The sequence below is a fragment of the Dokdonella sp. genome, assembly GCF_035511235.1.
Classification (GTDB): Bacteria; Pseudomonadota; Gammaproteobacteria; order Xanthomonadales; family Rhodanobacteraceae; genus Dokdonella.
This window is the reverse complement of record NZ_DATKFQ010000014.1, coordinates 1-57,671: the sequence shown is the minus strand read 5'-3', so window position 1 is coordinate 57,671 and position 57,671 is coordinate 1. Positions and strand designations below refer to the sequence as shown.

The window sequence follows — 57,671 nt, the reverse complement described above, 5'->3', positions numbered from 1 at the left end:
GGCAGGCCGCGAGCCGGCGCATCGGCGCGCTGCGCACGGCCGCCGCGGCGCTGGCGATCACCGGCACGCTGGTCGCTTACGCGTATCTGGCGCTGGCCGCGCATCCGGCCGGCGCCGGGCTGCTGCGCGGCTACAAGGCGTTCCCGGAGCATCTGGTCGGCTGGGACGAGGCCGGCGCGACGCTGCGCGGCCTCATCGCCGATCCGGCCCTGGCCGACCGCGCGCTGGTCGCCGACAACTTCATGCTCGCCGCGGAGCTGGATTTCCAGCTGGACGGCGCGCGCACGGTCTACGTGCTCGACCATCCGCTCAACGCCAAGCACGGCCGCGCCGCGCAGCTGGCGATCTGGCGGCGCGACGAGGCCGCGCTGCAGGCCTTGGGTGATCGCTGGATCGTGCTGGCCGTCGAGGAGACGGCCGGGCGCGAACGCGAGCAGGTGCACTGGCTGGCCGGTCTGTGCCGGCGCGTGACGTTCGAGCGCACGCTGGCGCGCGTGGACCTGCACGAGGGCCGCAAGCGCATCGCGTTCCACGCGGCGCGCGTCGGCGGCGCAGCGACGCCCGGGTGCGCCTATCGGCCGCACGGATGAGCGGCTCGTCGCATCGGCGGCGATCGGGTAGGCTTGCCGGCCGAACCATCAGGGGATGCCGGCACGGATGCAAGATCCACCGATCGTGAGCGCCGGCGCCTGGCCGGAACCGCCGGCGCTGCCCGAACCGATCGCCGCCGTGCCGGTCGCGGTGCCACCGCCGGTGCCGCACCGTTTCGCGTTCGACGGCAGCGCCGGCGAGTACTTCCGCATCTGGATCGTCAATCTCGCGCTGAGCCTGGTGACGCTCGGCGTCTATTCGGCCTGGGCCAAGGTGCGCACGCAGCGCTACTTCTACGGCAATACGCGCCTGGACGGCGTGCCGTTCGAGTATCTGGCGCGGCCGCTGCCGATCCTGGCCGGCCGCATCGTTGCGGTCGCACTGTTCGTCGGCTACGTCCTGGCCGGCCAGCTCAGCCTGTGGCTGCAGATCGGCCTGGCGCTGCTGATCACGCTGCTGACGCCGTGGCTGCTGGTGCGCGGCGCCGCGTTCCGCGCGCGCTATTCGTCCTGGCGCGGCCTGCGCTTCCGCTTCGTGCCGGACTACGGCCAGGCCTACGTGCGCTATCTGTGGCTGGGCATTCCGCTGGTGCTGACGCTCGGCCTGCTCTATCCGTACGTCAAGGCCCGGCAGAAGGCGTTCCTGGTCGAGCATCACCGCTACGGCGGCCAGGCGTTCGGCTTCGAGGCGACGGCCGGGCACTTCTATCCGCCGTATCTGATCGCGTGGGCCGTCATGACGGTCTGGGTCTTCGTCGGCACCGCGCTGCTGACCGCCGCCGCGGTCGCGCTGCACCGGCCCGGCGCCGAGCCGCCGACCGCCCTGGTGTTCGGCTGGATGGCGGCGTTCTACGGCGGCTACTTCGCGATCTGGGCATTCCTCGCCGCCGCGATCGGCAACCTGGTCTACAACCACACGACGATCGGCCCGCACCGCTTCGAGTCGCGCCTGCAGGGCAGCCGCCTGCTCTGGATCTACGCCGGCAATACGGTGGCCGTGCTGGCCAGCGCGGGGCTGCTGATCCCCTGGGCCAGGATCCGGCTCGCGCGCTATCGCGCCGAGCGGCTGGCCGTGCTGGCCGCCGGCAGCCTCGCCGCGTTCGGCGCCGAGCACGGCGAGGACGTCGACGCGACCGCGGCCGAGATCGACAGCCTGTTCGACATCGACGTGGGCCTATGACGACGCATCCGACGCCGCTGCAGGGCAGCTATTTCGACGGCCGCGACGGGCAGCGTCACGCAGTCGACGTCGACCTCGCGCATGGCCGCCTGCGTGTGCGCGGCGATCGCATCGAGCGCGACGAGCCGCTCGACGCGCTAACGATCACGCCGCGCCTGGCGCGCACGCTGCGCACGATCGCGTTTCCGGACGGCGCGCGGCTGCAACTGCCGGACGCCGCCTGTCTGGCGATCTGGTTTCCGCACCGCAACCGGCTCGAGGCGCTGGTCGACCGGCTCGAGCGCTACTACCAGGCCGTCGCGCTCGCGATCGTGGTCTGCCTCGGCGCGCTGGTCGCCGGCTACCTCTGGGGCATCCCGTGGCTGGCCGACCGCATCGCGACGCATCTGCCGGCAGGCGTGGAAGTCGCGCTCGGCGACCAGGTGCTGGCCCTGCTCGACCGCACCGATCTGGACGACACCGCGCTGGAACCGGAGCGGCAGGCCGAACTCGGCGAGCGCTTCGCGGCGCTCGCGGCAGGACTGCCGGACGGCGCGGATTACCGCGTCGTGTTCCGCGGCGCGCCGTCGATCGGGCCGAACGCGTTCGCGCTGCCCGGCGGCAGCATCGTCGTGACCGACGAGCTGGTCGAGCTGTTCGCCGACGATCGTCAGCTCGACGCGGTCCTCGCGCACGAACTCGGACATCAGGTCGGCCGTCACGCCTTGCGCCAGGCGCTGCGCGGCTCGTTCATCGCGATCGCCGCGGCGTTCTTCGCCGGCGACGTGTCGAGCGCGAGCGCGGTCGTCGTCGCGGTACCGACCGTGCTGCTGCAGAACCGCTACTCGCGCCAGTTCGAGGACGAAGCCGATCGCTTCGCCTACGCGCATCTGGCCGGACACGCACTGTCGCCGAGCTGGCTCGGCGCGGCCTTGCGTCAGCTCGACGCCGACCTGCCCGACGACGCCTCGCTGGCCTGGATGTCGAGCCATCCGGCGACCGCGGCGCGCATCGCCGCCGCGAAGGCGGCCGGTGCCGATTTCGTCGCGCAGCACCCTCAATATGCCGGCGACGAGCCCGATCTCGTGCTGGCCGAGGAGGAGACCGGAGGCGGTCCCTGCTGCGCCTGCTGCGACGACGCCGGCTGCGAGGCCGACCGCGAAAACGGCGATGCCGACAGCGGCGCCTGCACCGGGTGCAGCGGCGACGCGGCCGCCGGGGACGACGGCGACGATGCGTGCGAACGCGGCGCTGCCGCCGATGCGGTCGACGCCGGGGCCGACTGCGAAGCCGATCCCGATGCCTGCGCCGAGCCCACCGACGCGGAGGCCGGCGCCGACGGCACGCCGCGCTGAGCGACCGGACGCGGGCCGCGCGGACGAGCCACCCGCGGCGCCGCGCTCGCGGCACCGCACGGCATGCAGGGCGCCGCCGCGCGGCGGCGGTCGGGAACCGCCCGCGATCGATGCGGACGGCCCGGAGCGCGAAGACTCAGCCCAGCGCCTGTTCGAGCTCGGGGATCAGCTTGAACAGATCGCCGACCAGGCCGTAGTCGGCGATCTCGAAGATCGGCGCATCGGCGTCCTTGTTGATCGCGACGATCGTGCCGGCGTCCTTGATGCCGGTCAGGTGCTGGATCGCACCGGAGATGCCGATCGCTACGTAGAGCTCCGGCGCGATGATCTTGCCGGTCTGGCCGACCTGCAGATCGTTCGGCGCGTAGCCGGCGTCGACCGCGGCACGCGAGGCGCCGACCGCCGCGCCGAGCTTGTCGGCCAGCCGGTAGATCAGCTGGAACTGCTCGGCCGAGCCGAGCGCGCGGCCGCCCGAGACGACCTTGGCGGCGCCCTGCAGGTCCGGGCGGTCGGTCTTGCCCTGGGCCAGGCCGACGAAGCGCGTATGCGTCGGCAGCGCGACGTCCGCCGGCAGCGCCTCGACCGCGGCCGATCCGCCGCCGCCGGCCGCCGGATACGAGGCGGTGCGCACGGTGCCGACGATCAGCGCACCGGCCGGCGCCTCGACCGTGACGATCGCGTTGCCGGCGTAGATCGGCCGCTTGAAGGTCTGCGCGTTCTCGACCGACATGATGTCCGAGACCTGCGCCACGCCGAGCAGGGCGGCCGCGCGCGGCGCGACGTCCTTGCCGAAGGTCGTCGACGGCAGCAGCAGATGCGTATAGCCCGAACCGGCGACCGCGGCGATCTGCGGCGCCAGCACCGCGGCCAATGCATGCGCGTTCTCGGGCCGCGCCACCGTCAGCACCTTGGCGACGCCGTCGATCGCGGCGGCCTCGGCCGCGACCGCGGCGACGCTCGCCTCGGCCGCCAGCACCAGCACGTGGATCTCGCCGCCGATGGCCTTGGCGCAGGACACGCTGCGCGCGGTGGCGGTATTGAGTGCGCCGTCCAGATGCTCGGCGACGATCAGGATGCGGCTCATCGGATCAACCCCTTGCTTTTCAGTGCGGCAACCAGCTCGGCGACGTCCTTGACCATGACGCCCTTGCTGCGCTTGGCCGGCGCGGCGTAATGCGTGGTCTTGAGATGATCGCCCGGCTCGACGCCGAGGCTCGCCAGCTCGATCGTCTCGATCGGCTTGGCCTTGGCCTTCATGATGTCCGGCAGCTTGATGAAGCGCGGTTCGTTGAGGCGCAGATCCGAGGTGATCACGGCCGGCAGATCGACCTCGATCGTCTCCAGGCCCGCGTCGACTTCGCGCGTGACGCGCGCGACGCCGCCGTCGACCTCGATCTTCGACGCGAACGTCGCCTGCGGCCGGTCCCACAGCGCGGCCAGCATCTGGCCGGTCTGGTTGGCGTCGTCGTCGATCGCCTGCTTGCCGAGCAGCACGATCTGCGGCTGCTCCTTCTCGACCAGCTTGAGCAGCGCGCGCGCCGCGGTCAGCGGCTGGATCGCCTCGGCGGTGACGACGTGGATCGCGCGGTTCGCGCCCATCGCCAGGCCGTTGCGGATGTGCGCCTGCGCATCGGCCGGGCCGATCGTGGCGACGATGACCTCGCTGGCGATGCCCTTCTCGCGCAGACGCAGCGCTTCTTCCAGGGCGATGTCGTCGAACGGGTTGGCGGACAGCTTGACGCCGTCGGTGACGACGCCGCTGCCGTCCGGCTTGACTTGGATGCGCACGTTGTAATCGACGACGCGCTTGTAGCCGACCAGGATCTTCATCGTGGGGGAATTCCTTCGGACAACTCGGGTAGACGCCGGCAGGCGGCTGACGAGCCGCAGGACCCGCGCCCGCCGCCGCGGGCCGTCATTGTAACGTGAGGCGGGAAGCGCCGCGATTCCGGACAGCGCGGCGCGCCGGGAAACAATCGCGCGGCCGCGGCCGATGCGCAGCGCGTGCGTGCGGCAGATCCGGCGCCGGCGATCGCAGCAGCGCCGGGCCCGGCGCGCTTTCGCCCGCCGCGCCGGCCACGCGCAGCGGCGCGCGCGGCGGAGTTTTCCACAGCGGCCGTGGACAGGCCTGTGGATAGTCCGGGGATGATGCCCTGCAGGCCGCGCCGTTGCGCGCTGTCAACCCAGGTCGATCACTTCTTGATCAGCGCCGTGCACGCCGCGCATCGCACCGCGCCGCCTACGGCATGCGCCGCGATCGCGCAAGTCCCCGGCGACGATCGGCAGGCCCGTGGTCGAAGCGCAGGGGCCCGCGCCGCCGCGGCGCGTCAGCGCGGCACGCGGCACAGGATCGCCGCGGCCAGCCGCGCCGCGGAGCCGGGCGCGTGATCGAAGAACAATGAAGGCTCGACCAGTTCGAGCTCGAGCAGGCACGGCGTGCTGTCGCCGGCGCGGACCAGATCGACGCGCGCATAGGCCAGCGGACCGTCGAACGGCACCGCGGCGAGCACGCGTTCGGCAAGTGCGCGCTCGTCGGCGCCGGGCTCGCGGGCGCTGATCCGCTCGGCCGCGAACAGCGCGTCCGTCGCCGGCGCCGCGCGCCGCAGCAGCGGTCCCTTACGGATCGCATGGCTGTAGCGCCCGTCGATATGCACCAGCGCGGTCTCGCCGTCGACGTCGACGCGGTCCAGATACGGCTGCACGAGCGCGCTGCGCCCGGCTGCTAGCAGACGTGCGATATGCGCCACCGCTGCCGCACGCGCGCTGCGCGGGTGCCGCTCGGCATCGCGCGAACCGGCGCCGACGGCCGGCTTGACGACCAGATCTGCGTCGCCCGGATGTGCATCCACGAACGCGTCCCAGACCGCATCGGCGGCATCGCCCGGCTCGGCAAACGACGACGGGATGATCGCGATGCCGGCCTCGGCGAGCGCCCGCAGATAGTGCTTGTCGGTGTTCCAGGCGATCACGTCGGCCGGATTCAGCAGCTGCGTCGCCGCGGCGACGCGGTGCGTCCAGTCGAGGAACGCCGGCAGCCGCTCGCAGTAGTCCCAGGTCGAGCGCGGCAGCACCGCGTCGAAGCCGCCCCAGTCGACCGAACCGTCGTCCCAGTCGACGGCCAGCGCCTGCGCGCCGGCCGCGTGCAGCGCCGCGAGCAGCGGGGCCATGTCCTCGTCGAGATCGCGCGCGGGCGGCGTCGTCGCGAGCGCGATGCGCGCGCTCATGCCGCGCCGCCGCGCCCGGCGGATGCCGGCGTGCCGTGCCCGCTGGCGGCGCGCTTGGCCGCATACATCGCCGTATCGGCCGCGCGGATCAGGCCGTCGCAGTCGCTGCCGTGCAGCGGGCAGAGCGCGACGCCGATACTGATCCGCACCGCCAGCTGCAGCGGCTCGTGACCGCCGCCCGAGGTCAGCGCCAAGGGCTGGGCCAGGCACATCGCGACGCGCTCGGCATAGGCCGACGCGGCGTCGACATCGGCGACCTCCTCGACGACGATCGCGAACTCGTCGCCGCCGAGCCGGGCGACCGTGGAGCCGCCGCCGCAGTATGCGCGCAGGCGCTCGCCGATCCGCAGCAGCACCTCGTCGCCGACCAGGTGGCCGTGCAGGTCGTTGATCGGCTTGAAACCGTCGACGTCGAAGTACAGCAGCGCGCACGGCGCGCCGCCGGACGCGCTGCGCGCGATCGCACGCTCGAGCACGTCGATGAAGTGGCGCCGGTTCGGCAGGCCGGTCAGGTGGTCGTGGCTGGCCAGGTGGCGGACCTCGGCCTCGGACTGGCGGCGCTCGGCGATCTCGCGCTCGAGCTGCGCATTGCGCTCGGCGAGCTGGCTCAATGCGCGCTTGAGCATCGTGCCGCGCTTGTACAGGTCCAGGAACACCTGCACCTTCGAGCGCAGCACGCGCTCGTCGAGCGGCTTGGTGATGTAGTCGACCGCGCCGGAGTGGTAGCCCTGCAGGCGGTGCACCTCGTCGGCGTAGGTGGCCGACACGAAGATGATCGGCGTCTCGCGCGTGCTCGGCTCCTGCGCGAGCAGGTTGGCGACCTCGAAGCCGCTCATGTCCGGCATGCTGACGTCGAGCAGGATCAGTGCGAACTCGTGGTCCAGCGTTGCCGCCAGCGCCTCGTTGCCGCTGCGCGCCTCGATCACCTCGACGTCGAACCGCGCCAGCAGCGTGCGCACCGCCATCAGATTGGCCGGGGTGTCGTCGACCGAGAGAATCTTGGGTTTGCCGTTCATGCGTGGCACATCCTGTTGAGCAGCGGCGCGATGGCCTCCAGCGGCAGGCAGTGGTCCGCACCGGCCAGCGCGAGCGCGCCCTCCGGCATCGCCGCGGCCTCGGCGGTCGCCGGGTCCTGCACGATCGCGACGCCGCCGCACGCCCGCACGCGGCACAGCCCGGCCGCGCCGTCGTGGTTGGCACCGGTCAGTATCACGGCTACCAGGCCGCTGCCCCAGGTCTCGGCCGCCGATTCGAACAATACGTCGATCGACGGCCGCGAAAACCCCACCTTGGCGTCGATCGACAGCGCGAACCGCCCGCTGCGCTCGACCAGCAGATGATAGCCCGAAGGCGCCACGTAGACGACGCCCGGCCGCGGCCGCACGCGCTCGCGCGCCTCCTCGACCGGCAGGCGGCTGTAGTGGGCGAGCAGTTCGCAGAAGATGCCCATGTCGCTCGATCCGGTATGGCTGACGATCACCGTCGGCACCGGCAGCGCGCGGTCGAGGCCGCGCAGCAGCACGTGCAGCGCGCGCAGGCCGCCGGCCGAGGTGCCGACCACGATCGCCTGGACCGGCCGCGCGCTCATAGGTCGCGCACCGCCCGCCGATAGATCCGCGCGCGGCGGTTGACCGGGACGTAGTCGCGCGCGCTGGCGGCCATTTCCAGATTCTCGCGGCTGCCCAGGCACAGGAAGCCGCCGCGCACGAGGCTGTCGCGGAACAGACGCAGCACGCGATCCTGCAGCGCGTCGTTGAAATAGATCAGCACGTTCCGGCACAGGATCAGGTGGGCTTCGCAGAAGACCCCGTCGCAGACCAGGTTGTGGTTGGCGAAGGTCATGCGCGCCTTCAGGCGCTCGTCGAACTTCATGAAGTCGTAGCGCGCGTGGTAGTAGTCGGCCAGCGAACGGCGGCCGCCGGCGGCGAGGTAGTTCTCCGAATAGGTGCGTGCGTCGCGTGCCGGGAAGATGCCCTCCTGCGCGCGCGCCAGCGCGGCGTCGCTGAAGTCGGTCGCGTAGATCTGCGCGCGCTCGTAGAGACCGGCCTCCTCGAGCAGGATCGCCAGCGAGTAGACCTCCTGGCCGTAGGCGCAGCCGGCCTGCCAGATGTTGATGACCGGATAGGACGCCAGCATCGGCAGGACTTCGTCGCGCAGCGCGCGGAACACCGATGGATCGCGAAACATCTCCGAGACCGGAACCGACAGCCCGGCCACCACGTCGGGAACCAGGCGATCGTCGCGCAGCACGCGCGCGGTCAGGTCGCCGATGTGCGCGCTGCCGGTGCTGTGGACGAGGCCGAGTACGCGCCGCTTCAGCGACGCCGGCGCGTAGTCGCCGAAGTCGTAGCCGTGGCGCAGCTGCATCGCCCGCACGAACAATTCGACCTCGATGTCCTCGATGTCCGCCCTTCCGCGCATCGTGCCTACGCCTGCAGCCAGACCCGCATCATCGACAGCAGCTTGTCGATGTCCACCGGCTTGGCGAGATAGTCGCTGGCGCCGGCCTCCAGGCACTTGTCGCGATCGCCCTGCATCGCCTTGGCGGTGACCGCGATGATCGGCAGCTGCGCGTGACGCGGCAGCGCTCGGATGCGCCGCATCGTCTCGTAGCCGTCCATGCCGGGCATCATGATGTCCATCAGCACGATGTCGATCGCGGGATTCTCCTCGATCTGGCGCAGCGCCTTCAGGCCGTCCTGCGCCATCACCACGTTGAGTCCGCGCGCACGCAGCGTCTTGGACAAGGCGAAAATGTTGCGCATGTCGTCGTCGACGATCAAGACGGTGCGGCCGCTGAGGCCGGCATCGATGTCGCGGACCACGCCGGCGCCGGTCGGCCGGATGCTGTGCATGAACAGGCTGACCTCGTCGAGCAGGCGCTCGTTCGAGCGCGCGCCCTTGATCACGATGCTGTCGGTATGCTGGCGCAGGCGCACGCTCTCCTCGCCCGACAGCTCGCGCGCCGAGTAGATCACCACCGGCGGCAGCCCGCCCCGCGCGGCGGCGATGTCGAGGAAGTCGAAGCCGGAGATGCCGGGCAGGCCGAGGTCGAGCACGACGCAGTCGAACCCGCCGGCGCCGAGCATGTCCAGCCCCTCCTCGCCGCTGACCGCCTCGACGATCTCGACCCCGTCGCTCGCGATCAGGCGGATGATCGCCAGGCGCGAGTCCTCGTCGTCGTCGATCAGCAGCACGCGCCGCGTGCGGTGTTCGGCGTGCTGCAGCAACCGGTCGAACGCCGACAGGACCGCGTTGCGGTCGGCCGGCTTGGTCAGGAAGCCGACCGCGCCGACCGCCTCGCCGCGCGCCGATTCGTCGACGGCCGAGATGAAATGCACCGGGATCGCGCGCAGCTCCGGATCGGACTTCATCTGCTCGATCACGCTCCAGCCGTCGATGCCGGGCAGCATGACGTCGAGCAGGACGCCGGTCGGCCGATAGCGGCGTGCCAGATCGAGGCCGCTCTCGCCGTCGCCGGCGGCCAGCGCGCGATGGCCCTTGCGGCGGATCAGATCGACCAGGATCCGCGCGAATGCCGGATCGTCCTCGATCGCCAGGATCGCCGTGTCGCCGGGCTGGATCCTGTTGCGGTCGTCCGGGATCCAGTCGGCCGCGTTCGCCTGGACCGGCGGCGGCGCGGTGCGCCGGGTCCTGGTCGAGGACGGCACGGCCAGGATCGGCGAGGCGCCGGCCGGGCGCGGCGGCGGAGGCGCGGCCTCGCCGGCGGCCCTGTGCGGTATCACCACGACGAAGGTGCTGCCCTGATCGGGCTCGCTGTCGACGACGATCGCGCCGCCGAGCAGATCGGTCAGCCGGCGCGTGATCGCCAAACCCAGGCCGCTGCCGCCGTAATGGCGGCTGGTGCTGGCATCGGCCTGCTCGAACACCTGGAACATCCGCTCGAGCTGATCGGCCGCGATGCCGATGCCGGTATCCTCGACCGCCAGCGCCACGGCCGGGCCGGCCAGGCCGCAGCGCCCGAGCAGCGCCTCGTCGGCGCGCGCCAGGCGCACCCGCACGTGGCCGCTGCGCGTGAACTTGAACGCGTTGCCGAGCAGGTTGTTCGCGATCTGCTCGAGCTTGGGCGCATCGGTGTGGACGGTCTCGGGCAGGTCCTCGTCGAGGGCGATCTCGAACGCCAGCGCCTTCTCGAGCGCGACCGGGCGGAACTGGCGCTGCAGGCTCTGCGCGAATCCGGCCAGGCTCACGTCCTCGCGCGTCACCTCCATCTTGCCGGCCTCGATCTTGGACAGGTCCAGGATGTCGTTGATCAGGCGCAGCAGGTTGGAGCCCGACTCGTGGATGACCCGAGCCGACTCGACCTCGTCCGTGTTGAGATTGCCCAGATCGTTGTCGGCCAGCGTCCGCGACAGGATCAGCAGGCTGTTCAGCGGCGTGCGCAGCTCGTGCGACATGTTGGCCAGGAAGTCGGACTTGTACTGGCTGGCCCGGGCGAGCTCCTCGGCCTTGAGCTGCGTGTCCTGCTGCAGCTGCTCGAGCACCTTCTTCTGCTCGTTGAGCGTGTCGGTCTTCTGGCGCAGCTCCTCGTTGGAGGCCTGCAGCTCCTCGGCCTGCACGCGCAGCTCCTCCTCCGAAGCGCGCAGGCGCTGGCTGTGCTCCTCGAGTTCGACCGTCTTGCCCTGCAGCTCCTCGTTGGTCGCCGCCAGCTCTTCCTGCTGCATGCGCAGCTCCTCTTCCGAGGCCTGCAGTTCGCGCGCCTGCATCTGGGTGCGCGCGAGCAGATCCTGGGTGCGCAGCGCGCGGCGCAGGTTGTCCAGCGACAGCGCGACCACCGGCAGCAGATCCTCCAGCAGCGCTTCGTGCGTCGCCGTGAAGCGCTGGAAGCTGCCGAACTCGAGCACGCCGAGCAGTTCGCCGCGCAGCAGCAGCGGCAGCACGATGAGGCTGCGCGGCGCCGCCTCGCCGATGCCCGAGTGGATGCGGACGTAGTCCTCCGGCACCGGTTCGAGCACGATCGTCTTGCGCTCGCGCGCGCACTGACCGACCAGGCCCTCGCCGATCGCGCAGCGCGTGTCCAGATGCCGGCGCTGGCGGAATCCGTAGCTGCCGGCCAGTTCGAGCACCGGCCCCTGCTCGCCGCGCTCGGCCGCCGGCTCGGTCAGCCGGTAGAACACGCCGACGCCGGCGCCGACGCGGGTGCTCAGCTGCGACATCAGCGTGTCGGCGAAGGCCTGCTCGGTCTCGGCCTGCGGCAGCGCGCCGGTGATCTCGGCGACGCTGGCCTTGATCCAGCCCTGGTCGCGGGTGGCGATCGCCGCACGCTTGAACACCTCCAGCGCGCGCGCGATCGCGCCGACCTCGTCCTGCCGGGTCTGGTTCGGCACCTCGACCGACAGATCGCCCGAGGCCAGGCTCGACATCCGTTCGGTCAGGTCGCGCACCGGCCGCGACAGCAGGCGGCCGGCCAGGCGCACCGCGGCGAAGCCGACCAGAAGCCCGAGCGCCAGCATGCCGAGCACGACGCCATAGGTCAGCCGCTCGAGACGATCGTGCGCGGCGCGGCGCTGTTCGAGCTCGGCGTGCTCGACGGCCAGCACCTCGTCGAGCGTGTCCATGATCTCATCGACCTTCGTCGACAGCGTGGCCATCGGGCCGGCACCCAGGCCCTGCACGAAGGCCAGGCGTTCGGACGCCGATGCCGGCATGGCCGCGACGATGCCGTCGGCCATCGTCGTCCACTCGCGCTCGAGCTGGGCGACGCGCTGCGCGTCCTGCTGCTGGGCATGATGATCGGACGCGGTCAGCGTCAATGCACGGATATGCTCCTTGAAGCGCCGGTCCGCCTCGCGATACGCCGCCTCGCGTGCCGCACCGCCGAACAGGACCAGATTCTTGAGCGCGACCTCTTCCTCACGCATCAGCCGTGTGGCGACCAGCACCTGTTCGATCGTCGTCACGCTCTGCTGGCGCAGCTGGCGCGCATGCTGGGCGCGCGACAGCGTGAACATCACGACCAGACAGGTGATCACGAACATCGCCAGGACCAGCCCGAACCCCAGAAAGGTCTTGGCCCCGATCGACAGGTTCGCCAGCCATGTTCCGACACCACGCCTCATCGCCCTACTCCCTCGCGCCTCCGGGCGGCAAGTAGAGCATGGACGGCCTCGCGTACGTGATTGATCACACGGAAAAAAGTATCACTGTGACACTTGTTCAACATTATGCGCGTCCGGGCTTCCGCCGGTCCGCGCCGGCCCCTCCGCCGCCGTGCCGCGAACCGCCGCGCCGCCGGCAGACCACACGCCCACCACTGCACCGAGCACCATCGCCGGAAGCGCCACGAACACGCAGGCCGCGACGAAGGCGATGCCCCATCCGATCAGCAGCCACGCGCCGGCCGACGGGCGCAGCACCCCGAGCAGCGCCGCATAGACGGCCACGCCGACCAGGACCGCATACAGCCCGACGCAGGCGCCTTTCCAGCCTGGCGACACCGCCGCCCTCGCCGCCCGTCCGAACAACAGCGCGGCGATCGGCCCGGCCGACAGGGCTGCGGCCAGCAGCGGAATCCACAGCAGAGCCGGTGCGTCGATCCCGACCAGGTCCAGACCGCGACTCGCGAAGCGCGTCAGCGCGATACCGGCGGCCGTGAAGAAGACCATACCGAACAGCGTGAACGACACCACCGGTGCCCGGCACATGGCATGGATTCCTTGCATGAAAGCACCCGGCGCGGAAGCATACCGCCGGACAGCGCTGCCTTGGCAACGGGTGCTGCGCGGCGCCGGGCGCCCCGGCGGCCGATGCGCATCGGCCATCGCGCCGCGACCAAGGCCATCGCCGGTCGAGCGGCTCCGACGGCCGCCGCGCCCGCCTCGACCGTCGAACGGTTACAGCATTTGAATGGCTGCCACGAGGCGCCGAACGGACCTGGCATGTGAACGGCGTGCGGCGTGCGGCGTGCGGCGTCCCACGCCGCATCCGAGCGTCCGGCACAGGGACGCGAAGACCCGCGCCCCTCGATCGCGGCAGCGCACGCCCGCCGATGCGCATGCTCACATCGGTCAGCGGCTCGCCGAGACGATCGGCAGCCGCTGCGGCGCGGCCGGCCTCAGCGGCGTCCGAACATCGAACGCCCCTTCACGCTCGGCGTCGGCGCCGGCTGCGGATCGAGATTGTCCAGCAGCAGGCGCAGGTCCACCGGCAGCAAGGTACCGTCGCCGGTGAGATCGAGCTTGCCGGGCGCGGCCCGGGTCAAGGTCGCGCGGTCCAGATAGACTTCGCTGCCGACCTCCGGCTTGCGCCGCGGGCTGCACAGCGCGCGATTGAGCGTGAGTGTGCTGGTACCGGACTTGCGCCACGGCGAGCCGGGCACCAGGCGCTTGACCATCACGCTGTCGAGCTTGACGAGGACAGCTTCGCCGTTGATGGCGATGCAGCTGCCGATGCCGATGTCATAGGTCATGTCGGCCTCTTTTCGCCGGAAGGAAAGGAAAGAGCCGGGAGCCGTCCGCGCAGGCGTTCAGGACAGACGTACCGACGAGAACGTGGCCGCCAGGCCGGACGTGGTCAGCAGATCGCGCAACCGCTCCTCGAGCGCATCGGCCTGAGCCAGTTGCGGCGGACCGCACAGCAGGTAGACCGGCACGCTCTTGCCGAAGCCGATCGTGCGCACTTCCCGCTTCACCGACACGTCGCGCGAGCCGCATGCACGCGACCACAGCCTGCGCAAAGCCACCGGCCCGATGCTCTGGCTGTCGCTCAGGCGAAACTGGAACAGGATGCTGTGCTGCACGTCGTCCTGCCGTCTGGCGGCTGCCGAGTATGCGCCTTTTGCCGGCAAGGCGCCGGGGCGCCGCGCCGCGAGGGCCCTCCTCAAGTTCCGGACTGGACGCGTTTCCAATGAGAATCAATGATCTACGCATCCGTCATCGCCCAGAAGGGCCCGATGTCCAGGCCCCGTCCGCCACCGCTGCTCAGCAGCCATCGCACCGGAACCCGTTCCAGTGACAGGCACTCGTCACGGAACTTGCCGGTGAAACTTCATTGGCGCCGCTCTGCCAGGGGCTTGCCCGGATCATTCAGCACCATGGCAATACCGGCCTGGTGGATTCAGGCCAGGATGGCTTGGCTGACAAACTCCGGCCTGTTATAGGCACCTCGCTGATTGCGGGGCCATCTTCCAGGAATGATTGGGCCGAAGAAGCTGGGCAGGGCACACTGATACCAGCCGCACATTTGGATAGCCAAACAAAGAAGCAGCAGCACACTCAACCAATAATATGAATGATAGCCACAGAGATAAAACACAAACCAAGAATTATATTAAATATTCGCATGCCAGTTACCGGCAAGAACAGCCTCAAGAATGAATGAGTGTAGAAAAATGCCATTGCCTTGGGAGGATCATTAATAAATGTAAAATTAAATATCCCGCCCAGCATAAAAAAGAGACCAGCAGCAAAGGCAACAAAAATCCCTATCTCCATAATCAATTTCCATAGTTAAACGGAAGGCCAAACCCGAAGCCCAGGTTTGCGCAAATCTCCTCATCATTCCCAAAGCTCATGCCCAAACGACGGCCCAGACCCACAGCAGCGGAGCTGTACTTCTTCCCGAAGATAGTCACTACGGGCTCATCATTATCAGAGCATCTTTCTGGCTTGCAGTAGCGAACCAAAGTGAAGCCCACCTCAGGAAGGAAATTGTCATCGGCAGTTATTCTCCAGCCGGGAAGATTTACGCCGATGAGCGTCACGCTGCAACTGATCAGCACCACGACGAGCTGCGCCGCGAGCCGGCGCCGCCGTCTACCTCTGGCAGCGTGATGCCGGTGGCCGCTACTCGATGTATTCATCGGGCGCGCAGACCCAGAACTACCTGCGGCGTGCAGGTCGGCGATGCCAACGGCGAGGTGACCTTCACGACGATCCTCCCGGGCTGCTACCCCAGCCGCTGGCCGCTCATCCACTTCGAGATTTACGACTCGCTGGACCAGGCCACGTCCGGCCACAACGCCGCCCGCATCTCGCAGCTGGCCCTGCCCGAGGACCTGTGCCGCCAGGTCTATGCGCAGACCTCGCTGTTTCCGGGCAGCGCACAGAACCTCAACGGCGTGTCGCTGGCCACCGACAACGTGTTCCGCGACGACGGCGCCGCGCACCAGATGGCGACGGTCTCGGGCAGCAATGCCGACGGCTATGTCGGATTTCTCGAGGTCGGCGCGGGGTTGTTGGCAGAGGCGATTTCTATGGACGGCTTCGAAGCCGCCTGATCACTCGCCACGGGCGGGCCCCTCGGGGGCCCGCCTAGGTATGTAAAGCCACCCCGTTGTTCATCATGAGGAGGGACTCTGGAGATGAGTGTCGGTACCCGATGCCGGCGTGAGGGCGATGCCAGTTGTAGTGGTAGAGCCAGGCTCTGAGGAACTCTGCCGTTGGCAGGAGCTGTCACGCCCGGCGCGGGGCCGGGCGTTGCGAGTCTTCACTCCTGGTTTGCAGCAGGTAGCTCGATTCTATTTTCGGCATTGCGCAAATGGAATTTCTCGCAACTCGGAAGTCCTGGAGAATGCTTCGCGCCGCCTATAGATTCAATATTTCTTCGCATTAGTAATTTAAGCGCGTTACTAGTCGCCAAATATCCGGAAATATCATAGTTCATTGCTGCCGCACCAAAATCTCCATAGCAGTAATAAACATCACCGGCCATTCGGGCAAAAGACGATGCTATATCATCATCGTTGAACGCTTGATATGCATAACGCATTACTCCTTCACCATTTCCTTTCGCATACTCCATCTTTGCACTAGCAAGTAGGAGAATGGGATTAACACTTTCCTGCCATCTTTTGTACAAAAGAAATAAATTAGCCGCCAAACTAGAAAACAATATTAGCGCAAGCACGGGGATAACGAATTTCCTATACGCACTCATCTACTCCTCCACTGAACCTCATGAGTTGTACACGAAGTCATCCATTTCGCACAAAATTTCTTATCTCCGCCTCCCGCTTTCGCGCACACGCAACCCAAGGGCACAAATTCCTGGTACTTCTCATCAAAGGCAATAAAGTCCTCTAGGGTTATACACATATCTTGCTCTGTCTTACACTCCTTGCGAGCGTCAAGAATTTTCCTGGACATCCAGTAACAATTCAGCACACTCCATATGCCAAGCCCTTCGTTGTCCGCCATAAAGAGAGGGGAGTTATTCACATAGTTGTAACCGCTTCGATCAAATCCGCGAATACTTGCGAGCGGAACAACCTTGTATAAAGGCTCCGACCTGATATCCATCGGCCGCAAGATCGGATCGCTCTCAATATACCGCCCGGTTGCCGGCTCATAGTCTCTGAAGTAGTTGTAGTGCAGCCCCGTCTCCGCATCGTAGGCCTGACCCGGATAGCGCAGATCGAGCGCGATTCCGCCGCTCGCGGGAAACGTCGGCGCATGCTCGCCGAAGGTCGTGCCGAAGAAGTTCCAGCGCCAGCGCCAGGCATTGGTCGCCGGGTCGGCCGCGACACGCGGTGTGCCGAGATGATCGGTTTCCAAGTACGCGATGCCGGCTGCGTCGACGGTCGCCACCGGCACGTCGTCCAGATACACGTACTCACGGAATGCATTGGTGCCGAACCCGCTCGTGCTTTGGACGAAGCTATGCAACCGCTTGCCGCTCTCATCGTGCAGCACTTCTTCGCGCGTGAGGTCGCGCAACTTGTGCACCCGCTCGCCGCGTCCGTTGTAGTGATAACTGATCTTCTCGGTCCCGACGGTGAGTCGGGCCAAACGGTTGCGGTCGTCATAGCCCATCGGCGAGGCGAACGGTGCCGAGGTCAGATTGCCGTTGGCATCATGGCTGCGACCGACGCCGCCAACGCTGGCCAGACGGTGGCTGCCCGATGCGTAGGTGTAGGCCTGCGGCGTGCCTGCGCCGACGGTCTTGCTGAGGCGATCGCCGGTCGGCCCGTACGTGAAGGTCTCGATCGGCGTGGCGCCGGCCGTCGAACCGGTGAGCCGATACAGGCGATCGTAGCTGTAGGTGACCTGCGGCGACCCGCCGATCACATCTGTGCCGTTGACGATGTTGCCCATCACATCGACCGTCAAGTCCATCTTCAGACCATCGACGTGACTGCTCTGGATCGCATCGATCGCATAGTCCTGATCGTAGGCCCTGGTCAGCGTGCGCCCGTTGCCGTAGGTCAGCACGTTGAGCGGGCCGAACGGGTAGTACGTCGCGCCGCTGACGAGAGTCTGCGGTGTGGCCGAAGCATTGGCTTTCCAGGTGATACCGCTGATCTGACCGATCGCATTGCGCGTATAGGTCGCGATGCCGCCACTCGGATACGTCAGCGTGGCCAGGCGATCGGCCTTGGTCCAAGCGTAGTCGACCGTGTACAGACTCAGCGTCGCCGACATGAGCTGCCTCTTGCGGGTGACGTTGCCACGCCGGTCGTAGCAGTACGTGGTCGTGCCGGTCTCTTCGGTGATCCGCGTCAGCCGACCGGCCGGATACGAGCCACTGCAGCCGGTCGTGCCGTCCGGCTGGTCGTAGGCATAGCTCGTATTGAGCGTGCTGGTCGGGTAGCTGATAGCGGTCAGGCGATTGAGCGAATCGTAGGTATAGGTGGTCACGATGCCGCGCGCGTCGGTCTGGGTGCGACGGTTGCCGCCTGCATCGTAGGTGTAGGTGGTGTTGCCGGTATCCGGGCTCGAGAGACCGGTCAGATCGTTCAGGCCGTCGTAGGTGTAGGTGGTGGCCAGACCGTCCGGATCGGTCACGCTGACCAGGTTGTCGCGGGCGTCGTAGCCGTAACCGGTCGTCGTATCGCGCGTGGCGAGGTCCGGCCCCAGATAGTCCTGGATCGTCTGCGTCAGCCGGTTCAGCGGATCGTAGCTCTGCCGCGTTTCGACGCCGAGCCCATCGACGACCTGGGTCGGATTGCCGTTGCCGTCGTAGCCACCCAGCGTCGGCCAGGTCTGCGTGGCCTGATTCTGGGCATTGATCTGCGAGGTCAGCTGGCCGAGCTGGTCGTAGGTCCGCCGCAGCGTCCGCTTGACTACGCTCGCCCCGTTGCGGGTCTCCTCGACGACGCGATTGCCGGCGCCATCCAGGCAGTTGGCCGTACCGACACCACCAGGGCAGTAGTCGAGCGTGTTGCCGAGGTTGTCGGTGACCGTCAGCAGCCGATGCGCCGCGTCATAGCCGTAATCCAGATAGCTGCCGTCGGGCTGAGTCACGCGCGTGACGTTGCCGACCGCATCGTAGGCCAGCGTGGTCGTCGCATCGTCGGTCGACGGGAAGCCGCTGGCGTTGGCGCGTACGGTCCGCGTGGCCAGCCAGCCGCGCGGGTGGTAGGCGAAGTCGGTCAGCGTGCCGTTGGCGTCCTTGCTGCGCGTGATGCGGCCGTTCTTGTCGTAGCTGACCGTCTCGACGACCTGGCCGAGTGCATTGGTGACCTTCCACAGATCGCCCTTGCGATAGGTGCAGGCGCCTGCGCTGACACAGGTCGGATCGTCGGCCGCGCGATACGTATAGGTCGTCACGTCGTCCAGACCGCCCATCCCTGTGTCGGCACTCGCTCGCGGACCGTTGACCGACAACAGCAAGCCGACCAGCGGGCAGGTGCCGAGCGTCACGTCGGCCGATTCGCAGTAGGTCATCACGGTGCGCCGCACCTTGGCGCCGATCGGCGGCGCCGCGGTCGCGCTGCAGGTATAGGCCATCGCGGCGGTATCCGCAGGATCGATCTCGCAGGTCGCCGTCGTCTGGCCGCGAGCGTTGTAGGCCCATTGCGTGCGCGCCTGGAGGGCGCTGGTCGCGTTATAGATGCGCTTCTCGATCGGCACGTTCAGCGTGCTGTGCCAATCGGTTTGGATCGTGCGCTTGGCCGGGCCAGGCCCCGTCGCGGTGGCCGCCTCGATCCGCTGCGTCTCAAGGCCGCGCGTGTTGTAGCTGTAGTCGGTGACGGTACCGGCATAGTCGGTCGCCTGGTCGCGATTGCCGTTGGCGTCGTAGGTCACGCTGGTGCTGGCGATCACCGACGCACAGGTCGCGTTCGCGCAGCGGTCCTCGCCGGCATCGCGCAGGATGCCGTTCACAGCAGCGAACTTTTTGCGCCGCGTCTGGCCCAGGGCATCGGTCGTACGCGTCCACGACGTCGCCGTCATGTAGTTGCCCGAGAACACTAAGGTCAACTTGTTGGCTTCGGCATCGCCGTGCCATTCCTCATAGGCGCGGTCGGACGAGTCGTATCTGTAGTGGGAGAAGCGCGAGCCATTCTCGTCGGTAACGCCCGTCAGCAGCACCTGCTGCGTGCCGGCATCGGCGATATACCCGGCCTCGTTATAGTGATATTCCCGACTGACCGACGGTAGCCCCGGGCGATCGACGAATGTTAGTCGCTTCGAGGCATCATACCGGTAGCCGTGGACACTTCCTTCAGGGCTGATCATCTCCTTCACGAATGACTCGGCGTCATAACGCAAATCAATCGAACGCCCGCTCCAGTCTTGAATCCGAATCAGCAGACCAGCAACGGGGGCAATAGCGACTGGCGTCGTGCCATCGCTGTAGGACAAGCTCGTCACCAGCCCGTCCTTAGTCGTGATCGACTGCAATCGGCCGGCCTCGTCGTAAAGCTCTACCGTGTCACTGGCGTCGACATAGCGCCAACCGGTTGTGACGCCACCAGTGGTCAGTTCGATCAAAGACTCGGACTTATCATTGCGACCAGCCCAAACGCCGCCAACCGATTTGAAGTGGCGATAGTCGCCATCCGGCCGCACCACATAGGCCAAGGCCACGCCACCGCTCGGAGCCGGCTCGTACTTCACACTGCGCTGCCAATTGTGGCGCCAGTTGATGCCGATGCCTTGAGGATCAGGAGCTGAGCCTATGGAGCTGTAGAAGCCCGTGCTCGAATAGAACCGGGCGAACTCCAAGGGTGAGCCCCCTATACCAGCCAGATCGACTTCCTTCTGAGTCTTCTGACCGCCTGCACATTGGATAGGATTGCCCGCAGTACAGACCTCTGGTTTCAACCGCTTGCAATAGTAAGCATTCTGATCTGGAACCAGTTCGTAAGTAGGGGGACAACGCCATCCTCTAGTACAACCTGATATAGCTCCATTGTGGATTGCCGAAACCGCGCAAGCTCCGGTCTGTGGATTCGGAAACCCGATCGTCAGATCAAATACATGATCTTTCGCGTACAGATAAATTGTCGAGAAATAAAGACGTTCATCGTTCTGGGTTCGGCCTGGCCCATGGCAAATATCGGGATGCAATTCGATGGCTTTCGCATCAGCCGCTCCCCATGCCTCTCCTTCGGTCGTGCAGGGATTGGACGAAAGATAGCTCCCACATTGGTCATGACTATCCGCCCCCAGGGTTCCATAACTAGCCGAGCACCACCAGATACTGGGCTCCAGGGATCGGCACTCTGCCTGCCCGCCCTTGCCGATACAGGCGAGACTCTGCCCTACTGCAATCTGTGGTGCCGACACTTCCGCCATACCTACCACGGAAACTCCCACCAGCATAGGCACCCAGAATGCTTTGAAATACATGCATCATTCCCCTTTCCCGATCGCAATCAATGTAGAAAGCCATGTCGTACCGCCCACACGCTTTCGAATATACAACTTGCCAAGCATTCCTTATGGCCATAACGGATCGAGCCGGATCTGATCGAGCTCAGTCCGCTCGCTCAGATCGCCGGACGCTCAATTAGCGCAGGGCCTGACTAGCGATATGCTTCCATGCCCTGTCCCAAGAGCTGTCATTCCACCATGCTCCACTGGAAAGCCCGCCACCATCCACTGGTGCATCGGCTTGGCGACCGACCGCTTAGTCTCAACTTGAAGTGCAACCCCCTGGAATGGACCGACCAGATTGTCGCAGACACTCAGTTGCCGCTCTGCACGTAGCGTCTCTCAAACTCTACCGCTGACATGCCGCCAGCGGAACCATGGCGGCGGATGGGGTTGTAGAACATCTCGATGTAGTCGAACACGTCCGAGGCAGCCATGGCACGTGTCGGGTAGATTCGCCGCTTGGTCCGCTCCTTCTTCAGGACGCTGAAGCAGCTTTCGACCACGGTATTGGGCTCCGAAGGCAACTGTCCGCTCGTGGTTGTCCGCTCGTGGCAGTTCACACGGTGACTGAACCGCCCCGACTTTCTTGGAGGCCTTTTGGTTTGAGTCAGGCCGCCTTGGCCTGACCGGCTTGCTGCCGATGGTAAGCCGCTTCGGCTTCCGCTGGCGGGATGTGCCCGATCGGCCCCAGCAGTCGTTTGTGATTGAACCAGTGCACCCAGTCCAGGGTGGCCAGTTCCACCTGCTCGCGATTGCGCCACGATTTGCGATGGATGACCTCGGCCTTGTACAGCCCGTTGATCGTCTCGGCCAGCGCGTTGTCGTAGCTCTCGCCCACACTGCCCACCGACGGCTCGATCCCGGCCTCGGCCAGCCGCTCGCTGTAGCGGATGCTCACGTACTGCGATCCTCGGTCGGCGTGATGGATCAGTTCGCCTTCCCGCTGCCGGGCGTGCAGCGCCTGTTCCAGTGCGTCGAGCACGAAGTCCGTGGTCATCGAACTGGACGCCTTCCAGCCCACGATCCGACGCGCGTACACGTCGACCACGAACGCCACGTACACCATGCCCAGACGTAGGTGAAGTCGCTCACCCACAGCGCGTTCGGTCGATCGGCATGGAACTGCCGGTTCACCCGATCCAGCGGACACGGCTGCGCGGTGTCACTGACAGTGGTCTTCACCGGCTTGCCGCGGATCACGCCGTGCAGGCCCAGCCGGCGCATCAGTCGTTCCACCGTGCACCGGGCCACCCGCCAGCCTTCCCGCAGCAACTGCTCCCACACCTTGCGGGCACCGTAGACCTGCCTGTTCTCGTCCCAGACCCGCCGAACTTCACCTCCAGTGCCCGATCCCGCCACCAGCGGTCCGGACGCGCTTTCGGATCGGCCTCCCGGGCCGCGTGGCTGTAGTAGGTCGACAGAGCGATCTCCAGCACCCGGCAGATCGGCTCGACTCCGTGGGCGGGGCGCTGCTCGGCCACGAACCCCGTCATAGCTTGAAGCGGCGGTCGAGCTCCGCCTGGGCGAAATACGCACTGGCCTTGCGCAGGATTTCGTTGGCCTGCCGCAGCTCCCGCACCTCGCGTTCCAGCGTCTTCATCCGCGCCCGCTCGTCGGTCGTCAGGCCGGGCGCAGCCCCTGGTCACGCTCGGCACGTCGCACCCAGTTGCGCAGCGTCTCGGCTGTGCAACCGATCTTCCCGGCAATCGACTCGATCACCGCCCACTGCGAACTGGGCGTGTCCTGGTGCTCCAGCACCATCCGCACTGCCCGCTCCCGCACTTCCGGGGAATACTTCACTGGCTTGTTCATGACTCCATCCTCTCAAGAGTTGGAGCCTCCAGGAATCCCGGGGCGGTTCAGATCGAGCAGACCGGTTTGGCCTTCCTCACGGAACCGATGCAGCCACTTTTAGGCCGTGCGCGCGCTCACGCCAGCGGCTTTGCGCCGCTTCCCCGACGCGCAGACCGTGAATGAGGACGCGGTCCACCAATAGGGCTCGACCGCGAGGCGTCAAACGGGCATGGTGATGCAGGTTCATCTGGGGCTCCTGGGGCTGGTTTGGCTTCGTAACCCCCATCTTCCAGAGATGCCCCGGATGAACAACCTACTGGGAGATTACATCTAGCAACCGGCAAATCGTCTCCAGACGGAACTCCCGGACGTGCGCACGTATAGACTTCAAACCGTGGCGCCACTAAAAAGGGGACGTCGTACGTCGCGCTCTCCAGCCACCCGCCACGGCTCGGCGTTGAGCCGACAGACCTCGGTCGAGTCGCTCGGTGCCCCCCACACCTCCCAGTAAGAGGCTTGCCTGCGCACCCCAAGCGACTGACAGCAGTGTGCGCTCACAAGAATAGTGACGCCAGATGTCAGACTTTGACGCTTTGCGCACAGGATGTCATCGCGCCGCATGTCGCCTGATCAAGAATTCAGCAGCTTCGATGTCGCATATGCTCAACGGATCGCCTCGTCATCGAAGTGCCATACCAAGTGAGCTCAATTGCGATCGAGCTATCCCCACAACTATTTGATCCGTAAAAGAAAATTACAAATCAACACTTAGTAACGATTCCATCCCGCTTTTCTGAACACCCTTGGCATACATGCTGCACGACCCTCCGCACGCTTCCGACGCGGTCGAAGCGGGCGATAAGGACTCATCACGCGCCCGGCCGGCATCGGAAGAAATTCAGGGGAAATCCGGATCCATCTTTCGCCAAGAGGAAACATCCATGAACTTCAAGAAGACCCAGGGCTTCACGCTGATCGAACTGATGATCGTCGTCGCGATCATCGCCATTCTGGCGGCCATCGCCATCCCGCAATATCAGGTCTACATCGCCAAGTCGCAGTACTCGCGGGTCATGGGCGAGGCGGGCAACCTCAAGACCGCCGTCGAAGACTGCGTCAGCAATGGCCGTCTCACGATCGGCGTCGCCCCGGACTGCGATCCGGGTGCCACCGGCTCGAACCTGCAGGTCGATGGTGGCAACTCGGCTCCCAGTTCGGCACCGCCCGCCGGCACCGGCGTTCCGGAAATTGCGATTGCCGCCGATGGCTCCGCAACGATCATCGCAACCTTCGGCAACAACGCGTCCCCCGCTCTGACCACCGGCACGGGTACGGTCACCTGGACGCGTACCGTCGACGGCTCTTGGACCTGTGAAGGCGCCGGCATGGACGCGAAGTACGCTCCCGCCAGCTGTCCGGTGCCGTAACCAACTGCTTGCGCCATGTGATACATGCAGCAGAAAGAGGCTCCTTACGGAGCCTCTTTTTTTTGGCATGAATGCTGCTGAATCCCGATCAAGCTAGGGGAAATGGCGTCATGCGTGCCAGAGGTTTCACATTGATCGAGCTGATGATCGTGATCGCAATCATTGCGATCGTGGCCGCCGTCGCGCTACCGCTCTACCAGCGCTATATCGCGCGCTCGGTGGCGGTCTCCAGCCTGGCAGAGATCACTCCAGGTAAGGCCGGGTTCGAAACCCACATCAACGATGGAGTAACCACGTTTACTCTCGACGACATCGGATTGATGTCCTCGACGGATCGGTGTGACGTTTCGCTGGACGTCCCGGCAGGCACAATCACTTGCTTGATCAAGGGCAATGTCCTGCTGGGAGCGGGCAGCACGATCACCGTGACAAGAGCAAGTGAGGGTCAGTGGTCATGCAGTACGACCGTGCCTGATGCCTACAAGCCGCGCGGTTGTAGCTAGTGACGACGGGTACAGAGGTCCCAAAGCCGGGGCGTTTTCCTGCATCAGCCCTCGCGCGCAGGTCCGAGCGTGTTTTTGTGATCCGCATGGTTCTCCAAGCCTCGGGATTGCGGTAGATTCAGCCGATCCGACAGGGGCTTGCGCGACCTTCCTATGGCTGTATCGACGAACACGGCTGCGCTGACGGGACTGAGCGGTATCGCCCGGCGCCTGGTCGCCGACGGCGTCCTCGGCGAGAACGAAGCCCGCAAGGCCGCCGAAGAGGCCGCCCGGCAGCGCATTCCGATCGGGCCCTGGCTGATCGAGCACGGCTTGGTCGGCAGCGGCCTGGTCGCGCAGGCGACCTCCGCGGAGTTCGGCATCCCGCTGATCGACCTCGGCAGCATCGACGTCGCCCAGGTGCCGATCAAGCTGGTCAAGGAAGAGCTGGTCACCAAGCATCGCGCGCTGCCGCTGTTCAAGCGCGGCAACCGATTGTTCCTCGGCGTGTCCGACCCGACCAACCTGCGCGCGCTGGACGAGATCAAGTTCCAGTCCAACCACAGTGTGGAACCGATCCTGGTCGACGACGCCCTGCTCGATCGCGCGATCGACCAGGCGCTGACCGCGACCAACGCGACGCTGGAGTCCTTCGGCGACGACGAGGGCCTCGAGAACCTCGATCTCGGCGGCGTCGACGGCGACGAAAGCGAGACCGGCGTCGACGCCAACTCGGCCGAGGATGCGCCGGTCGTGCGCTTCATCAACAAGGTGCTGGTCGACGCGATCAAGCGCGGCGCATCGGACATCCACTTCGAGCCATACGAGACCGCCTACCGCGTACGCCTGCGCATGGACGGCATGCTGCGTGCCGTGGCCGCGCCGCCGACCAAGCTGAGCTCGCGGATCGCCTCGCGCCTGAAGGTCATGAGCGGCCTGGACATCGCCGAGAAGCGCGTGCCGCAGGACGGACGCATCAAGCTCAACCTGTCCAAGACCAAGTCGATCGACTTTCGCGTCAGCACCTGTCCGACCCTGTTCGGCGAAAAGATCGTGCTGCGTATCCTGGACGCCTCCGCCGCCAAGCTCGGCATCGACAAGCTCGGCTACGAGGAAGATCAGAAGAAGCTGTTCCTCGAAGCGATCGAGAAGCCCTACGGCATGGTGCTGGTCACCGGTCCGACCGGCTCGGGCAAGACCGTGTCGCTGTACACGGCGCTCAACATTCTGAACGTGGAAGGACGCAACATCTCCACGGTTGAGGATCCGGTCGAAATCCGCGTGCCCGGCATCAACCAGGTGCAGCAGAATGCCAAGCGCGGCATGACCTTCGCGGCGGCGCTGCGCAGCTTTCTGCGTCAGGATCCGGACGTCATCATGGTCGGCGAAATTCGCGACCTGGAAACCGCCGAGATCGCGATCAAGGCCGCGCAGACCGGCCACATGGTGCTGTCGACCCTGCACACCAACGACGGGCCGCAGACGATCTCGCGTCTGATGAACATGGGCATCGCACCGTACAACATCACCAGCTCGGTGACCCTGGTGATCGCCCAGCGCCTGGCGCGGCGCCTGCACGAGTGCAAGCGGCCGGCCAATATCCCGGCGCCGGCGCTGCTCGCCGAAGGCTTCACGCAGGCCGAGATCGACGCCGGCCTGGAGATCTACGAGGCGGTCGGCTGCCCGGGCTGCAACGAAGGCTACAAGGGACGCCTGGGCATCTACCAGGTCATGCCGATGAGCGAGGACATCCAGAAGATCGTCCTGGCCGGCGGCAATGCGCTGCAGATCGCCGCCGAGGCCAAGCGCATCGGCATCAACGACCTGCGTGCCTCCGCCCTGCTCAAGGTCAAGAACGGGCTGACCAGCCTCGCCGAAATCAATCGCGTGACCAAGGACTAAAGCCATGGCAACCGTGACCGCTCTCCGCGCCAAACAAGCCAAGACCGCCGCCGCCGAGCGCGCACAAGTAGCGAAAGCTCGAGCCAAGATCAGCGAGCTGCAGACCTTCGTCTGGGTGGGTCTCGACAAGCGCGGCGTCAAGATCAAGGGCGAGGCGAGCAGCAAGAATGCCAGTCTCGTCAAGGCCGACCTGCGCAAGCAGGGCATCAACCCGCAGACGGTCAAGCCCAAGCCGAAGCCACTGTTCGGCAAGAGTGGCAGCGCGATCAAGACCCGCGACATCGCGATCTTCGCACGACAGCTGGCGACGATGATGGCGGCCGGCGTACCGATGGTGCAGGGTTTCGAGATCGTCGCTGGCGGTCAGAAAAACCAGCGCATGAAGGACATGCTGACCACAATCAAGACGGACATCGAAGGCGGCTCATCTCTCAATGAAGCGCTAGCAAGGTTTCCTGTCCAGTTCGACGAGTTGTTCCGAAACCTAGTGCGCGCCGGCGAGGCATCGGGCGTCCTGGACACCATTCTGGACACGGTCGCCACGTACAAGGAGAACATCGAGAGCATCAAGGGCAAGATCAAGAAGGCGATGTTCTATCCGGCAGCCGTCATCGCGGTCGCCATCATCGTTTCTTGCATTCTCTTGATCTTCGTGATTCCACAGTTCGAATCCGTATTCAGAGGATTCGGCGCAGACCTGCCCGCTTTCACGTTGATGCTGGTGCATGCCTCGGACTTCATGGTGAAGTGGTGGTGGGCAGTCATCCTTGCGATCGTTGGCTCGGCCGTGGCTTTTACTTTCGCCTACAAGAGATCGACCAAATTCGAGCACTTGGTGGGACGCATGATGCTCAAGGTTCCTGTCGTAGGTGAGATTCTTCGTCAATCGGCGATCGCACGCTACGCCCGCACGCTCGGCGTCACGTTCAAGGCGGGTGTCCCACTCGTCGAGGCACTTGATTCCGTATCGGGCGCGACCGGCAGTCCCGTTTACAACGAGGCCGTGAAGCGAATTCGCGACGACGTGGCCGTAGGACATCAGCTGCAGCTGGCGATGAAACAGACCGACCTGTTCCCGAACATGGTCACGCAGATGGTCGCGATCGGCGAAGAAGCCGGCGCGCTCGATGCGATGCTGTTCAAGGTAGCGGAGTTCTTCGAGGAAGAAGTCAAGAATGCGGTCGACGCACTGTCCAGCCTGCTGGAGCCGTTCATCATGGTGATCATCGGCGTGGTCGTCGGCGGCATGGTCGTCGGCATGTACCTGCCCATCTTCAAACTCGCGTCGGTCGTCGGATGACGCCGTTTCATGGGTGACTATGCCTGGCTGGCGCAGCCCACGCCGCTGATCGCGCTGTGCGGCCTGCTCGGCCTGATCGTCGGCAGCTTTCTCAACGTCGTGATCCTGCGCCTGCCGGCGCGGCTCGAGCACGGCTGGCGCCTGCAGGCCCATGAATTCCTCGGCACGACGCCGGCGGACGCGGCCGCACCGCCCGATCTGGTCGTGGCCGCCTCGCACTGCCCGCACTGCAAGCACAAGCTGGCGCCGTGGGACAATATTCCGCTGCTCGGCTGGCTGCTGCTGCGCGGTCGCTGCCGGTACTGCAAAGCTGCCATTTCGATCCAGTATCCGCTGGTCGAGCTGCTGACCGGCGTCGCCTCGGCGGTGGTCGCCTGGCAGTTCGGATTCGGCTGGACCCTGCTGATGGCGCTGGTCTTCACCTGGGTGATGATCGCCGCCAGCGGTATCGATTTCCGCACCCAGCTGCTGCCCGATCAACTGACGCTGCCGCTGCTGTGGCTGGGTCTGCTGATCTCGCTCGTGCCGCTGTTCGTCGACGCGCCGACCGCGATCCTCGGCGCGGCGATCGGCTATCTCAGCCTCTGGTCGGTGTTCTGGCTGTTCAAGCTGCTGACCGGCAAGGAAGGCATGGGCTACGGCGACTTCAAGCTGCTCGGCGCGCTCGGCGCCTGGATGGGCGCCGCCAGCCTGCTGCCGATCATCCTGATGTCCTCGCTGATCGGTGCGGTCATCGGCGGCACGATCCTCGCCGTGCGCGGAAAGGATCGCTCGACGCCGATTCCGTTCGGCCCGTTCATCGCGGCGGCCGGCTGGACCTGGTTCGTTTTCGGCGACCGGCTCGCGGTGCACTACCGCGCCTTGTTCGGCTTCTGACGGCCGGTGCGGGTCACCGGCCGCTGACGAAGATCAGCGCCCGGTGCTGGTGCGTATCGATACTCGGTGCTTGCCGAACAGGCACTGCCGCCCCGGTCACCCGAATCGCCGAAGCTACCCGGCCGATCTGCGGCGACATGGTCGCCGCCCCGAGCGATCCGAGCGACCTGCATCCGGCGGTCGCGCTCGCATACTTGGCCGGTTGCCCACCGCCGATTGCCAGTGAAGCGCCGACACGGGATATGCCGACCGGCCCCGTTCCTGCCGGTCACCCTCCGTAGGCGACCGGTCAGGTCTTCCCGGCCGGTCGCGCGCGGACCGGCATGCCCGGCTGCAGCAGCGCATTGGGGTTGGCGATCACCGCATCGCCGGCCTTGAGACCGTCGAGGATCTCGACTTCCGGCCCGAGGTTGCGTCCGACGACGACCGCGCGATGCACCAGCAGCGAATCGGCGTCGACCGTCGCCACGCGCGCGCCTTTCGCATCCTGGATCAGCGCACTGATCGGAATCAGCGCGGCCTGGCCGCTGCGCGGCAGGCTCAGCCGTACCTGACCGACCATGCCGGCCGGCAGGCGATAGTCCGGATTGGGCAGGCGCAGCTCCACGCGCATGCCGCCGGCGTCCTCGGAGATGCTCTGCGCGCTGCGCGTGATCTCGGCCGGCAGGGCCTCGTCGCCGAGCTCGGGAAAACTGACCTGCGCCTGCTGGCCGGGCCGGATCTGCAGCACGGCGCTCTGCGGCACGTCGACGACGATGCGCAGCGGATCGAGCATGGCAAGCTCGAACAACGGCGAGGCGCCGGACTGGTCGCCGACGACGCGATCGCCGCGCTCGACGCTGCGCGCGACGATCACGCCGGCAAACGGCGCACGCACGGTCTGGAAGCCCTTGCGCTCGCGCGCGCTCGACAGACGGGCCTCGGCGGCGGCACGCGCCGCCTTCGCGACCTCGTACGCGGCGCGGCGTTCGCCGTGCTGCTCCTTCGGGATCGCCCCGCTGCCGATCAGCGCGTCGGCGCGCTCGAAATTGACGCGCGCCAGATCCTCGTCGGCCCTGGCCTCGCCGAGACCGGCCTCCGCCTCGCGCACGGCCTGGTCGATCTCGGGCGCGGTGATCAGCGCCAGCACCTGCCCGGCCTCGACGCGATCGCCGATGTCGGCGCGGCGTTCGGCCAGGAAGCCGGTCGCGCGTGCATAGAGGCGCGCCGATTCGCCGGGCAAGGCGCGCGCCGGCAGGCGCAGCTCGAAGCGCTCGCCGGCCGGCTTGGCGGCGACGGTCAGGACTTCGGGGACGGCAGCGGCATCGGCAGCCGCCGCAGCCGGTGCATTCTGCTCGGCCACGCTCGCGCTGCAGCCCTGCAGCAGCAGGCCGGCCATTGCGATCGCCAGCAGCACCGGCGAGGCGCTGCCGGCATCGCCTGGCGGCCGGGTCGCGGACGGTCCGGCGGCGGCCGGCCGGCGCGAACGGCGCGCGGCACCCGTGAACGCCACGGGCAGCACATTGGACTCGACGGGGATGGTCGGCTTCATGGGGTCACTCCAGCAGGGGCGATCGCGGTATCGGTGGAAGCGGCCACCCGCTCGGCGCGGCGGCGGCTGCGGCGGCCGAGCACGGCCAGCAGCGAGGGCACGAGGATCAGCGTCGCCGGCGTGCCGAACACCAGCCCGCCGATGACGGCGCGGCCGAGCGGCGCGTTCTGCTCGCCGCCCTCGCCGAGGCCGATCGCCATCGGCACGATGCCGAGCACCATCGCGCTGGCGGTCATCAGCACCGGCCGCAGACGCACCGCGGCCGCTTCGTAGGCCGCGACGACCGGATCGTGGCCGGCGGCGATCAGGTCGCGCACGAAGCTCGACACCAGCACGCTGTTGGCGGTCGACACGCCGATCACCATCATCACGCCCATCAGCGCCGGCACGCTGAGCGGCGTGCCGGTCGCCCACAGGCCGATCGCCGCGCCGCTGATCGCGATCGGCAGACCCGACATCGCGATCAGCGGCAGGATCCACGACTGGAAATTGACCACCAGGACCAGGAACACCAGGATCGCCGACATCACCAGACCGCCGGCGAGTTCGCTGTACGCGCTCTGCATCGCCTCGGCCTGGCCGGCGATCTCGATCCGGTTGCCGGGCTTGAGCTGCGGCCGGAGCTCGCCGACGATCGCTTCGAGCCGATCGTAGACCGCACCGAGATCGGTGCCCTGCACGTTCGCGAGCACGCTGACGGTCGGCGCCAGCATCGTGCGGCCGAGACTGGCCGGCACGCTGCGCGCGGTCACCGTGGCGATGTTGCGCAGCAGGACCGCCTCACCGCCGTTGCCGATCCGCAGCGGCGTGTTGAGCAGGGTCTCGATGCTGTCCATGCGCGCGGTCGGCGCCTGTACCTGGACCGTGTACGAGGTCGCGCTGGCGCTGTCGACCCAGTAGACCGGCGTGACGGTACCGGCCGACCCGAGCACCGCGAGCACGGCACGGTTGGCGTCCTGCGCGGTCAGGCCGAGCTGCGCCGCGCGGCTGCGATCGACCTGCACGCGGTACTCGGGCAGATCCAGCACCTGCCGCAGCGCGACGTCGACCGCGCCGGGCACCTCGCGCAGCCGCCGCTCGATCTCGCGCGCGATCGCCAGGTTGCCGGCGCCGTCGCGTCCGTTGACGCGCACCTCGAAAGCGGCCACCGCCGAGCCGGCCAACGTGCGGCTGGTCGCGTCTGGCGGCCGCTCGAACAGCTTGACGTCGGGAAACTTCTCGGCGACGCGCTCGCGGATCTGACGCAGGTACTGCGCGCTCGGCGCATGCGGCCGGCGCAGCTGCAGCATGACCTCGGCCTCGAACGAACCGACCACGGCGCTGTCGACCCAGGCCAGATTGACCGCGTCCGGAATGCCGATCTGCTCATAGACGGTCTGCAGCTCGGCCGGCGGAATGATCTGGCGGATCTCGCGCTGGAGGTCGGCGAGCCGCGCCGAGGTCTGCTCCAGCCGCGTGCCGGTCGGCAGCCGGACCTGCAACCGCAGCTGGCCGGCGTCGACCGACGGGAAATACTCGCGGCCGAGCGACAGCGTCGCCAGCGCGCCGAGCGCGACGACCATCAGCGCACCGAGCGCGAGCACCAGCCCGTGCCGGCCGAGCCGCTCGAGCAGCGCGTGATGGCGCTCACGCAGGCCGTCGAGTGTGTGCTCGAAGCGGTGATGGATCGCCAGCAGCAGCTTCTCGGCGCGCCAGCGCGGATGGCGGCGGCTCTCCACGTCGGCCGGCAGCAGCATCAGCGCCAGCACCGGAATCAGCGTGCGCGACAGCAGGAACGAGGCCGCCATCGCGAAGATCACCGCGAGCGCGAGCGGCGTGAACACCCAGGCCGACAGGCCCGACAGCAGCAGGATCGGCGTCAGCACGATGCAGATCGCGATCGTCGAGACGAACTCCGGAAACACCACCTCGCGCGCGCTGTCGAGGATCGCCGTGTGCACGTCCTTGCCGTGCGCGATGTTGCGGTTGGTGTTCTCGACGTCGACGACCGCATTGTCGACCAGGATGCCGATCGCGAGCGCCAGGCCGCCCAGCGTCATTACGTTGAACGTGTAGCCGAGCAGATTCAGCATCGCGACCGAGGCCAGCAGCGCCAGCGGAATCGCGCTCAGCACGATCAGGCTCGACCGCCACGACCCGATGAACACCAGGACGACGAAGGCCACCAGCAGGCCGACCAGGATCGCCTCGTGCTGGATCGAGCCGATCGCGTTGTCGACGAACACCGACTGGTCGAAGATCGGCTCGATGCGCGTCCCCGGCGGCGCCGAGGCGACGATCTCGGGCAGGCGCGCGCGCACCGCGCGCACGATCTCGACGGCCGAGGCGCCGCCGAGCTTGATCAGCGCGACCGACACCGCGCTGGTGCCGTCCATGCGCGCGACGTTGGTCTGCAGCGCACCGCCGTCGCGCACCGAGGCGACGTCGCGCACGTAGATCACGTTGCCGCCGCGTGCGGCGACCGGCAGATCGAGGAAGCCCGCCGCGGTCTCGGGACTGGTCTCCAGCGCGATCTGCATCTCGCGCTCGCCTTCGCGGATCGTGCCGGACGGCAGGGTCGAGCTGCCGCGTTCGAGCGCGCCGGTGACGTCGGCCGGTGTCAGGCCATAGGTCTGCAGTGCGCGCGGATCGAGGTCGACCATGATCTGCCGTGCCGCGCCGCCGTACGGCAGCGTCATGCGGATGCCGGGGATCGTCTGGATCTGCGAGCGCAGCTGCAGGCGCGCGTAGTCGTAGAGCTGCGCCTCGGTCATCGCATCGGACGACAGCACCAACTGCAGCACCGGCGTACTCGATACGTTGTTGCGGACCACCAGCGGCGGCGAGGTGCCCGGCGGCATGCGGCGCAGGATCGTCTGCGACACGGCGGTCAGCTGCGCCAGGGCGCGTTCGAGATTGACGCCGGGCTGGAAGTCGATGCGTACCAGGCCGATGCCGTTCAACGATTCGGAACGCACTTCCTTGAGGTCGTCGACGTTGTTGAGCACCGCGATCTCGGAGAACGAGGTGATCTTGGCGGTCATCTCGCCGGCCGGAAGCCCGCTGTAGGTCCAGATCAGGTTGACCGACGGAATGCCGACCTCGGGCAGGATGTCGGTCGGCATGCGCCGCGCGGCCAGCAATCCGAACAGCAGGATCAGGATGGCCATGACGCCGATCGTGTAGCGGCGCCCGAGCGCGTATTGGACGATCCACATCGAAAACAGTCTCCGCTAGACGGTCAGGCGCATGCTGCGCCGCAAGAATGACAAGTGGCCGGCGTCCGGTCAGGCGCGTGCGTCACACCGGCGCGGTTTGCTGCACCACACAAGTGAACACAGAACCATTCGCAGTCGCGAAAGTTTCGTACGGACCGGCGCTCGGATCGCAACCGGCGTCGCAACCCGCGCGCTCACTGGTCGATCCAGGCCATGCGATCGGCCGGGTAGCGCGCACCGTGCACCGGTCGGGCCGCGAGGGCCGCGTCGATCTGTGCGCGCTCGGACGCCTCGAGCCTCATCCGCGCCGCCGCCAGGTTCTCGTCGAGCCGCTCGAGACGCCGCGTACCCGGGATCGGCACGATGTCCGAGCCGCGGTCGAGCAGCCAGGCCAGCGCCAGCTGCGCCGGCGTGCAGCCGCGCGCGCCGGCGATCGCCGCCAGCGCATCGATCAGCGCCCGGTTCGCCGCCAGATTGCCGGCCTCGAAGCGCGGCAGCCCGCGCCGCCAGTCGCCGGCCGGCAGATCGTCGGGCTGCCGGATCGCGCCGGTCAGCACACCGCGTCCGAGCGGGCTGTAGGCGACCAGGCTGACGCCGAGCTCGCGGCAAGCCGGCAGCACCCCGTGCTCGACGTCGCGCGTCCACAGCGAGTATTCGCTCTGCACGGCGGCGATCGGATGCACGGCATGCGCGCGCCGCAGCGTCGCGGCCGATACCTCGGACAGACCGAGGTGGCCGACCTTGCCGGCCGCGACCAGCGCGGCCATCGCCGCGACGGTCTCCTCGATCGGCACGTTCGGATCGACGCGATGCAGGTAGTACAGATCGATCCGTTCGACGCCGAGCCGCGCGAGGCTGGCGTCGCAGGCCCGCATCACGTACTCGGGCCGGCCGTCGATGCCGAGCACTTCGCCGTCGGCGCCGCGCACGAATCCGAACTTGGTCGCCAGCACGATCTCGTCGCGACGGCGCGCCAGCGCGTCCGCGAGCAGGCGCTCGTTGGCGCCGCTGCCGTACATGTCGGCGGTGTCGAGCAGGTTCACGCCGCGATCGAGCGCGCGATCGAGCACGGCCAGCGACTGCGTCCGGTCGGCCGGTCCGTAGAAGTCGGACATGCCCATGCAGCCCAGTCCGAGCGCGGCGACATCCAGGCCGGCGATGCGGCGGCGGGGGATCGGCTGCGACACGGCGGCTCCGGCTTTTGGCAGGCCGCCACGTTACGGCCGCAACTGCGGCGCCGGTAGCTCAATTGCTGGCCGATGATTGCCTGATCCTGCAATTCGCCGGACAGCGGCCTGCTGCGCGCGAACCCCCGGCACCATAATCGCCGCCTGCCCACCGGCGCGCAGCACGAGGATTCACCGCATGTCCGTCGATACCACGTTCCCGACCGCGATCCCGGCCGCGCAGGCCGAACTGGCACGGCGCATTGCCCGATTCACGCCGGCCGACGGCGTGCACGATACCGCCGTCCCGGCCCTGAAGCTGATCCGTGCGAGCACGCCGACCACCTGCACGCCCAGCGTCTACGAGCCGCGCCTGTGCATCGTCGCCCAGGGCAGCAAGATCGCCCTGCTCGGCGGCGAGACCTACCACTACGATCCGCTGCACTATCTGGTCGTTTCGGTGACGCTGCCGATGGTCGGCCAGGTCGTCCAGGCCACGCCCGAAGAACCGTACCTGTGCCTGCGGCTGGACGTCGATCCGGACCTGCTCGGCCAGCTGATCCTCGACACCGGCTCGGCGGCGCCGGCCTCGCTCGATCGCGGCCTGTATTCGGCGCGCGCGCATCCGCAGCTGCTCGACGCGGTGCTGCGCCTGATGCGCCTGCTCGATGCGCCGGCCGACCTGCCGGTGCTGGCGCCGCTCGCGCTGCGCGAGATCTTCTACCGCGTGCTGATCGGCGAACTCGGCCACCGCCTGCGCGACCTGGCCACCGCCGACCACCGCTCGCACCGGATCGCGCGGGCGGTACATCTGTTGCGCCAGCGCTATCTGTCGCCGCTCAGCATCGACTCGCTGGCCAGCGAGGTCCACATGAGCACCTCCTCGCTGCACCGGCAGTTCAAGTCGGTCACGACGATGTCGCCGCTGCAGTTCCAGAAGCAGCTACGCCTGCACGAGGCGCGCCGGCTGATGCTGGTCGAGGGCCTGGAGGCCACATCGGCCGCGCATCGCGTCGGCTACGAGAGTCCCTCGCAGTTCAATCGCGAGTACAAGCGCCTGTTCGGCGCGCCGCCGCGCTCGGAAGTCGAGCGGATCCGCGCGACGGTCGCCTGACCGGCGCCCCGATTCCGCGCCATCTCCTTTTTTGATCTCGTGGACCGATACCGCTTGACGAATTCCGATTTGGTGTTATAGTTGACTACAACACTACTTCATCAGTCACCCCAACCACCTCGAAGGAGGTTGTCATGTCCACCCGCCTGATCCCTGCCCTGCTGATCGCCACCGGTCTCCTCGTGCTGACCTTCGGCCTGTCCGGCATGCCGCACCGTCCGGCCGCCGCGCCGGCCGCCGTCCAGTCGGCCGCGATTCCGGTCCTGCCGACCGTCCTGGTCCGCCCCGACCTCGAAGTCCTGCCCGAAGTCCGCGTCCAGCCGACCGCCGAGGATCTGGCGGCCGCCGAGCAGGAGCCAGGCGCGCGCGGCTACGCCTCGACCGCTCCGGCGCGTGACGGCCTGATCGGCAAGATCTCGCTGGACATGCCGTACTACTCGTTCGGCAAGGCGACCGCCACGGGCGTCGCGGTCAAGGAATGACCATGAACGTCGCCTGGAACGATTCGACGCCGATCTACCGCCAGCTGCGCGACCGCGTGGTGGCGATGATCCTGGACGGCGTCCTCAAGCAAGGCGATGCGCTGCCTTCGGTACGTCAGGTCGCCGCGGACTTCCAGATCAATCCGATCACCGTGTCGAAGGCGTACCAGGAGCTGGTCGACGAGAACCTGGTTGAAAAGAGAAGGGGACTGGGCATGTACGTAACCGACGGCGCGCGCGACGCGCTCCTGCAATCCGAACGCGAGCGCTTCCTGCGAGAGGAATGGCCCGCCCTGCACGCGCGCCTGCAGCGCCTGGGTCTGGACCTGCGCGAGCTGCTCGCCACGGTCGGCCAGCGCGAGCCGGGGGACCGGTCATGAGCGCAGTGATCCAGGCCAGCGGGCTCAGCAAGCACTACGGCCGGTCGGTCGCGCTCGACGCGGTCGATCTGACGATCGAAGCGGGCCGCATCGTCGGCCTGATCGGTCCCAACGGAGCCGGCAAGACCACCGCGCTCAAGGCGATCCTCGGCCTGACCGAATTCGACGGCCGGCTCTCGGTGCTCGGACTCGATCCGCGCCGCCAGCGCAGCGAATTGATGCAGCAGGTGTGCTTCATCGCCGACGTCGCCGTGCTGCCGCGGTGGATCCGCGTCAGCGAGGCGGTCGATTTCGTCGCCGGCGTGCATCCGCGCTTCTCGCGCGAGAAGTGCCAGGCGTTCCTGGCGCATACCAAGATCACCCCGAAGATGCGCGTGCGCGAACTGTCCAAGGGCATGATCGTGCAGCTGCACCTGGCGCTGGTGATGGCGATCGACGCGCGCCTGCTGGTGCTCGACGAGCCGACGCTGGGCCTGGACATCCTGTACCGCAAGGCGTTCTACGAGACCTTGCTCAACGACTACTTCGACGAGAACAAGACCATCATCGTCACCACGCACCAGGTCGAGGAGATCGAGCACATCCTGACCGACCTGGTCTTCATCCGCGACGGCAAGATCGCGCTGGCGGCGACGATGGACGAGGTCGGCGAGCGCTACTGCGAGGTCATGGTCAATCCGGACAAGGCCGATCAGGCCCGTGCGCTCGGCCCGATCAACGAGCGGCAGATCTTCGGCAAGTCGATCTTCCTGTTCGACGGCGTCGATCGCGCCCGCCTGTCGGCGCTCGGCGACCTGCACAAGCCGAGCGTCGCCGATCTGTTCGTCGCCACGATGAAAGGAACCTACGCATGAACACGTTCTCCTGGCTCCTCAAGCGCGAATACTGGGAGCACCGCGGCGGCTTCTTCTGGACGCCGTTCTGGATCAGCGCGACGATCCTGCTGTTCACGCTGCTCGGCATCATCTGGGCCGAGGTCTATGCCAGCCGCATCAACGTCAGCGTCGGCGTGTCGCTGGAGTCGATCACGCAGATGGTCAGCAGCGGCCAGATCGCCCAGGCCGGACGCGCGCTCGACGCGGCCTACGTGTCGTTCGCGATGGTGCCGTGCATCGCGCTGTTCTTCGTGCTGTTCTTCTACCTGCTCGGCGCGCTCTACGACGACCGCCGCGACCGCAGCGTGCTGTTCTGGAAATCGCTGCCGGTCAGCGATACCGCGACGGTGCTGTCGAAGGTGGTCTCGGCGATGTTCGTCGCGCCGCTGATCGCGCTACTGATCTCGACGATCGCGTTCGCGCTGTTCCTGATCGTGATCGGCACCTGGGCCGCCCTGCACGGCATCAATCCGCTGCCGCTGCTGGCCGCCTCGCGACCGTTCTCGCTGTTCGGCCGCATGCTGCTGACGATCCCGGCCGACGCGGCCTGGGCGCTGCCGACGATCGGCTGGCTGCTGTTCTGGTCGGCCTTCGTGCGCAGCAAGCCGTTCCTGTGGGCGGTGATCCTGCCGGTGCTGATCTTCGTCGCCAACACCTGGGTCGGCGCGCTGGGTCTGCCCAACATCGACCGCTCGGTGCTGCTCAACGACGTGCTGGCGCGGCTGCTGTTCGGCATCGTGCCCGGCTCCTGGCTCGGCGACGGCGCGTTCAGCTGGCTCGGCCGCAACGCGGCGATGCTGCAGAGCGGATCGGTGCTGGACAATCTCTCGCCGGCCGTGGTCTACGCGAGGTTCGCGACCGCGCCGATGTGGATCGGCATCCTCGCTGGTGCGGCGATGATCGGTGCCGCGATCTGGATGCGCGGCCGCCGTATCGAGACGGCGAGCTGAGGACGGGATCCGGGCAGCGCCGCGAACGCGGCCAAACCTCGATCCGGAAAAAAGGCGGCACCGCAAGGTGCCGCCTTTTGTGCCGGCGGATGGCCGCGGTTCGGCGTCAGCGGAAGCCGGAACGCAGCACCTGATACCGGTTGCCGCCTTCCTTGACGATGCCGGGCTGCTCGAGGTCGAGCTGTCCTTCCAGCCAGTACCGGTCGAGTGCACCGCCTTCGCGGCGGATCACGACGGCGGCGCCGTTGCGCGTGTAGACGGTATCGCCGGGACGCAGATCGCTCGGCTTGAGGCGTGCGCGGATCCGCCGGTTGTCGTTGTACGAGCGCTCGAGGAAGCTGCGCTCCTCGGCCACGTCGGACGGCTCGGCGAAGCGATCGAAGACCGGCGGCTGCAGCGGCGCTTCCTCGGCGGCCGGCGGTGCTGCGACCGGAGCGGCTGCCGGCGGCGTCTGGGCCTGCGGAGCCGGTGCCGGCGCGGGCGTCTGGGCACGCGCCGGTTCGGGCGCGGCGGTCCGGGCCGGTTCGGCCGGAGCCGGCGGCGGTGGAGGCGGCGGCGCGGGCCGGGCCGCCGGCGGCGGAGTCGGCGCCGCAGCCGGCGCACGCTCGGCGGCCGGACGGGCCGGCGGCGCCTCGGCGCGCGGCGGCGGCTCGGGCGTCGCCGCCTCGACGCGGATCACGACGTTCTCGTAGAAGCCGTCGCGCAGCACGACATTGAGGCGGCTGCCGCCGCCGGCGCGCAGCTTGGCGGCGATCGAGCCGTGCCAGTACTGCGGCGCGGTGACGACGACGCGCTGATTCGACGCGCCCGCCTCGCGGCCGATGCCGGCCAGCCGCGCGTCGGCCGCGCCGGACGTCAGGTCCTCGCCCTTGATGTCCGCGCTCTGCTGCGCGGCGACACTGCCGGCGGCCAACGCGACCGCCAGCACCAGACCTCTCATCTTCATCACACCCCCTGCATCATCGAAAGAGTTCTGCGCAATCATCCCCGGCACGACCGGCGAAGACCTGTGCCGGACGCCACGAACCGTCCGATGGCCGGGCATGCCGCCGTTGTGCGCAGCGCGACCACGAAGCGCATCGTGATTCGGCAAAAGCGCTGCGGCATTTACCGGACCGCGCGCGTCGATAACGTGCGCGAACGCACGTTATCGACAATCGATGCGGATCAGCCGCCGGCCGAGCCGCCGTGGATGCCGCCCTTGGTCAGCGCGGTCGGATCGAGCAGCTGCTCGAGCTCCTTGCGCGACAGGCCGGTCGTCTCGAGGGCCACGTCGATGATCGGGCGGCCTTCCTTATAGGCCTGCTTGGCGGTCGCCGCACCCTTGTCGTAGCCGATGACCGAATTGAGCGCGGTCACCAGGATCGGGTTCTTCGCGAGCGCTTCCTTGATGTTGTCCTCGCGCACCTTGAAACCGGCGATCGCCTTGTCGGCGAGCGCGACCACCGCATTGGCGAGGATCTCGATCGACTGCAGCAGGTTGTAGGCGATCACCGGCAGCTGCACGTTGAGCTGGAAATTGCCGCTCTGGCCGCCGATCGTGATCGTCAGATCGTTGCCGATCACCTGCGCGGCAACCATCGCCATCGCCTCCGGAATCACCGGGTTGACCTTGCCCGGCATGATCGAGGATCCCGGCTGCAGTGCCGGCAGCTCGATCTCGCCGAGGCCGGCCAGCGGACCGGAGTTCATCCAGCGCAGATCGTTGGCGATCTTGGTCAGCGCGACCGCAAGCGTCTTGAGTTGGCCGGACAGTTCCACGGCCGCGTCCTGCGAGCCGATGCCCTCGAAGTAGTTGTCGGCGGCCTCGAACTTGACCTTGGTGAGCTTGGTCAGCTCCGCCGCGACGCGCGGGCCGAGCTCGGCATCGGCATTGATGCCGGTGCCGACCGCGGTACCGCCCTGCGGCAGCCGGCGCACCCGCTTGAGCGTGTCGGTGATGCGCTCGATGTTGGAGCGGATCTGCGCCGACCAGGCGCCGAGCTCCTGGCCGAACGTCACCGGCATCGCGTCCATCAGATGCGTGCGGCCGGTCTTGGCGACCTTGCGCAGCTCCTTGGCGCGCTTGTCGAGCACGGCCTTCAGATGCGCCAGCGCCGGCAGCAGCTTCTCGCTGGTCGTCAGCACCGCGCTGACCTGGATCGCGGTCGGGATCACGTCGTTGGACGACTGGCCGTTGTTGACGTCGTCGTTCGGATGCACCTTGCTGCCAGCCAGCGCCGCGACGTGCGCGATGACCTCGTTGGCGTTCATGTTGCTGGACGTGCCCGAGCCGGTCTGGAACACGTCGATCGGGAAATGCTGGTCGAACTCGCCCCTGGCCACGCGCTCGGCGGCCTTGCGGATCGCCCGCGCATGGGTCTTCTTGAGGTGTCCGAGGTCGGCGTTGGCCTGGGCGGCGGCGGACTTGATCAGCCCGAGCGCGCGGATGAACTCGCGCGGCATGGTCAGCCCGGAAATCGGGAAATTCTGCACGGCGCGCTGGGTCTGCGCGCCGTAGAGCGCGTCGGCGGGGACCTTCAGCTCGCCCATGCTGTCGCGCTCGATCCGGTACTGGCTCATCGTCGGTGTCCTGCGGTTTCGGAGGGGAAAGGGAAAACCGCGATTATAGCCGTCCATACCGGTTCGGAGGCCGCGCGCCGGTGCGTGCTGCCCGCAATGCTAGAATCGGCCGGTCTTTCCCGATCCGTCGGTCCATGCTGGGGAACCTGCTTTACCTTCTTGCCGCGCTGCTGCTGGTCTTGTTGAACGGCTTTTTCGTCGCGGCCGAATTCGCTCTGGTCAAGTTGCGCCACACCCAAGCCGCCGGCCTGGCGGCACGCCACGGCTGGCGCGGCCGCGTGCTGCTGAACGTCCACGAGCACCTCGACGCGTATCTGTCGGCCTGCCAGCTCGGCATCACGCTGTCCTCGCTGGGCCTGGGCTGGATCGGCGAACCGGCGTTCGCGAGTCTGCTCGAGCCGCTGTTCGCACGATTCGAGGTGGGGCCGGATACCGCGCACATCATTGCGTTCGTGATCGCGTTCACCGTGATCTCGTACCTGCACATCGTGCTCGGCGAGCTGGCGCCCAAGTCGATGGCGATCCGCCGGCCCGAGCGCATGTCGCTGTGGACGGCGGCGCCGCTGTATGCGTTCTACTGGCTGATGTACCCGGCGATCTGGCTGCTCAACGCCAGCGCCAACCGCATCCTGCGCAGCGCCGGCCTGGACGCGCACAGCGAGGAGCAGCAATACAGCAGCGACGAGCTCAAGCTGATCCTGCACGCCAAGCGCGCGGCGCGCAGCGGCCGCCCGGTCGGCGAGGAGTTCGTGATGATGAGTCACGCGCTCGAGCTGCCGGAGCTGGTCGCCGGCGACCTGATGCGCACGCGCGACCAGCTGGCCTACCTGCATCAGGGCATGTCGCTGGAGGAGGTGCTGGCCTCGTTCCGGACCGCGCGCTACAGCCGGTATCCGTGGTTCGACGAGGAGGAGGAAACCGTCCTGGGCATCCTGCACGTCAAGGATCTGCTGCAGGCGGTGACCGAGAACGACGGCCAGGTTCCGGACATTCCGGCGCTGCTGCGCCCGTCGGTGACGGTGCCGCTGGAGGCGCCGGTGCTCGACATCCTCAAGCGCTTCCGCACCGGTCATACGCATATTGCGCTGTGCGCCGAGGAATCGGGCCGCATCGTCGGCTTCTTCACGATGGAAGACGTCATCGAGGTCATCGTCGGCGACATCGAGGACGAGCACCGCCGCGCCGGTCCGGGCGCCGTGCAGAAGGCCGCCGACGGCTCGTTCTCGATCTCCGGCGGCCTGCCGATCTTCCGACTCGAGCGCATGCTCGAACGCGACATTCCCGCGCCGGTCCACGTCAATTCGGTGGGCGGTCTGATCATCGACCGACTCGAGCGCCTGCCCACCGAGGGCGAGACGCTCGGCTTCGACGACTTCGATCTGATCGTGCGAAAGATGCAGGGCGCGCGCATCAAGACCATCACCGTGCAGCCCAAGAAGACAACGGAAACCACCCCATGAGCGACACCGCCGCCCTCTTCGCCCTGTCGCCGCTCGACGGCCGCTACGCCGCCAAGGCCGAGCCGCTGCGGCCGATCTTCAGCGAGTTCGGCCTGATGCACCGGCGCGTCCGCGTCGAGCTCGAATGGCTGCTGGCACTCTCGCAGGAGCCGGCGATCGCCGAGGTCGCGCCGTTGCCGGACGACGCGCGCGCGCGTCTGCTGGCGATCGGCGAGCATTTCTCGACCGCCGACGGCGAACGCATCAAGACGATCGAGCGCGAGACCAACCACGACGTCAAGGCCGTGGAGTACCTGATCAAGGAGAAGATCGGCGACGATCCGACGCTCGGCGCGGCCAAGGAATTCGTGCATTTCGCGTGCACCAGCGAGGACATCAACAATCTGGCCTATGCGCTGATGCTGCGCGACGCGCGCGACGGCGTGCTGCTGCCGGCGCTGGACCGCCTGACCGGCCTGCTGCGCGGGCTCGCGCACGAGCTGGCCGCGCAGCCGATGCTTTCGCGCACGCACGGCCAGACCGCCTCGCCGACGACGCTCGGCAAGGAGATCGCCAATGTCGTCGCGCGGCTCGAACGCCAGCGCCGGCAGCTGGCCGCGGTCGAGCTGACCGGCAAGATCAACGGCGCCGTCGGCAACTACAACGCGCATCTGATCGCCTACCCGGACGTGGACTGGCCGGCGTTCGCGCGGCGCTTCGTCGAGGGCCTGGGCCTGGTCTTCAACCCGTACACGACCCAGATCGAGCCGCACGACTGCGTCGCCGAGATCGGCGATGCGATCCGCCGCATCAACACGATCCTGATCGACTTCGCGCGCGACGTCTGGGCCTACATCTCGCTCGGCTATTTCCGCCAGGCGCTCAAGGCCGGCGAAGTCGGCTCCTCGACGATGCCGCACAAGGTCAATCCGATCGATTTCGAGAACGCCGAGGGCAATTTCGGCGTCGCCAATGCGCTGTTCGAGCATTTCAGCGCGAAGCTGCCGATCAGCCGCTGGCAGCGCGACCTGACCGACTCCACGGTGCTGCGCGCGCTCGGCACCGCGTTCGGCCACACGCTGATCGCGCTGGATGCACTGGTCAAGGGCGTCGGCAAGCTCAAGGTCGATCCGGCGCGCCTGGATGCGGACCTCGACGCCAGCTGGGAAGTGCTCGGCGAGGCCGTGCAGACCGTGATGCGCCGCTACGGCCTGCCCAATCCGTACGAGCAGCTCAAAGCGCTCACGCGCGGCCAGGGCATCGGGCGCGAGGCGCTGCGCCGCTTCGTCGACGGCCTGGATCTGCCCGAGGACGCCAAGGCCCGGCTGCGCGAGCTGACGCCGGCTGCCTACCGCGGCCTGGCCGAGGCGCTGGCGCGCGCAGTCTGAACGAGGTCCGAACGATCCGGACCGGACGGTGCTGCCGGCTCGGGCCGGCAGCCGGCGCGTCAGCGCTTCTTCTTGGCCCTGACGTACAGCACCAGGCTGTGCTCTTCGAGGATGTAGCCGTAGCGGTCGGCGATCTCGTGCTGGAGCCGCTCGATCTCCTCGCTGGTGAATTCGATGACCTTGCCGGTATCGACGTCGACCATGTGGTCGTGATGCTTGCCGCGGTCGAGCTCGTAGACCGCCTGCCCGCCCTCGAAGTTGTGCTTGAGCACCAGCCCGGCCGCCTCGAACTGGGTCAGGACGCGGTAGATCGTCGCCAGACCGATGTCCTCGTCGCTCTCGAGCAGCTTGCGGTAGATGTCCTCGGCACTGAAGTGCTTGCCGTCCCCTTCCTCGAGGATGGACAGAATCCGCATGCGCGGGTGCGTCACCTTCAATCCCGCACGGCGCAGGTCGGTGGTTTCCATGGTCGTCCTCCGGTGTACTGGCCGGCTGCCGGGTGCTACTGAGCAGGAGGCGGGCCAAGGTCTGTTAACGGGCGCTAGTGTATCATCCGACCGCTTTTGTCACTGTCGGGTAGCCCGCGCATGCGCCACATCCTCCTCGCCGTCCTCTGTCTGGCCGCACTCGGCGGCTGCGGCCTGATCTACAAGCTCGACGTGCAGCAGGGCAATCTGTTCGACAAGGAAACGGTCGATTCGCTCAAGACCGGCATGACCAAGCGTCAGGTGCTGCTGGTCATGGGCTCGCCGTCGGTGATCAGCCCGTTCGACCAGGACCGCTGGGATTACGTCTCCTCGATCCGCCGCGGCCGCGGCAAGATGGAGAGCAAGGATCTGACGCTGTATTTCGAGAACGATGCGCTGGTCAAGGTCGAGGGCGACTACTTCCCGGAGGACGCCGACCAGCTGATCAAGGACGCACGCAAGTTCAAGCGCCAGTTCCCCGACGAGAAGCGCCCGAAGGAAGAACGCCCGAACCAGGGCGGCGGCGAACAGCGTCAGGGCTGAGCGCGGCGCGCCTTCTCGACGCGCCGCCGGCGCGCCTCTTTCGGATCGACCTGCAGCGGCCGGTAGATCTCGATGCGATCGCCGTCGCCGAGCACCGTGTCCGGCCGCGCCGGCCTGGACCAGATGCCGACCGTGAGCGAGCGCCAGGCGATCCGGCAGACCGCATCGACGCCGCTGGCATCGAGCGCCTCGGCCACCGTGGTGCCCGGCGCGACTTCGCGCCGGACCAGGAACTGGCAGTCCGGATCGAGATAGGCGATCTCCACGCGCAGCATCGGCTCAGCCGTAGACATCGCGCGCGACGCGGCAGAAATCGTCGACCATGCGGTCAGCCAGGCCCTGGAAGCCGATCCGCAGCGCGGCCCCGGCGAGGCGGCTGGCGAATTCGAAATCCAGCGTCAGCGAGACCTTCGATCCGGCCTCGCCGAGCGCCTGGAACGCCCAGACGCCCTCGAGCGTCTTGAACGGCCCGTCGACGAAACGCATCTGGATGCGGTCCGGAGGCAGATTGAGATTGCGCGTCGTGAACGACTGGACGATGCCGGCCAGGCGCAGATCGAGCCGCGCAGTGATACCGGCCTCGTCGCGCTCGAGCACCTGCGCGGCCGAGCACCAGCGAAAGCGGCTCGGGTATGCTTCCACGTCGTTGACGAGGTCGAACATCTGCCGGGGCGTGTAGCGGACCAGTGCGCTGCGGCTGATGTGGGTCACACGAAAGCTCCGGAAAAAACCAATTTCAACACGCACGGGACGGAAGACCGGCACCGGCGACCAGCGGCAGTGTAACCAAGATGGCCAAACAGAAAGACACCGAAAAAGGCGGCGGCACGATCGCGCTGAACAAGCGCGCGCGCCACGACTATCACATCGACGAGCGCTACGAGGCCGGCATCGCGTTGCAGGGCTGGGAGCTCAAGAGTCTGCGCGCCGGCCGGCTCAACTTCGGCGATGCCTATGCGATCGTGCGCAACGGCGAGATCTTCCTGTTCGGCGCATCGATCGTGCCGCTGATCTCGGCATCCACGCACGTGATCGCCGAGGACCGGCGCACGCGCAAGCTGCTGCTGCATCGCGCCGAGATCGACAAGCTGATCGGCGCCGTCGAGCGCAAGGGCTACACGATCGTCCCGACCGCCGTGTACTGGAAGAAGAACAAGGTCAAGGTCGAGATCGGCCTGGGGCGCGGCAAGCAGGACCACGACAAGCGCAACGCCGAGAAGGAACGCGACTGGAATCGCGAGAAGCAGCGCACGATGCGCGCGCACAACAAGGCCGCCTGAACGAGGTGTCGCCGGCAGCACCGTCTTCGACACGCGTATCGCATGACGCCGCAGCCAAGCCCGGCGGCGACGCGGACACACCCAGCGGTGGGCGACGACCTCCGCCACTGCCGCCCAGCCGATGTCGAGCTCGACCGATGTCTCGCGGAGCGGCGCCTCGCCGATCAGCCCACACATGCCGCATCCGGCACCCGGCCGGCCGAATCGCGGCGAGCCGCTTGAGATGACGGCCGCCACCCTCATCTGATGCAGCGTGCTAGGATGCACGACCCCGGGGGTGTCCTGGCTTCGACGGGGGTAGTGAGATAGCTTGGTGCATGCCGAGGGGGCCGCTTTCCTCGTTAATCCAGCTGCAAACTTATAGTTGCCAACGACGACAACTACGCTCTCGCCGCTTAAGGCGTAAGCCCCGAACCCACTTGTGCCTGTGCTCGTGGATGTAGGGTCACTATCACGGGATCGCCCTCGCCTGCCGCCTGCCGGTCCGAGGGTCAAATCAAGCAGGCTGGTCGCCCGGCGCGCTTCGCACATCGTGCTGCCGGCTGACGAGACTCAACGGTGAGCTAAGCATGTAGAACTGGGCGTCAAGCGCCTTCGGACGCGGGTTCGACTCCCGCCACCTCCACCATTCACCCAAGGCCTGGATGATCTCCAGGCCTTTTTTCTTGCCCGAAATCGCCGCACTGCGCGCGAGCGATGGCCCGGCGAATGCAGCTTCGCAGCCGGGCCGACGAGGCCGATGCCGGGATGATGGCCGCGCGCCTTCATCCGGTCGGGCGATGCTTCGGGTCCAGCGCTGGGGGAATTGTCGTTCGGCGCAGGGCGCGTGGCAGCCGCCTTCTTCGTGGCGTGGCGCGTTTTTGAACGTCCGCATCAGGCGGCTCGTCGGTGAGCTGCCGTCGAGAGTCGCGTTGCGAGACCCGGTCGATGGGCGCTGGTGAAGCTTAAGCGCGAGACATGACTGATGACGAAGCATCGGCGCCGCCCAATGAAAACCCACTTTCATACTGGCTCATGTAAATAAAGAATGCTTTAATATCATCAGCTGCAATGAAAGTAGATCTTCAGATGAACCGCCGCACCGGCACCTACGCGATTTCCACGACCTTGGGCGAGTCGGTTCGCGCTTTCGTGCCCTATCCGCTTCCGCCTGCCGATCCGCCGATGACGCCAGCCTCCTTGGCCGATCTGAACCGGCAGGCGGAACTGGCGCTGGCGCGGCTGTCGGGCGTGTCGGGGCTGGTGCCGTCGGTGGACTGGCTGCTCTACGGCGCTGTCCGCAAGGAAGCCTTGCTCACCTCGCAGATCGAGGGCACGCAGGCGACCTTGACCGATCTGTTCGATGAGGAAGCGGGCCTCAAGATCGGCAATACCGACGACGTTGCCGAGGTTACCCACTACCTGCGCGCATTCCGCCTGGTCCAGGAGCAGATGCGCGATCCCAATGGCCTGCCGATCAGCGTTCGCCTGCTGTGCGACGCGCACCGACTGCTGCTCGACGGTGCGCGCGGCGCGGGCAAGCAGCCGGGCGAGCTGCGGCGTTCGCAGAACTGGATCGGCGGCACGCGGCCCGGTAACGCGGTGTTCGTGCCGCCTCCACCCGAGCGCGTGCCGGACCTGCTGGCGGATCTGGAGCGCTTCATCCATGCAGGCACGAACGATCTTCCGCCGCTCGTGAAGATCGCACTGATCCATGCGCAGTTCGAGACCATCCATCCGTTTCTGGACGGTAACGGACGCATCGGTCGTCTGCTGATCGCGGCATTGCTCGAACACTGGAAGCTGCTGGCCGAGCCATTGATGTACCTCAGCGGCTACCTGAAACAGCACCAGGCCGAGTACTACCGCCGCCTGTCGGCCATCCGCAGCGAAGGCGACTGGGAATCATGGGTGGCGTTCTTTCTGGAAGGTGTGGCGGTCGCGGCGACAGAGTCGGAACGCAGCGTCGTCGCCATCGCCACCCTGATCGCCGCCGATCGCCGCAAGCTGCTGAGCTCGCCCACGGCCAGCCCGACCATCTACCGGTTGTTCGAGTCGCTGCCGATGATGCCGCGCTTCACCGTGGAACGCGTACGCCAGCAGTTGGACACCACGTTCCCCACCGCGAACGCCGCGGTGCAGGCGCTCGAACAATTGGGTGTGGTCGTGGAGCTGACCGGTCAGAAGAAGAATCGCAGCTACAGCTATCAGGGCTATGTGGACCTGCTCACACGCTGAATCCCGCTGCCGCGCGCCGGCTATCGGATTGCCCGCGCGCCCCGGCCCGCCTCTATCCGCCACCCATCCTCGTACCGAAGCCCTCCCGGCGCAGGGGGCATCGTTCGTATTCAGCCGGCGCACCCGTCCGTTGCGCCGCATCTTGACGCTGGCCGGCCGCGCAGGCAGCGTGCACGGCCATGGCCCTCTGATGCGCCGCAAGGGATCTGATCGTCGGCGTCCACTGCCCGTGATCGCTTTGACCACTCCCGATCCCACCGTGACCGCGGACGATACGACCGCGCTGATCCAGCGCTGGCAGAACGGCGACGCCGCCGCGTTCGACCAGCTGCTGTCGCTGATCTATGCCGATCTGCGCGCGATCGCGCGACGCCAGCTGCGCGGCGAGCGCGCGACCACGTTGCAGCCGACCGCACTGGTCAACGACGTGCTGTTGCGCATGATCGAGCGCGGCGCCGCGCCGATCAGCGACGGCACGCATTTCTTCAAGGTCGCCGCGCGCGCGATGCGGCATTTCCTGGTCGACCGCGCGCGCCGCGCGAGCACCGAGAAGCACGGCGGCCAGCTCGAGCGTCTGGAGCTGCTCGAGGTCATGGAGCTGCCGATGTCGGCCGATACCGACGTGCAGCGCCTGGACGCGGCCCTGGTCGATCTGGAGGCGATCGAGCCGGCGCTGGCGCGGATCGTCGAGCTGCGCTATTTCGTCGGCCTGACCGTGCGCGAGGTGGCCGGCGTGCTCGGCGTCGACGAGAGCACGGTCTATCGCGACTGGGCGCTGGCACGCGTCTGGCTGCGCGACCACCTGGCGACCTGATGGACGAGGCGGCCCTGCAGCGCAAGCGGCGCGAGCGCGCCGCGTTCCATGCGCTGCATGCGCTGGCGCTCGACGAGCGCGAACGGCGGCTGGCCGATCTCGCGCACGAGGACGCGGCGCTGGCCGAGGCGGTCCGCGCGACGCTGGCGGCGACCGATGCCGATGCGGCCGCGGACGCGACGCTCGGCGGCGGACGCCTCGATCCCGCCGGCCCCGATGCAGCCGACGGCAGCATCGTCAGCGGCCGCTTCCGGCTGGTGCGGCTGCTCGGCGTCGGCGGCATGGGCGAGGTCCATCTGGCCGAGCGCATCGACGGCGTCGAGCAGCGCGTCGCGCTGAAGATCGTCCGCAGCGACCTGCCGATTCCGCATGCGCGCGCGCTGCGCGAGCGCCAGATCCTGGCGCGGCTCAATCATCCGCACATCGCCGGCCTGGTCGACGCCGGCATCGGCGGGGCCGGCCAGCCCTGGTTCGCGATGGAGTACGTCGAGGGCGAGCGCATCACCGACTGGTGCGACCGCCGCTGCCTGGACCTGCGCGCACGCGCGCTGCTGATGGCGCGCGTCTGCGCCGCGGTCCAGTTCGCGCACCGCAACCTGGTGCTGCATCGCGATCTCAAGCCGTCCAACGTCCTGGTCGACGCCGACGGCCATCCGAAGCTGCTCGATTTCGGCATCGCCAAGCTGCTCGACGCCACCGACGAGCAGGACACGCGCACGCTGGCGATGACGCCGGCGTATGCCGCGCCCGAGCAGCTGCGCGGCGAGGCCGCGACGACCTCCAGCGACATCTACCAGCTCGGCTTGATGCTCTACGAGCTCGGCTGCGGCGTCGCGGTGCGCCAGGCGCGCACGCTGCTGCCGGCCGCCGGTGCGACGACCTCGCTGCCGCGCCAGGACCGCGTGCTGGCGACGCTGGCGGTCAGCGACCGCACGCGCCTGGAGGAAATCGCGCGGCATCGCCGCAGCGCGCCGGACCGGCTGCGGCGCCAGCTCGGCGCGGATTTCTCGCGGATCGTCGCCAAGGCCTGCGACGAAGACCCGCGGTCGCGCTATGCCACCGCGCAGGCGCTGGCCGACGATCTGGAGCGCTGGGCGCAGGGCCTGCCGGTCAGTGCGCATCACGGATCGTTCGCGTATCGCCTCGCCAAGCTGGTGCGGCGCCATGCGCTGGCGGCATCGCTGGTCGCGCTGCTGAGCCTGGGCCTGGTCGCGACCACGCTGATCGCACTGGACCGCACGGTCCACGAACGCGAGCAGCGGCAGCAGGCCGAGCGCGAGCGCGAATCGGCCCAGGCGCAGCACCGCGTCGCCGAACAGCAGCGCCGCCACGCGGAGACCCTGGTCAGATTCTTGAACGACGTCTTCCGCGAAGGCGACCCCAACCGCGCGCAGGGCGCGGCCCTGAGCGCGGCGGAGCTGCTCGGCCGCGCCAGCGCCAAGCTGGACCGGCGCACCGACCTCAGCGACGCCACGCGCGCCGTGCTGCTGACCGAGATCGCCGACGTCTTCAACAACCTCGGCCAGGTGCCGCAGGCGCTGGAGGCCGCGCAGCACGCCCATGCGCTGCTGCTGCCGCAGCGCGAGCAGGTGCCGATCGAATACCTGCAAAGCGTCGCCACGCTGGCGCACATCCGCATCCAGAACGCGCAGCACCGCGAGGCCGCGCAGATCATCGAGGCCGCGCTGCCGCTGGCGCGCCGGACCAGCGGCGGCCAGCACCGCTGGCATCCGTATCTGCGCGCGATCCGCGCCTATTCGCTGCTGTTCCTGGCGCGCGGCCTGGAAGCCGAAGCCGAGGCCGCTGCCGCGATCGCCGAGTTCGACGCCGCCGGCGACCGCAGCAGCCAGGACCTGCTCGAGACGCTCGGCACGGCCGCCGCGATCCTCGACCAGCACGGCGACCCGGCGCGCTCGGCGGCGATCCACCGGCGCGCGATGGCGGTCGTCGAGGCCAACCCCGATCTGGAGCAGACCAGCGTGCTGCGCACGATCACCAACAAGGGCACCCACGAGCTCGATTCCGGCCAGACCGCCGCGGCGATCGCGACGTTCACGGCGCTGCTGCCGCGCTTCGAGGCGATGCTCGGTCCGGCCGACCTCGGCACCCTGATCGTGCGCAGCCGGCTGGCGCTGGCCTATCTCGCGGTCGGCGATCCCGAACAGGCGCGCGACCAGCTCGCCGCGATCGATGCGGCGATGCCGCCGGACCTGAAACCGGTGCCGATCGTGCAGCGCGCGGTCGAAACCGCACGCGCGCGCTATCTGATCGCGACCGGCCGTTTCGCCGAGGCGGAAGTGCGCATGCGCGAGCTGCTGTCGACGCTGCAGGCCACCGAGCAATCCAAGAACGCGCGCGCCGGTGTCAGCCGCGTGCTGGCCGAGGCGCTGCTGCAGCAGGGCCGCGCGCAGGAGGCGGCCGACCAGCTGCGCGCGGCGCTGGCCGAGCTCGGCGTGCCCGGCAACGTCAACAAGCCCTCGGCGACCGCAGCGGCCGAGGACAGTCTCGGCCGCGCCTGTCTGCTGCTCGGCGATGCCGCGGCGATCGCGCACCTGGAGCGCGCACTCGCGCTGGCCGAAGCGAGCCAGGGCCCGGACACGCCGCGGGCCCGGCGCAGCGCGATCCATCTGGACTGGGCACGCGGCGTATTGCAGCGCGATGCGCAGGCGCCGGCGCGGCTGGCCGCGCAACGCGACGCGCTGGTCCGCCTGCTCGGCGGCGAGGCGTTCGCGCAGGTCTGGCAGCTCGATCTGCTGACCGACCGGCTGGCCCGCGAGCTCGGGCAGCCCGGCATCGAGCCGTCGCGACGGCGCGAGGCGCAGGCCGGTCTGGCGCGCGTCACCGGCCTCGATCCGGCGCCGGACTTCGTGGGGCTGACCGAGTTCTGAGGCGCCCTCCGCCGGCGTCGCACGTCCTTGCGAGGTTTCGCCGCGAAATCTCGCTACGTCCAGTGAGAGCCCCCTCGGGCGGCTCGATCCCGCCTTCCGTGCTACGAGAACCGGAGAACCTGGAATGAAGAAGTCCCTCGGTGGAGCAGTGCTGTGCCTGCTGCTGCCCGCTGCAAGCATCGTCCCGGCCGCCGCGGCGGCGGGCGCCCGCCCGGTCGTCCCGGCCTCGGCCGCTGCGGTCGCGCCGGCGCCGCGCCTCGATCCGGCGCGCGCGCCCTGGGCCGCCGCGGTTGCGCTGCCGCGTCCGGCGTCGCGACCGCAGACGCCGGCCGGCACCGCCGCCCGCACCGAGGCCCAGGTGCTGACCGGCGACGGCTATGCCGGCGTGTTTCCGATCCAGAACATCGGCAGCCGCTTCGGCTCGGCGATGACGCGTTCCGGATCCACGCTGTTCGTCGGCGCGACCGGCGACGGCGAGTACAGCGATCCGGCCGATCCGTACAACCTCGTGCCGCCGACCCTGCGCGGCAAGGGTTCGGTCTACGTGTTCGAGAAGTCCGGCGGCGCCTGGCACAAGACCCAGAAGCTGGTCGGCAATGGCGGACTCGATACGGACTCCTTCGGCAGTGCGATCGCGGTCTCCGGCGACACGCTGATGGTCGGCGCCACCTACGCGACGATCAACGGCGTCTACGGCCAGGGCGCGGTCTACGTGTTCAAGCGCAACCAGGGCGTCTGGCAGCAGACGCAGAAGCTGACCGCCGACGACGGCCTGCTGCTCAGCGAGTTCGGCTGGTCGGTCGCGATCGAGAACGGCGTCGCCGTGATCGGCGCGCCGATCGGCCTGCGCGAGGACGGCAGCCTCGAACCCGGCGCCGCCTACGTCTTCGTCGAGAACGACGGTGTCTGGCAGCAGACGCAGAAGCTGGTCGCGTCCAACGGCGTGCAGGGCGACCAGTTCGGCAACTCGGTCGGACTCAGCGGCGGCACGGTCCTGGTCGGCGCGCCGCTCACGCAGATCGGCGTCGGCAGTGTCTACGTATTCCAGCCGTCCAACGGCAGCTGGACCCAGACCCAGCGCGTGACCGGCTGCTACCAGCCGGCGCAGAAGGTCAACTTCGGCACCTCGATGGCCGCCGACGGCAACCGCGTCCTGGTCGGCGCGCCCGGCGGCGGCACGGACGCCAATCCGCTGCCCGGCGCGGCCTGCCTGATGACCGAGTCGAACGGGCACTGGTCGATCACGCATACGCTGTCGGCCGTCGGCGGCAGCCCCGACGAGACCTTCGGCGTGGCGGTCGCGCTGAAGGACGGCGTCGCCGCCGTGTCGGCCCCCCTGGTCAACTGGAGCAACACCGATCCGCACGTCTCGAAGGGCGCGGTCTACGTGTTCGAGGCCTCCGGCAGCGGCTGGACCCAGGTCGAGGAGATCGCGCGCAATCAGCCGCCGCTGGCGGGCGACGGCTATTACGCCGACAGCCTCGGCGACGGCGGCGTCGCGATCGACGGCAGCGCGATCCTGGCCGCCACCTCGATCGCCGGCGTCTACGGCGTCGGCACCGTCGCCGTTTACGACCGGCCGGCCATCGCCTCGGCGGCGCCCTCGGCGCTGACGCTGTCGGTCGGTGCCGGCGCCAGCGCCTGGCGCACCGTCACGATGGGCAATGCCGGCGCGCATCCGCTGTCCTACGAGGTCGTCGACGGCACGGTGCTGAGCCAGATCTCCAGCGACGTGCCGTCCGACGACCCGGTCGATCTGTGCTATCTGGTCCCGAACGACGATCCGGAGCAGCTCGTCGGCACCGCCGACAATGCCTGGTACCGGCGCTTCTACTTCGACGAGCATCCGCAGGTCGGCGGCAGCGCGACGATCGACGGCGTGACCGTCGGCATCCAGCGCTCGCCGGTCGGCATGCCGGTGTCGATCAAGCTCTACTCGATGCCGAGCACGGTACCGGTCGACACGATCGACGGCGAGCAGCTGACGCTGATCGGCCAGACCACGATCGCCGCCGACGGCAACCCCACGCTGGCGCTGCGCATCCCGGTCAGCGGCACGATCAGCGATACCGCGACCGAGGATCTGGTCGTCGAGTACGGCGTGCCGTGGACCGAGGCCACGCCGCCGTTCCTGCCCGCGCTCAACTCGCATCCGCAGTCGCACAACGCATTCAAGCACTCCACCTGCTTCGCCGGCTTCTCGCATGCCGGCCGCTGGAACCACGTCGTGATCACGCCGCACCTCGACGCCGCCGCATCGGGCCTGCAGTGTGCCAGCGCGGCCACGACGCCGTGGCTGACCGTCGCGCAGGGCCAGGGCAATGTGATGTCCGGATCGACGCAGCCGATCGCGATCGGCATCGACGCCTCGGCGCTGACGCCCGGTCACTACACGACGCAGGTCTGCGTCGAGGCCAAGAGCCCGCTGCGCTCGATGATCGCGATCCCGATCGACCTGACCGTGACCGAACCGCTGCCGGACGCGATCTTCCGCTACGACTTTGAGGCGCCGCCGCGCTGATTCATCGCAGAACCCATGCGGCTCGCCGGTCGGCGGGCCGCATGGGTTTCACACAGTCTTATCCGGCCGCGTGCGCAATGCCGCGGCCGGTGCGCGATCGGGGTAGCCGCGTGCATCGCGCACACGCGTGTGGATCGCCCCAGGCAGTAGCGTCCCGGCGCGATACGCCGCCACGCGAACATCTGCTCGCACTTCCACCCTCCGCTCGTAAAAAACGACGCGCGCGACCATCATCCGACGAACGCCGATGCGCGCTCGCGCGGACGACGCCCCCTTCTCATCGGCCTCGAGCAGACCCGTCAACCGGCCGCTCGGCTAAGCTCCCGCCTGCCGGCTCGGGTTGTATCCTGACGCCGCGTTGATACGACAACCGAGGGGAATTCGTTATGACCATCGAATCGCTTCCGATCGAACTCCGCATGCTCGCCTGGTCCGTCGTGCTGGGCCTGGTCCAGTTGTTCGCCGCCGCCGCCCTGATGACCCGCCAGCGTGGCATGCAATGGAACGCCGGCGCCCGCGACGGCGTCCCGACACCGCTGACCGGCGTCGCCGGACGGCTCGAACGCGCCCAGCGCAACTTCCTCGAGACGTTCCCGTTCTTCGCCGCCGCGGCGCTCGCGGTGGTACTGACCGGCCGAAGTGACGCGATGACGGCCCTCGGCGCACAGCTGTACTTCTGGGCACGCGTGGCCTACGTGCCGATCTATGCGGCGGGCATTCCGTATGTTCGCTCGCTGGTTTGGGTCGCTTCGGTGGTCGGTCTGCTGTTGGTGCTGCGAGGCCTACTCTAGGCAGCGGTCGTCACGCGCGCGCCGCTTATGCGCATTCGCGCACCGAGCAGGTCCACCAGGAGGCTGACGGTTCGATCCAGAAGACTGGAGCAAATGCCGACCTGGCCGCGGCCAAACCCTATTCGACTTGCTGTACAAGTTCACGTAGGAGGACGCGCTCGCCTTCCAGCTCATCGTCACCGAACACGCGAACTTGCGCGAGCACTGGTTTCAGGACGCCTTGGTCGAACAGTCCTGGATCAAACCACCGGCACTGGTTCCCGAGGACTGGCCGCCGGAGAAGGTGAACTGATCCATTGCCGTCACTCGGATCTTCTTACCCAACATTAACTGGCAACTGCGCGCTAGTCTTCCAGCTCTTCTTCTGCTCGGTCCCACCATTGAAAGTACTGAGTAGCATCGCCCCAGCGACCACGCTGCAGATTGAGCCTTGGCTCGGCAATGGCAACCGAGACTGCTTCAAGCATGTTAAGTGTTGCCTCGATCGTCTCGTGAACGCCAGCAGTATCGGCTGATAAGCGATGCTGTTGCGTCACCCACTGAGTACCGAACCAAGAGAATCTGTCCCAGCGCTCAGAGAGATGATCAACTCGATGGCATTTGAGCCTATTAAAAAGGCGATCATTTACTCGGGCCCCGGTCTGTCCGACATAAACAAGCTCGTACTCCGCATAGAGCGCATAGATGCCACGCTGAGTACGGAAATCTACCGCCTGCGAGCGGTGACTGCGGCTTGCCGCACCAAGCAGTGTGCCGGCGTTGTTGGGGCGTCCCCATGCGACACGATCAGAGCGCCAGTGCAGTCCATAGCTACGAATCACGTACATCTCTCCTTTCCAGCTAACGCCTGAACTAAGCCATGCCGCGAAGCGGCATGGACTTGAATTAACTTTTAGGCCTCACTTGGACTATTACGTCCGAGCTCATGAGGATAGATAACCTTCTCAACCTTGAAATGGAAGACTAGAAGTATCTCTCGCTTAATACCTTCCTGATCTCGAACAGATGGATGGCACAAGTGAGTACGGCCAGAAACCCCAAAGCTCGAGAGGTAGTAGGAACCGCCTTGCTTATAGACCCAGACGCTATCTGGGTTGCCGCTCAAATCCTTTCCTTCAGCAACAAACAACAGCGTGCGAGCCTTGGCCATCATGATTCCTCTTGCGCGACCTAACGCCTAGGGCGTTGGTGTCACCCGACAAGGCGAACTCTACGGCAACCCAGCCGGAAATGGGAGCTTGTCAGCAGGTCCTGCGTCGGCAACGGCGAGCGCGTCCAGGTGACCTGCGTAGGATCTTGTAGCCAGTCAGGCGGTGAGTCCGGACTGATATGGTATCGGGTTCCTGCCCCGCCTGGCGGACGCTGGCCGGTGTCTTGTAGCGATGCGCGCTGTGCGGCCGCTGCTCGTTGTAGAACTGCCGCCAGCGCTCGATCAGCACCTTCGCTTCGGTGCGACTGCGGAACCATTCGCGATTGAGCAGCTCGTCGCGCAGTTTGCCGCGTCGCGCAGCCATCGCATGACTTTGGCCGCAGTGAACTCGGCGCCGTTATCCGAGCGCACAAACGCCGGCTTCCCATAGAGCCGCATCAGCCGCGATAGCGTCAGGATCACGTCCTGCGCCCGCAGGCTCGCGCCGACTTCGATCGCCGAGCACTCGCGCGTGTACTCGTCGATCACGCACAACAGCTTCAACGCGCGGCCATCGACCATCTGGTCGTGCACGAAGTCGTAGCTCCACACGGCGTTGGGCCGCACGGCGCCCGGCAGCCGGATGTCGCTGCCCGAACGCCGACGACGCGGCCGGCGCCGCGCGATGTTCAGGCCGAGCGCCCGCCACTGACGGCGCACGCGGGCCTCGCCAAGCGCCAGCCACGCCGCCATCCGCCGATACCCGAACCGCGGCACCTGCGGCGAGGCCGCCAAAAGCTTCTCGGCCACGGCCCGGTCCTTCTCGGGCTGCGTCGGCTCGTAGCTGCTGATGCGCCGACTCAGGCCCAGATACCGGCAAGCCTTGCGCTCCGAAACTCCCCGACGGACCAGCACCTGGACCGACTCGCGCCGTGCCATCGGGGTCGTCATTTTTTTCGGACGATATCCTTCATCCCGTCGATCACCAGCATCTGTTCGGCGACCAAGCGCTTCAGTCGGCTGTTTTCCGACTCGAGATCCTTCAGCCGCCGAGCGTCCGGCACGTCCATCCCGCCAAACTTGTTGCGCCAGCGGAAGAAGGTCTGCTCTGTGATGTTGTGCTTCTTGCACAGGGCCTTGATCGGCATCGCGCCGGCCTCGGCCTCGCGAAGGATCGAGATGATCTGCTCGTCGCTGAAACGCTTCTTCATGAGTTCTCCTTGCCTGTTGAGGGTAGAGAACTCACCATCCGCATGGCTACACGATT

The 57,671-nt window shown here is 67.3% G+C and carries 47 protein-coding genes, 1 other RNA gene, 4 pseudogenes and 1 other annotated feature (1 of these 53 running past the window's edge); of the genes and pseudogenes, 24 read left to right on the top strand and 28 right to left on the bottom strand.

All coding sequences use genetic code 11. The features are described from left to right. The 3 genes from VMR06_RS08180 to VMR06_RS08170 form a co-directional block, all read left to right on the top strand. A protein-coding gene (locus VMR06_RS08180; protein ID WP_325375009.1) for a glycosyltransferase family 39 protein crosses the window boundary here: on the top strand, nt 1-590 show its final stretch. 967 nt of this gene lie to the left of the window's left edge; 590 of the gene's 1,557 nt are visible here — the last part of the coding sequence; its start codon lies off the left edge, out of view; its stop codon occupies nt 588-590. Nucleotides 591-657: 67 nt separating this feature from the next. Then, nucleotides 658-1,770: a YjgN family protein gene (locus VMR06_RS08175; protein WP_325375007.1), complete on the top strand. Its 1,113-nt coding sequence runs from the start codon at nt 658-660 to the stop codon at nt 1,768-1,770. Then, entirely contained in the window at nt 1,767-3,104 is a 1,338-nt protein-coding gene (locus VMR06_RS08170; protein WP_325375005.1) for a M48 family metallopeptidase, read from the top strand. Before VMR06_RS08175 ends, VMR06_RS08170 begins: the two co-directional genes overlap by 4 nt. Nucleotides 3,105-3,240: 136 nt before the next feature. Here VMR06_RS08170 and VMR06_RS08165 read toward each other — a convergent pair whose 3' ends face one another. The 12 genes from VMR06_RS08165 to VMR06_RS08110 all read right to left on the bottom strand — a co-directional run bounded on the left by VMR06_RS08165 (nt 3,241) and on the right by VMR06_RS08110 (nt 15,071). Then, a complete protein-coding gene (locus tag VMR06_RS08165; RefSeq protein WP_325375003.1) occupies nt 3,241-4,188 on the bottom strand; it encodes an electron transfer flavoprotein subunit alpha/FixB family protein in 948 nt (315 codons plus the stop codon). Next, on the bottom strand, nt 4,185-4,934 hold the full coding sequence (locus tag VMR06_RS08160; RefSeq protein ID WP_325375001.1) for an electron transfer flavoprotein subunit beta/FixA family protein: 750 nt from the start codon (nt 4,932-4,934) through the stop codon (nt 4,185-4,187). Before VMR06_RS08160 ends, VMR06_RS08165 begins: the two co-directional genes overlap by 4 nt. Nucleotides 4,935-5,431: 497 nt before the next feature. Beyond that, nucleotides 5,432-6,328, bottom strand: coding sequence for a hypothetical protein (locus VMR06_RS08155; RefSeq protein WP_325374999.1), 897 nt, complete (start codon nt 6,326-6,328; stop codon nt 5,432-5,434). Next, nucleotides 6,325-7,344, bottom strand: a complete 1,020-nt coding sequence (locus VMR06_RS08150; RefSeq protein WP_325374997.1) for a diguanylate cyclase domain-containing protein — start codon at nt 7,342-7,344, stop codon at nt 6,325-6,327. The genes VMR06_RS08155 and VMR06_RS08150 overlap by 4 nt, the downstream gene beginning before the upstream one ends. Continuing rightward, the gene (locus tag VMR06_RS08145; protein WP_325374994.1) at nt 7,341-7,916 is read right to left on the bottom strand and encodes a chemotaxis protein CheB; all 576 of its coding nucleotides are present in this window, start codon (nt 7,914-7,916) and stop codon (nt 7,341-7,343) included. The genes VMR06_RS08150 and VMR06_RS08145 overlap by 4 nt, the downstream gene beginning before the upstream one ends. After that, nucleotides 7,913-8,749 carry a CheR family methyltransferase gene (locus VMR06_RS08140; RefSeq protein WP_325374990.1) on the bottom strand — a complete coding sequence of 279 codons (837 nt, stop codon included), beginning with the start codon at nt 8,747-8,749 and terminating at the stop codon, nt 7,913-7,915. The genes VMR06_RS08145 and VMR06_RS08140 overlap by 4 nt, the downstream gene beginning before the upstream one ends. Before the next feature lie 5 nt (nt 8,750-8,754). Further along, complete coding sequence (locus tag VMR06_RS08135) at nt 8,755-12,408, bottom strand: response regulator (RefSeq protein ID WP_325374988.1); 3,654 nt, start codon at nt 12,406-12,408, stop codon at nt 8,755-8,757. Between the two features lie 81 nt (nt 12,409-12,489). Continuing rightward, complete coding sequence (locus VMR06_RS08130; RefSeq protein WP_325374985.1) at nt 12,490-13,011, bottom strand: hypothetical protein; 522 nt, start codon at nt 13,009-13,011, stop codon at nt 12,490-12,492. A gap of 392 nt (nt 13,012-13,403) precedes the next feature. After that, nucleotides 13,404-13,757, bottom strand: a complete 354-nt coding sequence (locus VMR06_RS08125; RefSeq protein WP_325374983.1) for a hypothetical protein — start codon at nt 13,755-13,757, stop codon at nt 13,404-13,406. 57 nt (nt 13,758-13,814) lie between these two features. Further along, nucleotides 13,815-14,087: a hypothetical protein gene (locus VMR06_RS08120; RefSeq protein WP_325374981.1), complete on the bottom strand. Its 273-nt coding sequence runs from the start codon at nt 14,085-14,087 to the stop codon at nt 13,815-13,817. A gap of 475 nt (nt 14,088-14,562) precedes the next feature. Continuing rightward, nucleotides 14,563-14,781 (bottom strand): hypothetical protein, encoded by a 219-nt coding sequence (locus VMR06_RS08115; protein ID WP_325374979.1) that lies wholly within the window; start codon nt 14,779-14,781, stop codon nt 14,563-14,565. Nucleotides 14,782-14,783: 2 nt separating this feature from the next. Further along, nucleotides 14,784-15,071, bottom strand: coding sequence for a hypothetical protein (locus VMR06_RS08110; RefSeq protein WP_325374977.1), 288 nt, complete (start codon nt 15,069-15,071; stop codon nt 14,784-14,786). Nucleotides 15,072-15,179: 108 nt separating this feature from the next. Here VMR06_RS08110 and VMR06_RS08105 point away from each other — a divergent pair, with 108 nt between their 5' ends. Beyond that, nucleotides 15,180-15,566 (top strand): hypothetical protein, encoded by a 387-nt coding sequence (locus tag VMR06_RS08105; RefSeq protein ID WP_325374974.1) that lies wholly within the window; start codon nt 15,180-15,182, stop codon nt 15,564-15,566. A gap of 209 nt (nt 15,567-15,775) precedes the next feature. Here VMR06_RS08105 and VMR06_RS08095 read toward each other — a convergent pair whose 3' ends face one another. From VMR06_RS08095 to VMR06_RS08075, 5 genes and pseudogenes are all read right to left on the bottom strand, one after another. Continuing rightward, nucleotides 15,776-16,225 (bottom strand): hypothetical protein, encoded by a 450-nt coding sequence (locus VMR06_RS08095; RefSeq protein WP_325374972.1) that lies wholly within the window; start codon nt 16,223-16,225, stop codon nt 15,776-15,778. Then, nucleotides 16,222-20,808 (bottom strand): RHS repeat-associated core domain-containing protein, encoded by a 4,587-nt coding sequence (locus VMR06_RS08090; protein WP_325375057.1) that lies wholly within the window; start codon nt 20,806-20,808, stop codon nt 16,222-16,224. Before VMR06_RS08090 ends, VMR06_RS08095 begins: the two co-directional genes overlap by 4 nt. Nucleotides 20,809-21,200: 392 nt before the next feature. After that, a pseudogene (locus VMR06_RS08085) lies at nt 21,201-21,458 on the bottom strand (IS3 family transposase); the annotation flags it as partial. 38 nt (nt 21,459-21,496) lie between these two features. After that, nucleotides 21,497-22,701, bottom strand: a pseudogene (locus VMR06_RS08080) (IS3 family transposase). Beyond that, nucleotides 22,308-22,424 (bottom strand) — a sequence feature (AL1L pseudoknot). Its footprint overlaps the pseudogene before it by 117 nt. Nucleotides 22,702-22,803: 102 nt before the next feature. Beyond that, nucleotides 22,804-22,930 (bottom strand): annotated as a pseudogene (locus tag VMR06_RS08075) (leucine zipper domain-containing protein); the annotation flags it as partial. 694 nt (nt 22,931-23,624) lie between these two features. Between VMR06_RS08075 and VMR06_RS08070 the strand changes: the two are divergent. The 5 genes from VMR06_RS08070 to VMR06_RS08050 all read left to right on the top strand — a co-directional run bounded on the left by VMR06_RS08070 (nt 23,625) and on the right by VMR06_RS08050 (nt 28,670). Further along, on the top strand, nt 23,625-24,110 hold the full coding sequence (locus tag VMR06_RS08070) for a pilin (protein ID WP_325374970.1): 486 nt from the start codon (nt 23,625-23,627) through the stop codon (nt 24,108-24,110). A 110-nt stretch (nt 24,111-24,220) separates the two neighbouring features. After that, on the top strand, nt 24,221-24,613 hold the full coding sequence (locus VMR06_RS08065; protein ID WP_325374968.1) for a pilin: 393 nt from the start codon (nt 24,221-24,223) through the stop codon (nt 24,611-24,613). A gap of 153 nt (nt 24,614-24,766) precedes the next feature. Further along, nucleotides 24,767-26,494 carry a type IV-A pilus assembly ATPase PilB gene (pilB, locus tag VMR06_RS08060; protein WP_325374965.1) on the top strand — a complete coding sequence of 576 codons (1,728 nt, stop codon included), beginning with the start codon at nt 24,767-24,769 and terminating at the stop codon, nt 26,492-26,494. A 4-nt stretch (nt 26,495-26,498) separates the two neighbouring features. Continuing rightward, the gene (locus VMR06_RS08055; RefSeq protein WP_325374963.1) at nt 26,499-27,794 is read left to right on the top strand and encodes a type II secretion system F family protein; all 1,296 of its coding nucleotides are present in this window, start codon (nt 26,499-26,501) and stop codon (nt 27,792-27,794) included. A 9-nt stretch (nt 27,795-27,803) separates the two neighbouring features. Beyond that, nucleotides 27,804-28,670 (top strand): A24 family peptidase, encoded by an 867-nt coding sequence (locus tag VMR06_RS08050; protein ID WP_325374961.1) that lies wholly within the window; start codon nt 27,804-27,806, stop codon nt 28,668-28,670. A gap of 289 nt (nt 28,671-28,959) precedes the next feature. Here the strand turns inward: VMR06_RS08050 and VMR06_RS08045 are convergent, their stop codons facing one another. From VMR06_RS08045 to VMR06_RS08035, 3 genes are all read right to left on the bottom strand, one after another. After that, nucleotides 28,960-30,201, bottom strand: coding sequence for an efflux RND transporter periplasmic adaptor subunit (locus VMR06_RS08045; RefSeq protein ID WP_325374956.1), 1,242 nt, complete (start codon nt 30,199-30,201; stop codon nt 28,960-28,962). Continuing rightward, on the bottom strand, nt 30,198-33,398 hold the full coding sequence (locus tag VMR06_RS08040) for an efflux RND transporter permease subunit (RefSeq protein ID WP_325374952.1): 3,201 nt from the start codon (nt 33,396-33,398) through the stop codon (nt 30,198-30,200). The genes VMR06_RS08045 and VMR06_RS08040 overlap by 4 nt, the downstream gene beginning before the upstream one ends. Before the next feature lie 194 nt (nt 33,399-33,592). Continuing rightward, nucleotides 33,593-34,585: an aldo/keto reductase gene (locus VMR06_RS08035; protein WP_325374949.1), complete on the bottom strand. Its 993-nt coding sequence runs from the start codon at nt 34,583-34,585 to the stop codon at nt 33,593-33,595. A gap of 178 nt (nt 34,586-34,763) precedes the next feature. On the opposite strand from VMR06_RS08035, the gene VMR06_RS08030 reads away from it, so the two are divergent. The 5 genes from VMR06_RS08030 (at nt 34,764) to VMR06_RS08010 (ending at nt 38,365) form a co-directional block, all read left to right on the top strand. Then, the gene (locus VMR06_RS08030) at nt 34,764-35,678 is read left to right on the top strand and encodes an AraC family transcriptional regulator (protein ID WP_325374946.1); all 915 of its coding nucleotides are present in this window, start codon (nt 34,764-34,766) and stop codon (nt 35,676-35,678) included. 134 nt (nt 35,679-35,812) lie between these two features. Next, nucleotides 35,813-36,160: a hypothetical protein gene (locus tag VMR06_RS08025; protein WP_325374944.1), complete on the top strand. Its 348-nt coding sequence runs from the start codon at nt 35,813-35,815 to the stop codon at nt 36,158-36,160. Nucleotides 36,161-36,162: 2 nt separating this feature from the next. Beyond that, entirely contained in the window at nt 36,163-36,540 is a 378-nt protein-coding gene (locus tag VMR06_RS08020) for a GntR family transcriptional regulator (RefSeq protein ID WP_325374942.1), read from the top strand. Beyond that, entirely contained in the window at nt 36,537-37,394 is an 858-nt protein-coding gene (locus VMR06_RS08015; RefSeq protein WP_325374940.1) for an ABC transporter ATP-binding protein, read from the top strand. The genes VMR06_RS08020 and VMR06_RS08015 overlap by 4 nt, the downstream gene beginning before the upstream one ends. Then, complete coding sequence (locus VMR06_RS08010) at nt 37,391-38,365, top strand: hypothetical protein (RefSeq protein WP_325374937.1); 975 nt, start codon at nt 37,391-37,393, stop codon at nt 38,363-38,365. The genes VMR06_RS08015 and VMR06_RS08010 overlap by 4 nt, the downstream gene beginning before the upstream one ends. Before the next feature lie 106 nt (nt 38,366-38,471). On the opposite strand, the gene VMR06_RS08005 is transcribed toward VMR06_RS08010, so the two are convergent. Continuing rightward, nucleotides 38,472-39,311 carry a hypothetical protein gene (locus VMR06_RS08005; RefSeq protein ID WP_325374935.1) on the bottom strand — a complete coding sequence of 280 codons (840 nt, stop codon included), beginning with the start codon at nt 39,309-39,311 and terminating at the stop codon, nt 38,472-38,474. Between the two features lie 221 nt (nt 39,312-39,532). Further along, complete coding sequence (locus VMR06_RS08000; RefSeq protein WP_325374933.1) at nt 39,533-40,927, bottom strand: class II fumarate hydratase; 1,395 nt, start codon at nt 40,925-40,927, stop codon at nt 39,533-39,535. Nucleotides 40,928-41,061: 134 nt separating this feature from the next. Here VMR06_RS08000 and VMR06_RS07995 point away from each other — a divergent pair, with 134 nt between their 5' ends. Both VMR06_RS07995 and purB read left to right on the top strand, forming a co-directional pair. Then, a complete protein-coding gene (locus VMR06_RS07995; protein WP_325374931.1) occupies nt 41,062-42,387 on the top strand; it encodes a hemolysin family protein in 1,326 nt (441 codons plus the stop codon). Next, complete coding sequence (purB, locus tag VMR06_RS07990) at nt 42,384-43,754, top strand: adenylosuccinate lyase (RefSeq protein WP_325374928.1); 1,371 nt, start codon at nt 42,384-42,386, stop codon at nt 43,752-43,754. The genes VMR06_RS07995 and purB overlap by 4 nt, the downstream gene beginning before the upstream one ends. Before the next feature lie 59 nt (nt 43,755-43,813). Here purB and fur read toward each other — a convergent pair whose 3' ends face one another. Further along, nucleotides 43,814-44,221, bottom strand: a complete 408-nt coding sequence (gene fur / locus VMR06_RS07985; RefSeq protein ID WP_325374925.1) for a ferric iron uptake transcriptional regulator — start codon at nt 44,219-44,221, stop codon at nt 43,814-43,816. 120 nt (nt 44,222-44,341) lie between these two features. Between fur and VMR06_RS07980 the strand changes: the two genes are divergently transcribed. Continuing rightward, entirely contained in the window at nt 44,342-44,764 is a 423-nt protein-coding gene (locus VMR06_RS07980; RefSeq protein WP_325374923.1) for an outer membrane protein assembly factor BamE, read from the top strand. Here VMR06_RS07980 and VMR06_RS07975 read toward each other — a convergent pair. Then, nucleotides 44,755-45,057, bottom strand: coding sequence for an RnfH family protein (locus VMR06_RS07975; protein ID WP_325374922.1), 303 nt, complete (start codon nt 45,055-45,057; stop codon nt 44,755-44,757). The genes VMR06_RS07980 and VMR06_RS07975 overlap by 10 nt on opposite strands. Continuing rightward, on the bottom strand, nt 45,044-45,475 hold the full coding sequence (locus VMR06_RS07970) for a type II toxin-antitoxin system RatA family toxin (protein ID WP_325374920.1): 432 nt from the start codon (nt 45,473-45,475) through the stop codon (nt 45,044-45,046). The genes VMR06_RS07975 and VMR06_RS07970 overlap by 14 nt, the downstream gene beginning before the upstream one ends. A gap of 80 nt (nt 45,476-45,555) precedes the next feature. On the opposite strand from VMR06_RS07970, the gene smpB reads away from it, so the two are divergent. The 7 genes from smpB (at nt 45,556) to VMR06_RS07935 (ending at nt 55,275) form a co-directional block, all read left to right on the top strand. After that, the gene (gene smpB / locus VMR06_RS07965) at nt 45,556-46,044 is read left to right on the top strand and encodes an SsrA-binding protein SmpB (RefSeq protein ID WP_325374918.1); all 489 of its coding nucleotides are present in this window, start codon (nt 45,556-45,558) and stop codon (nt 46,042-46,044) included. Between the two features lie 273 nt (nt 46,045-46,317). Further along, nucleotides 46,318-46,672, top strand: a transfer-messenger RNA (tmRNA) gene (gene ssrA / locus VMR06_RS07960). A 440-nt stretch (nt 46,673-47,112) separates the two neighbouring features. After that, nucleotides 47,113-48,261 carry a Fic family protein gene (locus tag VMR06_RS07955; RefSeq protein WP_325374916.1) on the top strand — a complete coding sequence of 383 codons (1,149 nt, stop codon included), beginning with the start codon at nt 47,113-47,115 and terminating at the stop codon, nt 48,259-48,261. A 259-nt stretch (nt 48,262-48,520) separates the two neighbouring features. Beyond that, entirely contained in the window at nt 48,521-49,075 is a 555-nt protein-coding gene (locus VMR06_RS07950) for an ECF-type sigma factor (protein WP_325374914.1), read from the top strand. Further along, nucleotides 49,075-51,963, top strand: a complete 2,889-nt coding sequence (locus VMR06_RS07945) for a protein kinase domain-containing protein (protein WP_325374912.1) — start codon at nt 49,075-49,077, stop codon at nt 51,961-51,963. The genes VMR06_RS07950 and VMR06_RS07945 overlap by 1 nt, the downstream gene beginning before the upstream one ends. 124 nt (nt 51,964-52,087) lie before the next feature. After that, nucleotides 52,088-54,484 carry an FG-GAP repeat protein gene (locus VMR06_RS07940; protein WP_325374910.1) on the top strand — a complete coding sequence of 799 codons (2,397 nt, stop codon included), beginning with the start codon at nt 52,088-52,090 and terminating at the stop codon, nt 54,482-54,484. Nucleotides 54,485-54,870: 386 nt separating this feature from the next. Then, nucleotides 54,871-55,275: an MAPEG family protein gene (locus tag VMR06_RS07935; protein ID WP_325374908.1), complete on the top strand. Its 405-nt coding sequence runs from the start codon at nt 54,871-54,873 to the stop codon at nt 55,273-55,275. 344 nt (nt 55,276-55,619) lie between these two features. On the opposite strand, the gene VMR06_RS07930 is transcribed toward VMR06_RS07935, so the two are convergent. The 3 genes and pseudogenes from VMR06_RS07930 to VMR06_RS07920 all read right to left on the bottom strand — a co-directional run. Then, nucleotides 55,620-56,096 (bottom strand): GIY-YIG nuclease family protein, encoded by a 477-nt coding sequence (locus VMR06_RS07930; protein ID WP_325374906.1) that lies wholly within the window; start codon nt 56,094-56,096, stop codon nt 55,620-55,622. Nucleotides 56,097-56,167: 71 nt separating this feature from the next. Further along, nucleotides 56,168-56,425 (bottom strand): hypothetical protein, encoded by a 258-nt coding sequence (locus VMR06_RS07925; protein WP_325374904.1) that lies wholly within the window; start codon nt 56,423-56,425, stop codon nt 56,168-56,170. 169 nt (nt 56,426-56,594) lie between these two features. After that, nucleotides 56,595-57,615 (bottom strand): annotated as a pseudogene (locus VMR06_RS07920) (IS3 family transposase); the annotation flags it as partial. Between the last annotated feature and the right edge of the window lie 56 nt (nt 57,616-57,671).

Coding starts and splice junctions, on each gene's coding strand:
- VMR06_RS08175 (WP_325375007.1), top strand. CDS start 658: ATGCAAGATCCACCGATCGTGAGCGCCGGCGCCTGGCCGGAACCGCCG.
- VMR06_RS08170 (WP_325375005.1), top strand. CDS start 1,767: ATGACGACGCATCCGACGCCGCTGCAGGGCAGCTATTTCGACGGCCGC.
- VMR06_RS08165 (WP_325375003.1), bottom strand. CDS start 4,188: ATGAGCCGCATCCTGATCGTCGCCGAGCATCTGGACGGCGCACTCAAT.
- VMR06_RS08160 (WP_325375001.1), bottom strand. CDS start 4,934: ATGAAGATCCTGGTCGGCTACAAGCGCGTCGTCGATTACAACGTGCGC.
- VMR06_RS08155 (WP_325374999.1), bottom strand. CDS start 6,328: ATGAGCGCGCGCATCGCGCTCGCGACGACGCCGCCCGCGCGCGATCTC.
- VMR06_RS08150 (WP_325374997.1), bottom strand. CDS start 7,344: ATGAACGGCAAACCCAAGATTCTCTCGGTCGACGACACCCCGGCCAAT.
- VMR06_RS08145 (WP_325374994.1), bottom strand. CDS start 7,916: ATGAGCGCGCGGCCGGTCCAGGCGATCGTGGTCGGCACCTCGGCCGGC.
- VMR06_RS08140 (WP_325374990.1), bottom strand. CDS start 8,749: ATGCGCGGAAGGGCGGACATCGAGGACATCGAGGTCGAATTGTTCGTG.
- VMR06_RS08135 (WP_325374988.1), bottom strand. CDS start 12,408: ATGAGGCGTGGTGTCGGAACATGGCTGGCGAACCTGTCGATCGGGGCC.
- VMR06_RS08130 (WP_325374985.1), bottom strand. CDS start 13,011: ATGCAAGGAATCCATGCCATGTGCCGGGCACCGGTGGTGTCGTTCACG.
- VMR06_RS08125 (WP_325374983.1), bottom strand. CDS start 13,757: ATGACCTATGACATCGGCATCGGCAGCTGCATCGCCATCAACGGCGAA.
- VMR06_RS08115 (WP_325374979.1), bottom strand. CDS start 14,781: ATGGAGATAGGGATTTTTGTTGCCTTTGCTGCTGGTCTCTTTTTTATG.
- VMR06_RS08095 (WP_325374972.1), bottom strand. CDS start 16,225: ATGAGTGCGTATAGGAAATTCGTTATCCCCGTGCTTGCGCTAATATTG.
- VMR06_RS08090 (WP_325375057.1), bottom strand. CDS start 20,808: ATGGCGGAAGTGTCGGCACCACAGATTGCAGTAGGGCAGAGTCTCGCC.
- VMR06_RS08070 (WP_325374970.1), top strand. CDS start 23,625: ATGAACTTCAAGAAGACCCAGGGCTTCACGCTGATCGAACTGATGATC.
- VMR06_RS08065 (WP_325374968.1), top strand. CDS start 24,221: ATGCGTGCCAGAGGTTTCACATTGATCGAGCTGATGATCGTGATCGCA.
- pilB (WP_325374965.1), top strand. CDS start 24,767: ATGGCTGTATCGACGAACACGGCTGCGCTGACGGGACTGAGCGGTATC.
- VMR06_RS08055 (WP_325374963.1), top strand. CDS start 26,499: ATGGCAACCGTGACCGCTCTCCGCGCCAAACAAGCCAAGACCGCCGCC.
- VMR06_RS08050 (WP_325374961.1), top strand. CDS start 27,804: ATGGGTGACTATGCCTGGCTGGCGCAGCCCACGCCGCTGATCGCGCTG.
- VMR06_RS08045 (WP_325374956.1), bottom strand. CDS start 30,201: ATGAAGCCGACCATCCCCGTCGAGTCCAATGTGCTGCCCGTGGCGTTC.
- VMR06_RS08040 (WP_325374952.1), bottom strand. CDS start 33,398: ATGTGGATCGTCCAATACGCGCTCGGGCGCCGCTACACGATCGGCGTC.
- VMR06_RS08030 (WP_325374946.1), top strand. CDS start 34,764: ATGTCCGTCGATACCACGTTCCCGACCGCGATCCCGGCCGCGCAGGCC.
- VMR06_RS08025 (WP_325374944.1), top strand. CDS start 35,813: ATGTCCACCCGCCTGATCCCTGCCCTGCTGATCGCCACCGGTCTCCTC.
- VMR06_RS08020 (WP_325374942.1), top strand. CDS start 36,163: ATGAACGTCGCCTGGAACGATTCGACGCCGATCTACCGCCAGCTGCGC.
- VMR06_RS08015 (WP_325374940.1), top strand. CDS start 36,537: ATGAGCGCAGTGATCCAGGCCAGCGGGCTCAGCAAGCACTACGGCCGG.
- VMR06_RS08010 (WP_325374937.1), top strand. CDS start 37,391: ATGAACACGTTCTCCTGGCTCCTCAAGCGCGAATACTGGGAGCACCGC.
- VMR06_RS08005 (WP_325374935.1), bottom strand. CDS start 39,311: ATGAAGATGAGAGGTCTGGTGCTGGCGGTCGCGTTGGCCGCCGGCAGT.
- VMR06_RS08000 (WP_325374933.1), bottom strand. CDS start 40,927: ATGAGCCAGTACCGGATCGAGCGCGACAGCATGGGCGAGCTGAAGGTC.
- VMR06_RS07995 (WP_325374931.1), top strand. CDS start 41,062: ATGCTGGGGAACCTGCTTTACCTTCTTGCCGCGCTGCTGCTGGTCTTG.
- purB (WP_325374928.1), top strand. CDS start 42,384: ATGAGCGACACCGCCGCCCTCTTCGCCCTGTCGCCGCTCGACGGCCGC.
- fur (WP_325374925.1), bottom strand. CDS start 44,221: ATGGAAACCACCGACCTGCGCCGTGCGGGATTGAAGGTGACGCACCCG.
- VMR06_RS07980 (WP_325374923.1), top strand. CDS start 44,342: ATGCGCCACATCCTCCTCGCCGTCCTCTGTCTGGCCGCACTCGGCGGC.
- VMR06_RS07975 (WP_325374922.1), bottom strand. CDS start 45,057: ATGTCTACGGCTGAGCCGATGCTGCGCGTGGAGATCGCCTATCTCGAT.
- smpB (WP_325374918.1), top strand. CDS start 45,556: ATGGCCAAACAGAAAGACACCGAAAAAGGCGGCGGCACGATCGCGCTG.
- VMR06_RS07955 (WP_325374916.1), top strand. CDS start 47,113: ATGAACCGCCGCACCGGCACCTACGCGATTTCCACGACCTTGGGCGAG.
- VMR06_RS07945 (WP_325374912.1), top strand. CDS start 49,075: ATGGACGAGGCGGCCCTGCAGCGCAAGCGGCGCGAGCGCGCCGCGTTC.
- VMR06_RS07940 (WP_325374910.1), top strand. CDS start 52,088: ATGAAGAAGTCCCTCGGTGGAGCAGTGCTGTGCCTGCTGCTGCCCGCT.
- VMR06_RS07935 (WP_325374908.1), top strand. CDS start 54,871: ATGACCATCGAATCGCTTCCGATCGAACTCCGCATGCTCGCCTGGTCC.
- VMR06_RS07925 (WP_325374904.1), bottom strand. CDS start 56,425: ATGGCCAAGGCTCGCACGCTGTTGTTTGTTGCTGAAGGAAAGGATTTG.